The following is a 57,671-nucleotide window of genomic DNA, read 5'->3' as shown; positions in this document are numbered from 1 at the left end:
GTGGACCGCCGCGGGCGGGCCCGCCGGGACGACGACCCCCGGGCCACTCTGCCGCCCGTGGGGGCCGCACGCAGGCTGCCGGAGGGTGCGTCCGGTCAGTTCCGGGCGGCGATCATTCCCACGGTCAGCAGCCCCAGCACCACCCAGCCGAACCAGAGCCAGCCGTTGCTGCCGAGCGCCACCGTATAAGCGGTCACCGCCACCAGTGCTGCGACGGTGATGACACCCATCGTTCTCGTGGATCCGGGCATGAGCGCCCTCCTCGGACGACGAACGCGGCCACCGCCATCGTCACCCGGGAGGGGGGCCGGGCGCTACCGGCCGGCCGCGGCAGGTCCGGTTCCGGAGGCTTCGGCCGTACCCGCGCCCGTACCCGTACCGGCACCTGTGCTCGCCGCGGCGCCCGCCGCGGTCGGTGCGGCCTCGCCCTCGCCGGCCGGGGCCTTCCGGCCCGCCCCGGCGCCCGCGCCCGACGCGGCCGCGCTGCCGCCGCCGCGTCCGTGCAGCCGGGCCAGATAGGCGTTGTACGCCGCCAGCTCCTTGTCGCCGTCCCGGTCCGCGGCCCGGTCCTTGCGGCGGGCCTGCCGCTGGTCCGAGCGGTACCACTGGAAGACCAGCGCGATCAGCACCAGCACCGAGGGGATCTCGCTGAACGCCCAGGCGATACCGCCGGCCGCGTGCTGGTCGGAGAGGGCGTCGATACCGAGCGACGCCGGAGGGCTGTCGTACGTCCCCACCATCGGCGTGCTGGCCATCATCAGCGCGATACCGAAGAAGGCGTGGAACGGCATGCCCGCGAACAGTTCCAGCATCCGCATCACATAGCCCGGCCGGTGCGGACCCGGGTCCACGCCCATGATCGGCCAGAAGAAGACCAGGCCGACCGCGAGGAAGTGGATCATCATCGCGATATGGCCCGGCTGCGAGCTCATCAGATAGTCGAAGAGCGGGGTGAAGTAGAGCCCGTAGAGGCTCGCGATGAACAGCGGGATCGTGAAGGCGGGGTGCGTGATGATCCGCATGTACCGGCTGTGCAGCAGCATCAGCAGCAGCTCCCGGGGGCCCTTCCGGCCCCGGCCCGCCACCGGCAGCGCCCGCAGGGCCAGCGTCACGGGAGCGCCGAGCAGCAGCAGGATCGGCGAGACCATGCTGATGATCATGTGCTGGACCATATGCACGCTGAACATGACCATGCCGTAGTCGTTCAGCTTGGTGCACATCGCCAGCAGCACGGTCAGCACACCGACGACGAAGAAGACCGTACGGCCCACGGGCCAGGAGTCGCCCCGCCGGACCAGCCGGGTCACTCCCCAGCCGTAGAGCGCGAGCGCCACCAGCGAGCCGATCAGGAAGAACGGGTCGGGGGAGAGTTCCAGCCCCCGCTCCAGCGTGAACGGCGGCAGGTCCATCGACGTGCCGTGTTCGCTGTGATCCATCCGACGGCTCCTGATTCTGCTGGTCGTGCTGTGCCGAACCAGAGTAGAACCGCCCCCGGCCGAGGTTTCGGCCGGGGGCGGTTCACCGTACGAAAACGCGCGGAATCGCGTGAATCGCGGGGAATCGAGCGGGAACGGACTAGAGCACGCACTCCGCCTCGTCGTAGCGGGCGTCCGGGACGGTCTTGAGCGTCTCCACGGCCCGGCCCAGCGGTACCAGCGTGATGTCCGTGCCGCGCAGCGCCGTCATCATGCCGAACTCGCCCCGGTGCGCCGCCTCCACCGCGTGCCAGCCGAACCGGGTCGCCAGGACCCGGTCGTACGCGGTCGGCGTACCGCCGCGCTGCACATGGCCGAGGATCACCGGACGCGCCTCCTTGCCCAGGCGCAGTTCCAGCTCGTTGGAGAGCTGCCGGGCGACTCCGGCGAACCGCTCGTGGCCGTAGACGTCCTTGCCGCCCTCGTCCCAGGCCATGGTGCCCTCACGGGGCTTCGCGCCCTCCGCGACCACGACGATCGCGAACCGCTTGCCCGCCTCGAACCGGGCGCCGACCCGCTTGGTCAGCTCCTCGATGTCGAACGGCCGCTCCGGGACGACGATCGCATGGGCACCCGCGGCCATTCCGGAGTGCAGGGCGATCCAGCCGGTGTGGCGGCCCATGACCTCGACGATCAGTACCCGCTGATGGGATTCGGCGGTGGTCTTGAGCCGGTCCAAGGCCTCGGTCGCCACGCCGACGGCGGTGTCGAAACCGAAGGTCACATCGGTCGCGGCGATGTCGTTGTCGATGGTCTTCGGGACGCCGACGATCGGCAGCCCGCCCTCGGAGAGCAGATGGGCGGCCTTGAGGGTGCCCTCGCCGCCGATCGGGATCACCGCGTCGAGCCCCAGGTCGGCGCAGTGGCCCTTGGCCCGCTCGACGCCGTCCCGCAGATGCTCCGGCCGGACCCGGGAGGAGCCCAGGATGGTGCCGCCGCGGGCGAGGATGCCGCCCACCGCGTCCAGGTCGAGCTTGCGGTAATCGCATTCCAGCAGGCCCTTCCAGCCGTCGTGGAAGCCGATGACCTCGTCGCCGTGGTCGACGACCGCGCGGTGCACGACGGACCGGATGACGGCGTTCAGACCGGGGCAGTCGCCTCCGGAAGTGAGCACACCAATGCGCATTGCCCGAATTACCTTTGCAACGTGGGCCGACTCCCGGACCACGTCGTCCGGCTGGATCTCTCTCACCCTACCGGCGCGCGGGGGCGCGGGCCGAATGGGGCGTCCGCCTGCTGGGACGCCGGTGCCCGCGGCGGGGTGCGGAGCGGGGCCGCCGCACCCGGTCCGTGACCTACCCGGACCGGGCCCGCGCCCGCCCCGGCCTTCCCCGCCGGGCCCGGAAGAACGTTCCGCCGGGCTCCGGGCACAAGGCCCGGAGCCCGGCGGCTACGGTGTCGCGACCGGCGACCGGCGCCAGTGAATCGGTGACCGGTTCCGGCACCCTGCTCCGGCCCGGTCCGCAGGGTGCGGGTGCGGTCAGGCGGGCTGGGTGGCCGTGGTGATCCGCTCGTTGCGCAGCGCCTCGTACCAGCGGTCGTCCACCGGCGGCAGCGCGTTCACGTCCAGCGCCAGCTTCAGCAGCAGATCGGCGATCTGCGGATTGCGCGCCATCACCGGGCCGTGCATGTACGTACCGAACACGGTGTCGTTGTACGCGCCCTCCGTACCGTCGCCGGTGCCGTTGCCACGGCCCAGTACGGTCCGGGCGAACGGCCGCGCGGTCGGGCCGAGGTGGGTGATGCCCTGGTGGTTCTCGAATCCCGTGAGCTGCGGCAGCCCGAGCCGGGGGTCGATGTCCGCGAGGACGTCGCCCACGCAGCGATCGCCCTCGCCACGGGTCGAGATCACATCGATCAGCCCGAGGCCCGGCTCCCGCTGGCCGAGGTCGTTGATGAACTCGTGCCCGAGGATCTGGTAGCCCGCGCAGACCGAGAAGATGATCGCGCCGTTCTCGGCGGCCCGGTTCAGCCCGCCGTCGCGGCGCAGCCGCTCGGCGGCCAGCCGCTGCGGGCGGTCCTCGCCGCCGCCGATCAGATAGATGTCGCCGGACGTGGGGATCGGCTGGTCGCTGCGGACGTCGACCCGCTGGACGTCGAGGCCGCGCTGCCGGGCCCGCCGCTCCACGACCAGGGCGTTGCCCTGGTCGCCGTAGGTGGACAGCAGGTCGGGGTAGACCCAGACCAGACGCAGGCTGTTGTCGGCCATGCTGGATGTAGCCTTTCTCGGTTCTCCGGAGGTCCTGCGGTCAGTTGCCCACGCGGCGGCGGACGTCCTGGAACGCGGTGTAGTTCGCGATCAGCTCGATCCGGCCGGGCGGCGCCATGGCGACGGCGTCGTCGACGGTGTCGCAGACCCGGAAGTCCAGGCCCGCGACCTCCAGCCGGACGGCCAGGTCCAGCCGGCGGTCGCCGATCACCATGATCGGATGCCCGGCGAGCCGGGTGTAGTCGACGTCCCACAGCCAGGACGTGTCCGTACCGTCGGCGCCGCGCGCGTTCACCGAGAGGATCACCGGGGTCGGCGGCGGGTCGATCAGCGAGAAGGTCTCCAGCCATCCGGCGGGGTTCTTCGCCAGCAGCAGCCGCAGCTCACGGTTCTGGAAGTTCACCACGTCGTAACGGCCGGCCACCGCCTGGACCTGATACATCCGTTCCAGGGCCACCTGCGGGGGCACCCCGAAGCAGGCCGCGACGGCCGCCGAGGTCGCCGCGTTCGCCTTGTTGGCGCGGCCCGGCAGCTGGAGGTGGATCGGCCAGGCCGAACCGTGCGGGTCGAGTACGTGGTCGCCGTGGAGCACCCAGCTCGGCGCGGGACGCCGGAAGCCGCATTCGCCGCAGAACCAGTCGTCGCCCGGGCGCTGCATCACACCGCCGCAGGCGGGGCACGACCAGGCGTCGTCCTTCCACTCCTGTCCGGCGGCCACCCACACCACATGAGGCGAGGAGGACGCGGCCCACACCACCAGCGGATCGTCCGCGTTGGCGATGACGACGGCCTTGGTGCCCGCGAGGCCCTCGCGCCACTTCTCCGCCAGCATCCGGGTCTCGGCGGCCCGGTCCAGCTGGTCCCGGGAGAGGTTGAGCAGGGCGATGGCCTTCGGCGTCACATCGCGTGCCACACCCGCCAGATACTTCTCGTCCACCTCGATGACGCCGAACTTGGCGTCCGAGCCGCCCGCGAGTGCGGAGGTGATGCCCGCGGGCATGTTCGCGCCCAGCGCGTTGGAGACCACCGGCCCGGCGGCCCGCAGGGCCTCCGCGATCAGCCGGGTGGTCGTCGTCTTGCCGTTCGTGGCCGACACGAGGACGACGTCCAGGTGCTGCGCCAGCCGCCCCAGCAGATCGGGGTCGAGTTTGAGCGCGACCCGGCCGCCGATCACCGAACCGCTGCCGCGTCCGGCCGCGCGCGACACCGCTGCCGCGGCCTTGCCGGCCGTCACGGCGATCTTGGCGCGGGGCGTCAGTGGCTCCGATGTGCCTGCCATGGTCCTTGATCCTCCTTGCATCGGTCGACCCCAGCCTATCCAGGTCCGGACCGGCAGCCCTACCGCGGCACCGCGCCACGCGGACCGGGGCGGCCGGAACGTACCCTTGCGCCCATGCGAAACCGGCCGATCCCCGGCAGTTCCGGACGCGTACGGCCAGTGAGCCTGTTCCGCGATCCCGTACTGCACGCCCCCTGCGAGACCGTCACCGACTTCGGACCGGAGCTGCACCGGCTCGTCGAGGACCTGTTCGCGACGATGTACGCGGCCCGCGGTGTGGGCCTGGCGGCCAATCAGGTGGGCGTGGGGCTCCGGGTGTTCGTCTACGACTGCCCGGACGACGAGGACGTCCGCCACCTCGGGCATCTGGTCAATCCCCGCCTGGTCGAGGCCGACGGGCTGGAGCTGCGCGGGCCCGAGGGCTGTCTCTCGCTGCCCGGTCTGGAAGCGGGTACGCCGCGGTACGACCGGGCGGTCGTCGAGGGCTTCACGGTCGCCGGAGTGCCGGTGCGGGTCGAGGGCACCGGGTTCTTCGCCCGCTGCCTCCAGCACGAGACGGACCATCTCGACGGGGTGGTGTACGCGGACCGGCTCACCGGTCTGCGCCGTACCAGGCTGCTGCGCGCGGTCGCGCGGGCTCCCTGGGCGTAGGCCCCCGTACGCCGTCCGACCGGGTGCGGCGGGCCGCTCAGAAGCCGGGGCTGCCGTCCCGGTCGGCGACCGAGGAGAGCCGTCCCCACAGCAGGTCGGTGAGGTCGGCGACCAGCTCGGCCCGGGAGCACGGACGCTCGCCGAGCCACCAGTCGCCGGCCGCGTGCATCATGCCGACGATGCCGTGGCCCCAGACCCGGGCCCGCCGGGCCCCGTCCGGCCCGAGGTCCACCCGCTCCCCGATGACCTGGGCCAGTTCTTCACCGAGGCGGCGCAGCAGGGGCGCGGAGTGCCGGCCGACGTCGAAGCCGGACTCCGGCCGGGGCTCCGGGTCGGCGGTACCCGGGGCAGTGCCCGCGGCCGGCGCTGCCGCGGGGACCTCCGCCGGGTGCATCAGGAAGCGGTACACCTGGGGGCGTGCCTCGATGGCGGCGAGATAGGTGTCGAGAGTGGCCGCCACCCGCCGCCGCCGGTCGGCGGGAGCGTCGAGAGCGGCGCGCAGCGAGTCCAGCAGGGCGTCGGTGTGCCGTTTGGCCAGCGCCCGGTAGAGGCCGCCCTTGTCGCCGAAGTGCCGGTAGAGGATCGGCTTGGTGATGCCGGCCTCGGCGGCGATGGCGTTCATGGACGCGCCGGGGCCGTCCCGCAGCACCACGCGGTCCGCCGCCTCCAGCAGTTCGCGGCGGCGCTGCTGGGCCGACCGGTCCTGGTCGGCCGGCTGCCGTGTGGTCTCCATAGGTCGTTCTCCCCGCCCGTGCGATATGCCTGACGCCTGCGCAAACTAACACCCTCCGCTGTGCGGCCGGCCGGGCACCGGATCTGTTGACAGGCTCTACCACCCGGTAACAGACTCTCGTTACCGCGAGTAACTCGCGCTGGTGACGGCTGCGCTGGAGGCGATATGGCGACGTTCGGGTTCGAGCTGAACGACGAGCAGAAGCAGGTGCGGGACTGGCTGCACGGCTTCGCCGCGGATGTGATGCGCCCGGCCGCCGCCGAGTGGGACGAACGCGAGGAGACGCCCTGGCCCGTCATCCAGGAGGCCGCCAAGATCGGCATCTACTCCCTGGACTTCTACGCCCAGCAGTACTTCGACCCCACCGGCCTCGGTATCCCGGTCGCCATGGAGGAACTGTTCTGGGGCGACGCCGGGATCGCCCTCTCCATCGTCGGCACCGGGCTCGCCGCCGTCGGTGTCCTCGCCAACGGCACCGACGAACAGGTCGGCACCTGGATCCCCCAGATGTACGGGGACCCGGACGAGGTGCGGGTCGCGGCCTTCTGCTCCTCCGAACCCGACGCCGGATCCGATGTCGGCGCCATGCGGACCCGCGCGGTGTACGACGAGGCCAGGGACGAATGGGTGCTGGACGGCACCAAGACCTGGGCCACCAACGGCGGCATCGCCCATGTCCATGTGGTCGTGGCCGTCGTCGACCCGGAGCTGGGCACCCGGGGGCACGCCTCGTTCATCGTCCCGCCGGGCACCCCGGGCCTCAGCCAGGGCCAGAAGTTCCGGAAGCACGGCATCCGGGCCTCGCACACCGCCGAGGTCGTCCTCGACGGTGTCCGGATCCCCGGCGACTGCCTCCTCGGCGGCAAGGAGAAGCTCGACGAGCGGCTCGCCAGGGCCCGGGAACGGAAGCGCGGCGGAACCGCCGGGGAGCGGGGCGGCAACGCCGCCATGGCGACCTTCGAGGCGTCCCGCCCCGCCGTCGGGGCGATGGCGGTCGGCACCGCCCGCGCCGCGTACGAAGTCGCCCTCGACTACGCCCGTACCCGCACCCAGTTCGGACGGCCCGTCATCGACAACCAGGGCGTCGCCTTCCAGCTCGCCGATATGCGCACCCGGATCGACGCGGCCCGGCTGCTGGTCTGGCGGGCCTCCTGGATGGCGGCCGCGGGCCGGCCCTTCGAGGCCGCCGAGGGGTCGATGTCCAAACTCTTCGCCAGCGAGGTCGCCAAGGACGTCACCGCCCGGGCCGTACAGATACTCGGCGGCAACGGATTCACCCGCGAGTACCCGGTGGAGCGGATGCACCGGGACGCCGCGATCTACACCATCTTCGAGGGGACCAGCGAAATCCAGCGGCTGGTGATCGCCCGGACCCTCTCCGGCGTCCCGATCCGCTGACGGCCTTGCGCCGCGGGTCTCTCACGGGCACCTCCGGCGGGTCCGCGCCGGACCCCTCGGTGCTCGCCGGCCCGCGCCCGCGCCGAACGGCCGTGCCCCGGACTCCGGGGCACGGCCCTCCCCGCGCCGCCGTCAGGCGGGCAGCAGCTTCCCGATCGCCGCGACCAGCTCCGGCGCGTCCGGCTCGGTACGGGGCCGGAACCGGCCCGCGACCGTACCGTCCGGGCCGATCAGGAACTTCTCGAAGTTCCACTGCACATCCCCGGCCGCGCCCTCCGCGTCGGCGGTCCGGGTCAGCTCCGTGTACAGGGGGTGCCGCCCGTCGCCGTTGACGTCGGCCTTCGCCAGCATCGGGAAGGTCACCCCGTACGTCGCCGAGCAGAACGTGCCGATCTCCTCGGCGCTGCCCGGCTCCTGCCCGCCGAACTGGTTGCACGGCACGCCGACCACGGTGAAACCGCGCTCCCCGTACTCCTTCTGGAGCCGTTCGAGGCCGGTGTACTGCGGAGTCAGCCCGCAGCGCGAGGCAACGTTCACCACCAGCACCACCGAGCCCCGGTAGGCGTCCAGGGAGGTGTCCTCCCCGGTCAGGGACCGCAGGGGAATGTCGTACAGCGTCGTCATCTCACAACTCCTCGTCTCGGTACAGCACGGCACGGCCTCCGGTCCGGGGCGTGCCCTCAGGAAGCGTCCAGCGGGCGGAACAGACCCTCCTGCACCACGGACACCAGCAGTTCGCCCGCCCGGTTGTAGATCCGGCCCCGCGCCAGCCCCCGGCCGCCGGTGGAGATCGGGGACTCCTGGTCGTACAGGAACCACTCGTCCGCCCGGAACGGCCGGTGGAACCACATCGCGTGGTCCAGCGACGCCATGTCGTACCCCCGCCGCCCCCAGAGCGGCTCAACGGGGATCCGGACCGCGTCCAGCAGGGTCATATCGCTGGCGTACGTCAGGGCGCAGGTGTGCACCAGCGGATCGTCGCCCAGCGGGCCCATCGCCCGCATCCAGACCGCGCTGCGGGGGTCGGACTCCTTCTCCTTGACCTCCGCCGGCGTCCACCGCAGCTTCTCCGTGTAGCGGATGTCGAACGGCTGGCGGCGGGCCATCCGCTCCAGTGCCTCCGGCAGCGCGCCCAGATGCTCCCGGATCTCGTCCGCCACCTTCGGCAGCGTCTCCGGATCCGGGAAATCGGCCCGCGGCGGCAGCTGGTGCTCGATGCCGCCGGGCTCCGGGAGGTGGAAGGAGGCCGTCAGATTGAAGATCGTCCGCCCCTCCTGCACCGCCGTCACCCGGCGTGTGGTGAAGGAGCGGCCGTCCCTGACCCGCTCCACCTGGTAGACGATCGGCACCCCGGGCCGGCCCGGGCGCAGGAAATAGGCGTGCAGCGAGTGCACCGGGCGCTCGCCGTCCGTGGTGCGGCCCGCCGCCACCAGGGCCTGCCCCGCGACCTGGCCGCCGAAGACCCGCTGCAGCGACTCGTCGGGGCTGAGCCCGCGGAAGATGTTCACTTCGATCCGCTCCAGGTCGAGCAGATCGACCAGGCGCTCCACCGGATTCGTCATCGCACTTCCCTCGATCGCCGCGGCACCGGGTACCCCGCCGGACGCCCGCTCACAACTGCCCCACGGACGTGACCCGGACGACCGCCCGGCCCTCTTCGTCGGAGGCCGTCAGATCGACCTCCGCGCTGATCCCCCAGTCGTGGTCGCCGTTCGGGTCGGCGAAGATCTGCCGCACCCGCCAGAGACCGTGCGCCTCGTCCTCCTCGATGAGCAGCAGCTTGGGGCCGCGGGCATCGGGGCCGGTGCCCAGATCGTCGTACTCGTCCCAGTAGGCGTCCATCGCCTCGCCCCAGGCGTCCGCGTTCCAGCCGGACTCCTCGTCCAGCTCGCCCAGCTCGCGGACCTTGTCCAGGGCCGCCAGCTCCACCCGCCGGAACATCGCGTTCCGGACGAGTACCCGGAAGGCGCGGGCATTGGCCGTGACCGGCCTGACCTGGTCGGCCTTCTCCTGCGCCTCCTCGGCGGACTCCACCTCGGGATTGGCGAGCTGCTCCCACTCGTCCAGCAGCGACGAGTCCACCTGGCGCACCATCTCGCCCAGCCAGGCGATCAGGTCCTGGAGGTCCTCCGACTTCAGATCGTCGGGGATGGTGTGCTCCAGCGCCTTGTACGCGCTCGCCAGATAGCGCAGCACGATGCCCTCGGTCCGGGCCAGCTCGTAGAACGAGGTGAACTCGGTGAACGACAGCGCCCGCTCGTACATGTCGCGGATGACGGACTTCGGCGAGACCGGGTGGTCACCGACCCAGGGGTGGCTCTTCCGGTAGACGTCGTACGCGTGCCACAGCAGCTCCTCCAGCGGCTTCGGGTACGTCACCTCCTGGAGCCGCTCCATCCGCTCCTCGTACTCGACGCCGTCCGCCTTCATGGCGGCCACCGCCTCGCCGCGGGCCTTGTTCTGCTGGGCCGCGAGAATCTGCCGCGGATCGTCCAGCGTCGACTCCACCACCGAGACCATGTCCAGCGCGTACGACGGCGACTCCGGGTCCAGCAGCTCGAAGGAGGCCAGCGCGAAGGTCGACAGCGGCTGGTTGAGCGCGAAGTCGTGCTGGAGGTCGACGGTCAGCCGGACGATCCGGCCCTGCGCGTCGGGCTCGGGAAGCCGCTCCACCACCCCGCCGTCCAGCAGCGAACGGTAGATCGCGATGGCCCGGCGGATATGCCGCAGCTGATTGCGGCGCGGCTCGTGGTTGTCCTCCAGCAGATGCCGCATCGCGTCGAAGGCATTGCCCGGACGGGCGATCACCGACAGCAGCATCGTGTGCGTCACATTGAACCGGGAGGTCAGCGGCTCGGGATCGGATTCGATCAGCTTCTCGAAGGTCGCGTCGGACCAGGCGACAAAGCCCTCCGGGGCCTTCTTGCGGACGACCTTGCGGCGCTTCTTGGGATCGTCGCCGGCCTTCGACAGCGCCTTCTCGTTCTCGATGACGTGCTCGGGGGCCTGGGCGGCCACCAGCCCCGCCGTATCGAAACCGGCCCGCCCGGCGCGGCCCGCGATCTGGTGGAACTCACGCGCCCGCAGGGTGCGGACCCGGGTGCCGTCGTACTTCGTCAGAGCGGTGAACAGCACCGTGCGGATCGGGACGTTCACCCCCACCCCGAGGGTGTCCGTACCGCAGATCACCTTCAGCAGGCCCGCCTGCGCCAGCTTCTCCACCAGCCTGCGGTACTTCGGCAGCATGCCCGCGTGGTGGACCCCGATGCCGTGCCGGACGTACCGCGAGAGATTGCGGCCGAACTTGGTGGTGAAGCGGAAGTTGCCGATCAGCTCGGCGATCTGCTCCTTCTCCTCGCGCGAGCACATATTGATGCTCATCAGCGACTGCGCCCGCTCCACCGCCGCCGCCTGGGTGAAGTGCACGATGTACACCGGCGCCTGGCGGGTCTGGAGCAGCTCGGTCAGCGTCTCCGTGATCGGCGTGCGCCGGTACTCGTACGACAGCGGAACCGGGCGGGTCGCGGAGCGGACCACGGCCGTCGGGCGGCCGGTGCGGCGGGTCAGGTCCTGCTCGAAGCGCGAGACGTCACCGAGGGTCGCCGACATCAGCACGAACTGCGCCTGCGGCAGCTCCAGCAGCGGGATCTGCCAGGCCCAGCCCCGGTCCGGCTCCGCATAGAAGTGGAACTCGTCCATCACGACCTGGCCGATATCGGCGGCCTTGCCGTCGCGCAGCGCGATGGACGCCAGCACCTCGGCGGTGCAGCAGATCACCGGAGCGTCCGCGTTCACCGAGGCGTCGCCGGTCAGCATGCCGACGTTCTCGGTGCCGAAGATCTTGCAGAGGTCGAAGAACTTCTCCGACACCAGCGCCTTGATGGGCGCGGTGTAGAAGGTGACCTCGTCCCGGGCGAGCGCCGTGAAGTGGGCGCCCGCGGCCACCATCGACTTGCCCGAACCGGTGGGCGTCGAGAGGATCACGTTCGCCCCCGACACCACTTCGATCAGCGCCTCCTCCTGCGCCGGGTACAGCGAGAGGCCCCGGCCCTCCGCCCAGGAGGAAAAAGCCTCGAAGAGGGCATCGGGGTCGGCGTCCGGCGGCAACTGATCGATAAGGGTCACGCCCCCCATCTTGCCTGGCGCGCGCCGGTTGCTTCACCCCGGACCGGGGATCGGGGCGGCGCGCCCATGATCACGGACGGTAAGCTGCGCTGTCGGCCGGGGCGCGGACGGCCCGGCGGTACGGGGCGCCGCCGGCGGGCGGGGAGGCCCGTACGGCCCGGCCCGGACCGGGAGCGGGACGGCGCAGAGGCGGCACGGCGCGGCACGGCTGTACGACGACAGACACGACGACTGCGGTCCGCGGTCCCCGGGCGGCGAACCCGGACCGGGGGAGGACCAGGGGCGGGGACACGAACATGATGGGACCGGCGCACTCACTGTCCGGAGCGGCGGCCTGGCTGGGGGTGGGCGCGGCGACCGCCGCGGCCGGTCACCCCATGCCGTGGCCGGTGCTCGTCGTCGGGGCGCTGATCTGCGCGGGTGCCGCGCTGGCGCCCGATCTCGACCACAAGGCCGCGACGATCTCCCGGGCCTTCGGCCCCGTCTCCAAGGCGCTCTGCGAAATCGTCGACAAACTCTCCTACGCCGTCTACAAGGCGACGAAGAAACCCGGTGACAAGCGCCGGACCGGCGGCCATCGCACCCTGACCCACACCTGGGTATGGGCCGTGCTGATCGGCGGCGGGGCATCCGCGCTGGCCGTGACCGGCGGCCGCTGGGCCGTCCTCGCGATCCTCTTCGTCCATCTGGTGCTGGCGGTCGAGGGCCTGCTCTGGCGGGCCGCGCGGGTCTCCAGCGACATCCTGGTCTGGCTGCTCGGCGCCACCAGCGCCTGGATTCTCGCCGGAGTCCTCGACAAACCGGGGAACGGCGCCGACTGGCTGTTCACCGCCCCGGGCCAGGAGTACCTCTGGCTCGGGCTGCCCATCGTGCTGGGCGCCCTCGTCCACGACATCGGCGACTCCCTGACCGTGTCGGGCTGCCCGATACTCTGGCCGATCCCCATCGGCAACCGGCGCTGGTACCCCATCGGCCCGCCCAAGGCGCTGCGCTTCCGGGCCGGGAGCTGGGTGGAGCTGAAGGTGCTGATGCCGGTGTTCATGCTGCTCGGGGGAGTGGGCGGCGCGTCGGCGCTGAACGTGTTCTGACGGGCGCCCCCGGGCTCCGTGCTCCGTTTCCCGCGCCGGTTCTTCGTTTCCGTGCCGGTTCTTCGTTTCCGTACGGAGCGGATCGTCACCGGACCGGCACAGTCGCCCACAGGGGGTGGCGGACCGGAGCCGCCCGGGCCTACCGTCCGATGCAGCCGCCGACGGGGCGGCCCAGCCGTACGCCGCTCCGGCCCGGATGCCGCCGCGGCCCGCGTACCCGGGAGCGCCCATGCGCCGTCGCCGTCCGATCACCGTACTGCTCGCCCTCACCGCCGCCGCGGCCCTGCTGGGCGGCGGTGCCGGACAGCTCGCGAAGATCGTCATTCCCGAGGCCGCGCCGCGCGCCGCGTCCGCCGATGTGGCTCCGATCCTGATCGGCGGCTTCCTGATCGGCGCGGCCGCCCAGCTCGCGGGAGCCGGGGGCGACGAGGAGGCGCCGGAGCGCGTCGTATCGGCGATGAACAAGGCGGAGCTGGTGGGGGCGTAGCCCGTCGACGGCCGGCCGGTCCAACGGTCGCGACACTCCGACCCACCGACCGACCCACCGACCGACCTGACCGGACCGGGCCGGGACCTGGAACCGGTCCCGGCCCGGCCGGACCCGGCCGGGGGATCCGCCGGACCGGCGCGCGCCCGTCAGCCGTGCCAGGAACGCCACAGGGCCGAGTAGGGCCCGCCGGCGGCGACCAGTTCGTCGTGGTGGCCCAGTTCGGTGATCCGGCCCGCCTCCACGACCGCGATCACATCCGCGTCGTGCGCGGTGTGCAGCCGGTGGGCGATCGCCACGACGGTACGTCCCTCCAGCACCCGCGACAGCGAACGCTCCAGCTCCCGCGCGGCCCGCGGATCCAGCAGGGACGTCGCCTCGTCGAGCACCAGTGTGTGCGGATCCGCCAGGACCAGCCGGGCCAGCGCGATCTGCTGGGCCTGGGCGGGGGTGAGCGTCAGGCCGCCGGATCCGACCTCGGTGTCCAGGCCGCCCGTCAGCGCCCGTGCCCAGCCGTCGGCGTCGACGACGGCGAGCGCCTTCCACAGCTCGTCGTCCGCCGCCGAGTTCCGGGCCAGCCGGAGGTTGTCGCGCAGCGAGCCGACGAAGACATGGTGCTCCTGATTGACCAGCGCCACATGCTCCCGCACCCGCTCGGCGGACATCCGCGACAGCTCCGCGTCCCCGAGTGCGACCCGCCCCGACCGGGGGCCGTAGATCCCGGCGAGCAGCCGGCCCAGTGTCGACTTCCCCGCCCCCGACGGGCCGACCAGCGCGACCCGGCTGCCCGGCGGTACCGAGAGCGAGACGTCGTGCAGGACGTCCACCCCTTCGCGGTAGCCGAAGCGGACCTTGTCGGCACGCATCTCGCGCCCCTCGGGCCGCAGCGCGTCGTCGCCCGCGTCGGTCTCGATCTCCCGCACCCCGACCAGACGGGCCAGCGACACCTGGGCCACCTGGAGCTCGTCGTACCAGCGCAGAATGATCCCGACGGGCTCCACCAGCATCTGCGCCAGCAGCGCGCCCGTGGTGAGCTGGCCGATGTCCAGCCAGCCCTTCAGTACGAAGACCCCGCCGAGCATCAGGACCGAGACGAGGACCACGGTGTGGGTGGTGTTGACCACCGGGAAGAGCACCGACCGCAGATACAGGGTGTACCGCTCCCAGGCGGCCCACTCCTTGACCCGCCGGTCCGAAAGCTCCACCCGACGCCGCCCCAGCCGGTGGGACTCGACGGTGCGCCCCGCGTCGACGGTCTCCGCAAGCGCCCCGGCCACCGCCGCGTATCCGGCCGCCTCCGCGCGGTAGGCCGAAGGCGCCCGGCGGAAGTACCACCGGCAGGCGACGATCAGCAGCGGCGCGGCCACCAGCACGGACAGGGCCAGCGGTGGTGCCGTGACCGCGAGGCCCGCGATCAGCAGCCCCGCCCACACGATCCCGATCGCCAGCTGCGGCACGGCCTCCCGCATGGCGTTGGCGAGCCGGTCGATATCGGTGGTGATCCGGGAGAGCAGATCGCCGGTCCCGGCGCGCTCCAGCACCCCCGGGGGCAGCCGGACCGACCGTACGAGGAAGTCCTCCCGCAGATCGGCCAGCATCTCCTCACCGAGCATCACCCCGCGCAGCGCCACCAGCCGGATGAACACCGCCTGGAGCACCAGCGCGACCGTGAAGAGCGCGATGGTGCGCCCCAGCGGCAGTTCGCGCGCCCCCGCTTCGAGCCGTTCCACCACCGAGCCCAGCAGATACGGCCCCACCATCGAGGCGATCACCGCCAGCGCCTGGACCGTGATCAGCACGGTGAAGGAGCGGCGGTGCCGCCGTATCAGTTCCCCCGCATAGGCCCGTACGGTGGCCGCGCCGCCGACTGGCAGCGTTGTCGCCGACTCGGGTGCCGCCGGGTCGTACTCCGGCGGCGTCACCCGGAACATGGTCATTCCTCCTGAAGTCTGGTGGTGTGCAGGGAAGCCGGGCCCGCTGGTCAGGCGGGGACACCGGCCGTCACTCCGGTGCCGGACTCCGGCTCGCGGGTGACGACGGCCCGGTAGCGGGGCTCGGTGCGCAGCAGTTCGCGGTGGGTGCCGACGGCGGCGACCGTGTCGCCGTCCACCAGGACCACCCGGTCCGCCAGATCGAGCAGCAGCGGCGACGAGGCGAGCACCACCGTCGTCCGCGCGTCCCGCAGCTGCCGGATACCGGCCGCGATCCGTGCCTCGGTGTGGGAGTCCACGGCGGAGGTGGGCTCGTCGAGGACCAGCACCTCCGGGTCGGTCACCAGCGAACGGGCCAGCGCCAGGCGCTGGCGCTGGCCGCCGGAGAGCGACCGGCCGCGCTCGGTGATCGGGGTCTCCATGGGATCCCCCGCACCGCCGGAGCCGTTTGCGCCGGACGAGGCCCGGGACAGGGCGTCGAGGACGTCGGAACACTGGGCGGCGCCCAGCGCGTCCGCTGCGGAGACCCGGCCCGACGAGGGCACGTCCAGCAGCTCCCGCAGGGTGCCGGAGAGCAGCACCGGCTCCTTGTCCTGGACCAGGACGGCGGTCCGGGCAGCCGCCAGCGGCAGCTCGTCCAGCGGGACCTTCCCCAGCAGTACGGAGGGGACGGGTGCCGGTGTGCCGGCCGCTGTGTCCCTGCCGTCCTTGCTGTCCTTGCCGGCCCTGCCGCTCTCGCGGCCTTCGGGGTCCTCGCCGTCGTCCGCCGCGGAAACGATGTCGGCGGCCGGATGCCCGCCCAGCCGCTCGGCGAGCGCTCCGGCCGCGTCGGGGTCGCCGCAGACCACGGCGGTCAGCAGGCCCTCGGGGGCCAGCAGCCCGGTGACGGGGTCGTAGAGGTCGCCGGCCGGGGAACCGTGGTCGTGGCCGGTGGCCGTGGTGGTGGTGGTGCGCTCCAGCGCCAGTACCCGGGCGGCCCGCTTCGCGGACGGCTTCGAGTACGAGTACGCCAGGGCGATCTCCTCGACGTTCCGCATCGGGTGCTGGGCCAGCAGCACGGCGCTGTAGACCGTGACCAGCTCGCCGACCGTGATCCGTCCGTCGAGGGCCAGCTTGGCCCCGTACGCCACCACCGTCAGCATCAGCGCGCCCGGCAGCAGCACCTGTATCGCGGAGATCACGGACCAGGTGCGGGCAGCCCTGACGGCGGCCCGACGCACCTCCTGGGAGGCGGCCCGGTAGCGGTCGAGGAACAGCTTCTCGCCGCCGATGCCGCGCAGCACCCGCAGCCCGGCGACCGTGTCGGCGGCCAGCTCGGTCGCGTACCCGGCCTTCTCGCGCTGGACGTCGGCGCGGTGCGAGGCGTGCGGCAGCAGCGGAAGGACCGCCAGGGCGACGACCGGGAAGCCGATGGCGACCACCACACCCAGAGCGGGCTGGTAGATCACCAGCGCCGCGCAGACGACGAGCACCGTCGTCGCGGCGGCCAGGAAGCGCGATACCGCCTCGACGATCCAGCCGATCTTCTCCACATCGCCCGTGGAAACGGCGACGACCTCGCCTGCCGCGACCCTGCGGGTCAGTACGGAGCCGAGGTCGGCGGTCTTGCGGGCCAGCAGCTGCTGCACCCGGGCGGCGGCGGTTATCCAGTTGGTCACGGTCGCCCGGTGCAGCATCGCGTCCCCCAGGGCGATCGCCACACCCAGCCCGGCGATGAGGAGCCCGGCGAGCGCCAGCCCCTTGCCGTCCCGGTCGACCACGGCCTGGACGGCGATCCCGGTGCCCACCGCCAGACCGGCGATGGCCAGCTGGTTCAGCAGTCCCCAGCCCAGGGCTCTGGCCTGACCGCCGAGCTGGTGCCGGAAGAGCCAGACCAGAAATCGCGCACCCGAACGGACATCGGGTTTACCGGGATCTCTGTAGGGAAGATTATGGATCTGCATCATGTCCCAGCACAGGTCGAGGGTGGTGCAAACCGTGCAAGGTTCGCTCCACCGGACCCGATTGCGCAATCGGTTTTCGGGCGTTGTGAGCACCTGCACAGAGGGCCGGGAGGGGTCCCCGTACCGGGCGCCCGCTCCCGTAGGCCCTCCACCGCACTCGGGTTCAAGAGGGACTCTTCGGATCAGTCCGAAGGTTTGGCCGAATCCACACCCGGCCTGGTCCGCCGCCACTCGCCCCGGGTGAAGTCGGGGATCGGCAGCGGAGCGCCCTGGGCCTTGAGCGACAGATGGCTCAGCGGCACCGGCGCTGTCCAGACGGCCGCGTCGTAGACGTCGAAATCGGGGACCAGCCCGAGACGCATGGTCTGCACGAGGCGGAAGAGCATGATGTAGTCCATGCCGCCGTGCCCGCCGGGCGGATTGGCATGCTCCTTCCAGAGCCAGTGGTCCCAGCCCGCGTACCGGGCGAAGTCGCCCCAGCGGTGGTCGGTGTGGTCGGGCTCGACATAGATCCGCGCCGGATAGTCCTCGAAGACCCCCTTGGTACCGCCGAGGCTGTTGATCCGGCTGTACGGATGCGGGGTCGACACATCGTGCTCCAGCCGGATGATCCGGCCCTTCGCCGTGCGCACCATGCTGATCGTGCGGTCGGCGGAGACGTACGACTCCTTGAAGCTGGGGTCGCCCGGCGGCATCTTCGCGGCCCGGTACTCGGCGAGGCCCAGCGCGGGGGTGCCGAAGCTGGAGATGCTCACCACCCGGTCGCCGCGGTTCACGTCCATATAGTTCGCCACCGGGCCGAAGCCGTGGTTCGGGTAGAGGTCGCCGCGGAGCCGGGTGTGCCAGAGCCGCCGCCAGGGCCCCTCGTAGTAGTCCGGGTCGAACATCAGCTCGCGCAGATCGTGGTTGTACGCGCCCGCTCCGTGCAGCAGCTCCCCGAAGAGCCCGGCGTGCGCCATCCGCAGCACCCGCATCTCGTTCCGGCCGTAGCAGCAGTTCTCCAGCTGCATGCAGTGGCGGCGGGTGCGTTCGGAGAGGTCGACCAGTGCCCACAGCTCGTCGAGGCGCATGGCCACCGGGCATTCCACGCCGACGTGCTTGCCGCCGAGGAGGGCGGCCTTCGCCATCGGGAAGTGGGTCTCCCAGGGCGTCGCCACATAGACCAGGTCGAGATCCCCGCGCTCGCAGAGTGCGAGGTAGTCGTCCTCGTCCTTGGCGTATACGGCGGGGGCGGGCTGTCCCGCCGCCACGACCTTGGCGGCGGCGCGTTCGCATTTGGCCTTCACCGGGTCGCAGAGGGCGACCACCCTGACTCCGGGCAGGGCGAGAAACAGGTCGATCATGCTGCCGCCACGGTTGCCGAGGCCGATGATCCCGACCCGTACGGTGCCGCGGCGTTCAAACGGCACCCCGGCCATGGTCCGGCCCTGGCGCGGGGGAGCGGTGTATCCGGCGGAAGGGTCCGCGCCCGCGCCCGCGCCCGCGGCGGCCGCGGCCGGTCCGGCGCCGAAGCCTCCCAGGGCGACCCCGGCTCCGGCCACCCCCGCCGAACTCCGCAGTACGGAGCGGCGGCTGGGGCCGTCGGCGGGGGAGTGACCGAGAGGGCTGACATCGTTGTCCGGCGTGCGGGGCGCGGAGCCGTGGTCAGGTGTGGCCGCGTCGTTCATCGAGCCTCCAGGGGGAGCTGATGGTGCGCTGCTGATGCTGAACCTCGGTCAGCACGATCGCGGTCGGGATCGCTGATGCGCAAGAGGGCCGTTGTGGCGGGGGAGTGCGGTCGGGGCGCGGCGGCCGGATAGGTCCTCTTGCGCGGCGGGGGCGGGGTGGGTTCCGGCCCGTGCGGCCGCACGGAGATCACGGCCGCGCCGTACGGGATCTCGTGAGGCGGTGCCGCCGCCGGCTGTTCCCGCCCGCGGCGCGGGTCAGCAGCTGTGCCGGTCCCCGCCGTCCACCAGTGCCGACAGCAGCGCGCCGAACTCCGAGCGCTGCTGCCCGGTGAGCGGCGCCAGGATGTCCTCGGCGGCGGCGCGGCGCGCCTCGCGCAGGGCGCGGAGGGTGGCACGGCCGGTGTCGGTCAGTTCGATCCGTATCACTCTGCGGTTCTCCGCGTCGGGGGCGCGGCGGACCCGGCCGGCCGCCTCCAGCCCGTCCACCAGGCTGGTCACCGCGCGCGGCACCACCTCCAGACGGGCGGCGAGATCCGCCATCCGCGGCGGACGCTCCTCCTGCGCGAGGGCCCGCAGCAGCCGCGACTGCGCGGGAGTGATCGTCACCCCGGCCGCCTCCAGCCTGCGCTGCTGACTCCGGTGGATCCGCCGGGTCAGCCGCAGCAACTGCTCGGCCAGCAGGCCGTCGGCCTCGGGTGTGGTCATACGGGAACAATATCAGGACGTTATTCATTGTGCACATAGGTAACTATGAACTATGCTCGCTTTGTCGTCGTGCCGGACGGCGGACCCGGCCGGGAGTACCGAGGCCGGGACACCCCGGCGGGCCCGGACCCGGGCCGCGGAGGGAGACCATGCGCCCCGAATCCATCAGCTGGACACCCCCGGCCCCCACGCCGGACCAGCCGCCCGCGCAGGTGCGGCGGATCCTCCGGCTCTTCCGTCCCTATCGGGGCCGGCTCGCGCTCGTCGGGCTGCTGGTCGCCGCCTCGGCCCTGGTCTCCGTCGCCTCGCCGTTCCTGCTGAAGGCCGTGCTCGACACCGCGATCCCGCAGGGGCGCACCGGGCTGCTCGGTCTGCTCGCCCTCGGAATGATCCTCGCCGCCGTGCTGAACAGCGTCTTCGGCGTCCTCCAGACCCTGATCTCGACCACGGTCGGCCAGCGCGTGATGCACGACCTGCGGACCGCGGTCTACACCCGGCTCCAGCAGATGCCGCTGGCCTTCTTCACCCGGACGCGCACCGGCGAGGTGCAGTCCCGGATCGCCAACGACATCGGCGGCATGCAGGCGACCGTCACCTCCACCGCGACATCCCTGGTCTCCAACCTCACGGCGGTGGTCGCCACCGTGGTCGCCATGCTCGCCCTCGACTGGCGGCTGACGGTGGTCTCGCTGCTTCTGCTGCCGGTGTTCGTCTGGATCAGCCGCCGGGTCGGGCGCGAGCGGAAGAAAATCACCACCCACCGCCAGAAGCAGATGGCCGCCATGGCCGCGACGGTCACCGAATCGCTCTCGGTCAGCGGCATCCTCCTGGGCCGCACGATGGGCCGGGCCGATTCGCTCAGCCGCGCCTTCGAGCGCGAGTCCGAGCAGCTCGTCGATCTGGAGGTCCGCTCCAGCATGGCCGGGCGCTGGCGGATGTCCGTCATCGGGATCGTCATGGCCGCCATGCCCGCCGTCATCTACTGGGCCGCGGGCCTCGCCCTGACCCACGGCGGCGCGGCGATTTCCATCGGCACCCTGGTCGCCTTCGTCTCCCTCCAGCAGGGGCTGTTCCGCCCGGCGGTGAGCCTGCTTTCCACGGGCGTGGACATGCAGACCTCGCTCGCCCTGTTCCAGCGGATCTTCGAGTACCTCGACCTGCCGGCCGACATCACCGAGCCCGAGAAGCCCGTCAGGCTCGGGAAGGCCCGCGGCGAGGTCCGCTTCGAGGACGTCCGCTTCGGCTACGAGGCGGGGCTGCGCCCGACCCTCGACGGTATCGACATCACGGTTCCGGCCGGCCGCAGCCTGGCCGTCGTCGGCCCGACCGGCTCCGGCAAGTCGACCCTGAGCTATCTGGTGCCCCGGCTGTACGACGTGACGGCGGGCCGGGTCACCCTCGACGGGGTCGATGTCCGCGACCTCGACTTCGACAGCCTCGCCCGGTCCGTCGGCGTAGTCTCCCAGGAGACGTACCTCTTCCATGCCTCCGTCGCCGACAACCTCCGTTTTGCCAAACCCGACGCCACCGACGCCGAGATCGAGGCGGCCGCCCGGGCGGCCCAGATCCACGACCACATAGCCGGCCTGCCCGACGGCTACGACACCCTGGTGGGGGAGCGGGGATACCGCTTCTCCGGCGGGGAGAAACAGCGGCTGGCCCTCGCCCGTACGATCCTGCGGGACCCGCCGGTCCTCGTCCTCGACGAGGCGACCAGCGCCCTCGACACCCGTACCGAGCAGGCCGTACAGCAGGCCGTCGACGCACTCTCGACGGGCCGCACCACGATCACCATCGCGCACCGGCTGTCGACCGTGCGGAACGCCGACGAGATCATCGTCCTGGACGGCGGCCGGATAGCCGAGCGGGGCACTCACGACGAGCTGCTGGCGAAGGGCGGCCGCTATGCCGAACTGGTCCGCGGCGACACCCGGGACCAGGTCCCGGCGGCCTGAAAGAATCAGCCCCCTTCCCTCCCCGCCACACCGAGGGCGGCGTTCCCGGCCCCGGCCGCCCTCCGGGGCTAACGTGATTGCATGATGAACGCGCCCATGACGCGGCCGGCGGGCCCGCGCCCGCGGCCGATCCGCCGGGGCCGGGCCGCGGTGGCCGCGGCTGGCGGCCTGGTGCTCGCCACGGCGGTTCTCGTCCCCCTGCTGACCGACACCGAGCGGGTCGGCGCCCGGACGCTGGTGATTCCCGAGGGCTGGCGGGCCGCCCAGGTCTACCAGGCCGTGGACCGGGCCCTCGGCGAGCGTCCGGGCACCACCGGCCGCGCGGTGGCGACGGCCGGGCTGAACCTTCCGGCCGCGGCCCGGGGCAATCCGGAGGGCTATCTCTTTCCGGCGACCTACCCCGTACGCCCGGACAGCACCCCGGCCTCCCTGCTGGCCGGGATGGTCGACACGGCCAACCGTCGGCTGGCCGCCGAGGCGATCGCCGCGGGGGCGCGGCGCGGCGGGACGACGGTCTACGAGACGGTGGGCATCGCGAGCATCGTCCAGGCGGAGGCGGCCACTCCCGAGGACATGGGGAAGGTCTCCCGGGTCATCCACAACCGGCTGGCGCGCGGGATGCCGCTCCAGATGGACTCGACCGTCAACTACGCGCTCCGGCGGACCACGGTCGACACCACCCTTGCCGACACCCGGATCGACAGCCCCTACAACAGCTATGCGCGCAAGGGCCTGCCGCCGACCCCGATCGACAATCCGGGTGACCAGGCGCTCAACGCCGCCGTCGCGCCGACCCCGGGGAAGTGGCTCTTCTTCGTCACCGTGGGCCCCGGGGACACCCGGTTCAGCACGACCTACGCCGAACACCGGCGGCACGTCGCCGACTTCAACAAGCGCCGCGCGAGCGAACGGGCCCGCTGAACCCCGCCGCCCGGTTCAGCCCGCGGGCACCAGGGCGGGTTCGCGCTCCAGGAGCCGCCGGATCTCCCGTACGGCGGCCCGGCCAGCCCGGTTGGCGCCGACCGTCGAGGCGGACGGCCCGTACCCGATCAGATGCACCCGCTCGTCCCGGACCGCCCGGGTGCCCTCCATCCGGATGCCGCCGCCCGGCTCCCGCAGCCTCAGCGGCGCCAGATGGTCGAGGGCCGCCCGGAACCCGGTCGCCCAGAGGATGACATCCGCCTCGACGGTCCGGCCGTCGTCCCAGGCCACGCCCGTGGGGGTGATCCGGTCGAACATCGGCAGCCGGTCCAGCACCCCGCTCTCCCGGGCGGCGCGGACCGCGTCCGTCAGCGGCAGCCCGGTCACCGACACCACGCTCCGCGGCGGCAGCCCGTTCCGTACCCGCTCCTCCACCCGGGCCACCACGGCCCGGCCCACGTTCTCGTCGAAGGGCCCCTCCCGGAAGACCGGCGGCCGCCGGGTCACCCAGGTGGTGTCGGCACCGTGCTCCGCCAGCTCCATCAGATGCTGCGTCCCCGAAGCCCCGCCGCCGACCACGACGACCCGCAGACCCGCGAACTCCGCCGGTCCCGGATAGCCCGCCGTATGCAGCTGCCGCCCCCGGAACGTCTCCTGCCCCGGATAGCGCGGCCAGAACGGCCGGTCCCAGGTCCCGGTGGCGTTGATCAGCGCCCGCGCCGCCCAGGTCCCCGCCGACGACTCCACGAGCAGCCGCCCGCCCTCCCCCTCCCGCACGGCCGTCACGTCCACCGGCCGCCGCACCCGCAGCCCGAACCGCTCCTCGTACGCCCGGAAGTACTCGCCGATCACCTCCGACGAGGGCCGCGCCGGATCCGCCCCGGTCAGCTCCATCCCCGGCAGCGCGTGCATACCGTGGACCCTGCCGTACGTCAGCGAGGGCCAGCGGAACTGCCAGGCACCGCCCGGCGCCGGGGAGTGGTCGAGCACCACGACATCACGGTCCGGCACCAGCCCGGTGCGCCGCAGATGGTAGGCGCCGGACAGCCCCGCCTGCCCGGCGCCCACGACGACCACGTCCACGTTCCGCGCCTCAGAGTCGTTCATGCTTCTACCAACCCCGGAGCCCGGCCCCGTCTTCCCGCCCGTCGGCGAAGATGGACCCATGCCCGCACCCTTCAGCACCACGACACTCACCCTCACCACCGGCTCCCGGGAGACGGTGACCGACCTGACCCGCGACTGCGAACGCTTCCTCGACGAGGTGGCCGAAGGCCGCGACGGCCTGCTCAACGTCTTCGTCCCGCACGCCACCGCGGGCATCGCGGTCATCGAAACCGGCTCCGGCAGCGACGACGACCTCCTCGCCGCGCTCCGCACCCTGCTCCCGCCGGACGACCGCTGGCACCACCGCCACGGCACCCCCGGCCACGGCCGCGACCACGTCCTCCCGGCCCTCGTCCCCCCGCACGCCACCCTGCCGGTACTCGGCGGCCGCCTGGAGTTGGGCACCTGGCAGTCGGTCTGCCTGGTCGACACGAACAAGGACAATCCGCGGCGCCAGGTGCGGCTGAGTTTCCTGGGCTGACCACGATCGTTCCGGAACCGCTGGGGTCTCGGGCCACCGAGAGGATCGGACGGGGACGCCCGATTGCCCGGCCGGACCCGGAATGCCGCCCCTGCCGTGGCCGATTGATGGACGGACCGGCGCGGGCTCGGTGTCCGCCCGCCCCGGTGGCTCGGCCGGTACGCTGCCGGGCGTGAGCGGCGAGAACGGCGGTGGCGAGGCGGCGGCGCGGGAGCGGCTGAGGGCGCTGGCCGTTTCCCTGCGGAGGGTGAACGGCGAGATCAACCGGCTGACGGATGCTTTCGCGGCGGCCCATGGACTGCATGCGACGGATATGAGTGCGCTCGCCGCGGTCCTGGACGCGGAGGAGCCGGTGACCCCGGGGATGCTGCGGACGCGGCTGGGGCTGACGTCCGGCGCGGTGACCGCCTGTCTGGACCGGCTGGAGCGCGCCGGACATATCCGGCGTACCCGTGACGCGGCGGACCGGCGGGTGGTGCGGGTCGAGTACGTGGACGAGGCGCGGCTGGTCGCGCGGGCCTTCTTCCGCCCGCTGGCGGTGGCGGGGGAGCGCACGCGCGGCCGGTTCGAGGACGAGGAACTCGACGTGGTGCTGAGGTTTTTGAACACCTTCAGCGAGGAGATGGCCCGTCTGGAGGAGCCCCCGCGCCCGGCGCGGTAACGGGGTGCGGGGTGGGTGCGGCCGGGGGCACCGGCATCACCTACGATCAGAATGTCTCACTCCATCAAGATAATCGGCTCGTCAGTCGCCCGTCGAGACAGCGGATGTGTCCTCCCATGCCCCGAACCGCCCACCCCGCCCGCTCCTCCCGCGCCACCCGTCTGCTGATCCCGCTGCTCCTCCTCGCCGTCTGGCTGGGGGTGGGCGGGATGCTCGGCCCGTACGCGGGGAAGCTCGGCGAGGTCGCCGCCAACGGCCAGGCGGCGTTCCTGCCCCGTACCGCCGAGTCGACCCGGGCCATCGAGGCGCAGGAGGCCTTCAGGCAGAGCGATGCCGTACCGCTCGTCGTCGTATGGACCGCGCGCGGCGGCGGCCCGCTGCCGGAGACCGCGCGCGCGGACGCCACCGGCGCCCTGGCGGGGATCGACGGCTCACGCCTGCTCGCCGGAAAACCCTCCCCCGCCCTCGTCTCGGACGACGGCCTTGCCCTGCGGGCGGTCGTACCACTGCGGACCGATCTCGGCGACGGACTGCCGGACGCGCTGGACGAGATCGGGGACACGGCCCGGACGGTGCCGGGAACCGGCGTCCATCTCGCGGGCCCGGCGGCCGCCCAGGCGGACCTCAAGAACGCATTCGCCGGGATCGACGGTCTGCTGCTGGGCGTGGCCCTGGCAACGGTGCTCGTCATCCTGCTGCTGGTCTACCGCAGCGTCCTCCTGCCGCTGCTCATCATCGTGGCCGCGGTGTTCGCGCTCGCCCTCGCCTGCGCGGTGGTGTACGCGCTCGCCGAACGGGGGGTCGTGCGGGTCGACGGCCAGGTCCAGGGAATCCTGTCGATCCTGGTGATCGGGGCGGCCACGGACTACGCCCTGCTGCTCACGGCCAGGTTCCGCGAGGAGCTGGAGCGGGAGGACGACCGTACGGTGGCGATGCGGGCCGCCCTGCGCCGCTCGGCAGGTCCGGTGCTGGCCAGCGCGGCCACCGTGGCGCTCGGACTGCTCGCCCTTCTGCTGAGCGACCTCGCCAACAACCAGGCGCTGGGGCCCGTCGGTGCCATCGGTATCGTCTGCGCGGTCGCGGCGGCGCTCACCTTCCTTCCCGCCGTGCTCGTCCTCCTCGGCCGCGCGGCCTACTGGCCCGCGCGGCCCCACCGGGACGACCCGGAGGCGGCGACGAGTTCGCACCGGATCTGGCGCCGGGTCGCCGACCTGGTGGACCGGGCACCGCGCCGGGTCTGGGCCGTCACCCTGGCGGCGCTGCTCGCCTGCGCGGCGTTCGCCCCGAACCTGACCTCGCGGGGGGTGCCGCTGGACGAGACCTTCGTCGGTGATGTGCCTTCCGTGACCGCGCAGGCCGTACTCGGCGAGCACTTCCCGGGCGGCTCGGGCAGCCCCGCCGTGGTGGTCGCCCGCGCCGACGCCCTGGAGCCGGTCGCGGCAGCCGCCCGGCAGGTGCCGGGCGTCGCCTCCGTACTCCCGACGACCGCCAGCGGTGCACCCGGTGGCCCGCCCCTGATCGCCGAGGGCCGGATCCGGCTGGACGTCACCCTGGCCGACCCCGCCGACGGCGAAGCGGCCGAACGGACCGTGGCCGCGCTGCGCAAGGCCGTCCACGCGGTCCCCGGCGCCGACGCCCTGGTGGGCGGGGTCACCGCCCAGCGGATCGACACCCAGCAGACGGCGGCGGCCGATCGCACCCTGATCGTGCCGGTCGTCCTCGCGATCATCCTGGTCATCCTCACGGCGCTGCTGCGCTCCCTGCTGATGCCGCTGCTGCTGGTGGCGACGGTCGCGCTGAACTTCTTCGCCACTCTCGGGATCGCGTCCCTGGTCTTCACCCACCTGCTGGGTTTCACCGGTACGGACGCCTCGGTGCCGCTCTACGGATTCGTCTTCCTGGTGGCGCTCGGGGTGGACTACAACATCTTCCTGATGTCCCGTGTCCGCGAGGAGTCGATCCGTCTCGGTACGCGGGAGGGCCTGCGCCGCGGACTGGTGGCGACCGGCGGGGTGATCACCTCGGCCGGAGTGGTCCTGGCGGCTACGTTCGCGGCACTGGGGGTGATCCCCCTGGCGTTCCTGATCCAGATCGCCTTCATCGTCGCGTTCGGCGTCCTTCTGGACACCCTGGTCGTCCGCTCCCTGCTGGTCCCCGCCCTGGTACGGAGCCTGGGCGAGCGCGCCTGGTGGCCCGGCGGCCCGGCCGGCTTCCGCCGCCCGGGGCCGTAGGAGGCCACCGGTCCGGGCGGGGACGCGCGGACCGGTGGTTCGGGGTCCGTGCCGACGCTCGGGGAGGAGCGGTGGCCCGCGCCCGTTCGCCGGCAGCCGCTAATAGCGTGGCCCCGGGCGCCTTTTCGGAGCCGACGGGGAGTGCACCCTGTCAGGGCGGCTGCTCATGGGACATGGCCCGGCGCATCCGGCTCAGGATCCGGGGAGGATACGGCGGGTCTCGTAGGCCCACATCGCGATCTCGACCCGGTTGCGGGCGCCGAGTTTGGCCATCAGGCTCGCCAGATGCGTCTTCACCGTGCTGAGGCTGATGTGCAGCACATCGGCGATCTCGGTGTTGGTCAGCCCGCGGGCGACGGCGAGGAGCACCTGCTCCTCGCGGGCGGTGACGGGGGAGACCGGCTGGGCCGCGGGCCGGCCGGCGGGCAGGTCCGCGAATGCCTGGAGCAGACGGACGGTGACGCTGGGGGCAATGAGCGCCTCACCGTCGGACGCCGAGCGTACGGCCTGGGCCAGAAGGTCCGGTCCCGTGTCCTTGAGGAGGAATCCGCGGGCGCCGGCGCGCAGTGAGCCGTAGACGTACTCGTCGAGGTCGAACGTGGTGATGACGACCACGGTCAGCGGGTCGGCGACGCCCGGGCCGGCGATCAGCCGGGTGGCTTCGAGTCCGTCGAGTACGGGCATACGGATGTCGAACAGGCAGACATCGGGGCGGAGTTCGCGGGCCAGACGTACCGCTTCGTGCCCGTCGGCGGCCTCGCCGACCACTTCGATACCGGGCTGGGCGTTCAGCATGATCCGCAGCCCGGTGCGGATGATGGCCTGGTCGTCAGCGACGAGGACGCGAATGGCCACGGTCGCTCCTCGCTCTCGGCAGTTCGGCTTCGACATGCCAGCCCTGGTCGGCGCCCGGGCCGGCTCGTAGGGCGCCGCCGAGCAGGGCCGCGCGCTCGCGAAGTCCGGCAAGCCCGTATCCGTCGCGCCCCCGGCCGGTGCGCTGGCCGTTGTCGCGTACGGTCACCCGGACCGTGTGCCCTTCGGCGGCGACCCGGACGACGACCTCGGTCGCGCCGACCGCATGGCGCATCGCGTTGGTCACCGACTCCTGCACGATGCGGTAGACGGCCGTGTCCACGGCCGGGGGCAGCGCGTCCAGCTCGCCGTCGAGCCCCAGGTCCACCCTGAGGCGGCCACCCGGGGTCCGCACCAGGCGTTCCAGGTCCGCGACACCGGCAGGCGGCGCCAGTTCGGCGCCTACGCCGCGGTCCCGCAGCGCGGCGACCATGGCGCGCATCTCCTCCAGGGTGCGCGCCCCTTCCTCCTCGACCCCCTCCAGCGCCTCGACGGCGGCGGACGGGTCGGTGCCCGCGAGCACCCGGCCCGCCTGGGCGATGATCACCATGGCCGACACATGGTGGGCCACCGTGTCGTGGAGTTCCCGGGCGAGCTGCTCGCGCTCACGGGAGCGCATCTGGTCCCACTGCCGCTCGCGAGCGGCCACCCGGAACCGCACGGCCGCCCCGACCAGGGCGGGCAGCAGCAGGAAGACGAAGGCCCCGACCTTTTCGGCGACCGGGGTGTCGTCCGTGACGGTCCCCAGAACGCAGGCCGCGAGGGTCACCGCGCCGCCGAGCACCATCTCCCGCCCCGATCCCCACCGGGCCAGCGCGTACAGCAGCACGAGCACGACACTGCCGGTGGCGAGCCCGACCGGCTCGCGCGGTTCAGCGACGAGCGAGGCCACTTGAAGCAGGATCGCCGAGCCGAACGCCAGTGTGACCATCGCCAGTGGGCGGGTCCGGCGCCACAAGGGCAGCAGGCACAGCCATACGGCGAACACCACCGCCACCGGCCGCCACACGATGTTCTCGCGCAGGCCGGCCTCCAGCGCCACGGCGCCCAGACCCACGGCGAGCAGTGCCCAGTCCCGCCACACCCGGGCGGGCGCGCCGGGCGGCCGGGGTTCGTTCCACAGGGTTCGCAGGTCGTCTCGCAGCACGGTTCCCAGCCTAGGCACCACGCCGTGGCGCGCATCGGCCGAAAGAACGGGGCGTCACTCCGCCCCGGGGCCGACGGAGCCACGGCCCGCGAGCCGATGCGGCAGAGCGCCCGTGGCGGCGAGCCTCGGCACCGGCGGCCGCACAAGGACGGCCAACGACGTGGTTGGAGAACCCGATGCTCTCGAAAGCCCTGTTGCGCCTGGGCACAGGCGCCGCCCGCCGTCCCCGGCGGGTGATCGCGGCATGGCTGATCGCCGCCACGCTCGCCGTCCTCGCCGCGATCGCCTTCGGCGGGCGGACCGCGGACTCGATGACCGCTCCGGGGCTGGACTCCCAGCGGGCCGCGGAACTGATCGAGCGGGCCGGTACCGGCCAGGAGGGGATGACCGCCCAAGTGGTCGTCACCCCCCTCGACGGCGGTGCGACGTTCTTCGACCAGGGCAGCGCGCGCACCGCTCTCACGCGGCTGCAGGCCGAGGTGAAGCGGCTGCCGCACGTACTCGGTACGAGCGACCCTGCGGGTGCGGTCGGCGCGGGCCGGGACACCGCCGTACGCGACGGCCTGGTCTCGGCCGACGGGCGGATCGCGGTCGTCCGGGTGCAGTATCCCGACCAGAGCCGGCTGTCGGCCGAAGACCTCGACGCCCTCGTTGGTCTCGGCGACCGGCTGCGCGACGAGCTGCCCCTGCGCATCGAGATGGGCGGGAACCTCTTCTTCGCCTTCTCCGGAGCCAACGGCGGTGTCAGTGAGCTGATCGGCCTCCTCGCCGCGGCCGCGATCCTGTTCCTGGCGTTCGGTTCGCTCGTCGCCGCCGCGCTGCCGATCGGCATGGCGGTCTTCGGGCTGGCCATCGGAGTCGCCACGATGACGGTACTGGCGGGGGTGATGGACGTCCCGGCCTTCGCCCCCGTCCTGGGCAGCATGGTCGGGCTCGGCGTGGGCATCGACTACGCGCTGTTTGTGCTCGCCCGACACCGGGAGTACCTGGCGCGCGGGCTCGAACCCCGCGAGGCGGCGGGGAGAGCGGTGGCCACGGCGGGGCGGCCCGTGGTCTTCGCCGGCGGCGTCGTCGTCGTTTCGATCCTCGGACTGGCGGTCGCGAACGTGCCGTTCATGGTGGTGGGCGGGCTCGCCGTCTCGATCGTCGTGCTGATCATGGTGATTGCGTCGGTGACGCTTCTGCCGGCCTTCCTCGGCGCGGCCGGCCTACGCCTGGCCCGGGCCGGCCGGATCGGCCGGGCTCTGCGGGGCAGGATGCCGGGCCGGCTCGTACGGCGGCGGGGCACGGTGACGGGTGCCGCTCCCGCCGCCGGCTGGCGGCGTTGGATCGGGCATGTCAGCAGGCACCCGGTGCTGTACGCGGTCGGCGCGGCGGGGCTGCTGCTGGCCGCGACGCTGCCGGTGCTCGGTCTGCGCGCCGGCCTGCCGGACGACGGCTCAATGCCCCAGAGCCGTACCGAGCGCCGCGCCTACGACCTCGTCGCCGAGGGGTTCGGCCCGGGCACGAACGGTCCCCTGGTCATCGCGGCGGACCCGGCCGGTGATCCGGGAGTGCCGGACCGACTCGTCGCAGCGGTCGCGGCGGATCCGGGCATCGCGTCCGTCGCGCCGGCGCATATCGACCGGGCCAGCGGCATCGCGACCTTCGTGGTGTTCCCGACCACCAGCCCTCAGGACAAGGCCACGGCCGACACCATCGCCCGGCTGCGCACCGGCGTGCTGCCCACGGCGATCGGGCCCGGCCCGGCCAGGGCCCACGTCGGAGGCGCCACCGCGAGCCTGTCCGATGTGGGCGAGCGCACCAGCCAACGCCTGCCGGTGCTCGTCGCCGCCGTGCTGGCGATGTCGTTTCTGCTGCTGGTGCCGGTCTTCCGTTCGATACTCGTACCGCTCAAGGCGGTCCTGCTGAACCTGCTGAGCATCGGCGCGGCCTACGGCATCATGGTCGCGGTCTTCCAGTGGGGCTGGGGAGGCGCACTCATCGGGCTGGAATCGACGGTTCCGATCGTGTCGTTCATCCCGATGTTCCTCTTCGCCATCCTGTTCGGCCTGTCGATGGACTACGAGGTGTTCCTCCTCGCCCGGGTACGCGAGGAGTATCTGCGCACCGGCGACAACGGCACGGCGATCGTCGAGGGCATCTCGGGCACCGCCCGGATCATCACCTCGGCCGCCCTCATCATGGTGGCGGTCTTCCTGTCCTTCGCCGTCACCGAGGACCCCTCCACCAAGATGTTCGGGCTCGGCCTGGCCACCGCGATCTTCATTGACGCCACGGTCGTACGCATGGTGCTGGTACCGGCGACGATGACACTCCTGGGGCGGACCAACTGGTGGCTGCCGAAGTGGCTGGACCGGATCCTTCCCCGCGGCCCGGTCGGCGCCGACGGCATCGACGCCACCGGCGGCACCGGCGCGGAATTCACGGGTGAGGCCCCGAGTCCACGGGCGTAGGCGACCCGGCCGGCCGCTGACTCGGCTCCTGCCCGCCCTCGGTGTCCGGCACTTCGCCGTGTCACCCGGGGCCACCCGTCCCGACGGCTTTGCGGAGCAGGTCGGTGCGGGTGGCCGCGGATCGTACGGGAGGCGGTGGCCCCGGGCGCCGGACGCCGCGGTTCAGCGCTTCAGCCGGGAGTCGAGCCAGGTGAGGATGTCGGGGGTGACGGGGTCGGTGATGTCCGCGAACTCCCGGTGCTTGGTGAGGAACTTGGCCACGTAGGGGCAGACGGGGACGATCCGCATTCCGGTGGCGCGGACATCGGTGAGGGCCTGCTCGACGAGGGTCGCGGCGAGCCCTCGGCCCCCGTAGGCGTCGTCGATCTCGGTGTGGAAGAAGACCCGCTGGTCGTCGCGGTCACGGTAGGCGGTCAGGCCGGCGCGGTCGCCGTCGACCAGGATCTCGTAGCGGTGGCGGGTGTCGGCGTGGCGGACGACGGGGGCGCTGGTGGGCTGCTCGTTCATGAGGGAGGGCGGCCTTCCGGTTCGGGGTCAGCGGGGGGAGGGGTTCCTGCGGGGGGTGATCACGGCGCGGGGCAGGGCGGGGGCGGGCAGCCGCTCGCCCGGGTAGCCCCCGACGGTGCCGAAGCGGTCGGAGCCGTTCTCCCACTCTTCCCGTGCCTCGGCGATGTCCTGGTGGCTGCGGCCGATGAAGTTCCACCACATACCACGTAGATCCCGTCTTCGTGCAGGTCAGGGGCTTGGCGCACGATGCGCAGTCAGCAATAGGTCAGCATCGTACGCGGGAGGTACCGGACCATGGCCACCAAGGCACTGGCCCACGGCATGGGCAGCTTCTTCAAGGACTGCGAGCACCCGCAGACCGGCTGGTCCAAGTGTCCCCACACCTACACGATCCGGTACCGCAACGCGGCGGGCCGCCAGGTCGAGGAGTCCGGCTTCACCACCCAGGACCTGGCCAAGGAGCGTTTGACGAAGGTCTACAACGCGAAGAAGGAAGCCGCCCGGGGCCAGACCAAGGCCGAGCGCATCCAGAAGTACGGCTCCATGCGGTTCGGCGCGTACGCGGCCGAGTGGAAGGAGGGCCAGCGCGACCTCGCCGTATCCTCCGTCCGTCACCTGGACTCGCTCCTGGAGCACCATCTGCTGCCCGCTCTGGAGAGCCGCCGGATGGAGACCTTCGACCACAAGGTCGTGGACGGCTTCATCCGCACGATGGAGCGCAACGGCATCGGCCTCGCCACCCAGGCCAACGCCTACGACAAGCTGAAGTCCATCCTGCTCGACGCCCACCGTCTCGGCCTCTACGAGGACAACCCGCTCGACGGCGTGAAGCCCCCGCAGTACGACCCTGCCCGCGCCGTCATCCCGTCCCTGCCCCAGCTCCATGGGATACGTACTGCCGGCGACGACGCCTTCCGCCTTGTCGCCGACCTGATGAGCGGCTGCGGCATGCGCAACGGCGAGGCCGCAGCCGTCAACCTCAAGAACATCGTCGCGGACGATGTCTACCGGATCACCGAGCAGGTCAACCAGACGACGAACCAGTACGCCCGGCTCAAGCACCGCAAGACCGGCGACTACCGCGACGTGCCCCTGCCCGCCCGGGTGAAACTGGGGATCGAGTGGTACGCCGACACATACGGCACGACGGCGGACGGCTACCTCCTCCGCCACCCGAACAGGCCGGACCAGCCCTTCCCGTACCACCGCATCCAGAACCAGTGGCGCCGGATGAAGGCCCGCGGTGAGGTGGACATCCCCGAGGGCATGGTGGTGTACGGCTTCCGCCACTTCTTCGCGTCGAACTGCCTCGGTCACGGCATCCCGATCACCGACGTCGCCGAGTGGATGGGCCACAAGAGCCTGGACATCACCTTCAAGATCTACCGCCACCTCATGCCAGGCTCCATCAGCAAGGCGGCGAAGATCCTCGACGTCGGCCTCGCCGCCTGATATACGAAACACCCTCCGGTTCTTGAGCCGGAGGGTGCCAACGGTTCTGTACGGCGATCATCTGCAGGAGGACCACCGAGCCAGGAAAGTCCGTCCTAACCGAGCTTCTGCTGCCTGACCCAGACCTGAACCTCGGAGACCTTGAACTGGATCTTCGCATTGCGGCCCCTGCCGAACTTGTACGGAGTCAGACCGGCCCTCGGGGCCTCCTTGTAGACCCAGGTCACCGACATGTTCAGATACTCAGCGGTTTCCTTGACATCCATGAACTGGGTCGACATCCATCCTCCGAAGGCCAGTGGCTCTCCACAGACCGAACGGTCGCCCGGCCCAGGGCAGCGTCGGTGCTCCCAGCCGGTTTGGTGTGACCGATGTATTTCGATAGAGGAACTCGCCCGCTTTGCGGACAGAGGACGCATCACCCACGGGTGATGGCTTCGGGCAAGGGAGATCGAAGTCGTACACCTGCCGATCACGAGGAGGCATGCCCCAGGCAGGATCTGGGCGGCCGGTGGGAAACAGTGGCAGCCTTTCCTGTGCGACGGCATCGCGTTCGCCGAGGCGCTCCCGCATACCTCGATCTCCAGCAGATGGAGACGCCTTCGGTGGCGTTCCGGTCGGCCGACATGGTGTGCGCGCCGGTGTCCATCAGCTCAGGGGCGAGGGTGCGCGCGGCATCGACGGCGCGGACGCCCTTGGCGGGCAGCTGGATACACCGTCCTGCGCCGACGGCGACCGCCGTCTTCGACGTGAGGTTGAGGTCCACGGGGTTCCGGTTCCTTGAACGGCACGTACATGATGAAGGAAGGCAGTTCGGGCCGGTTCGGTGCCGCGTTGGCGCAGGGCTGGCATCCCGTCGGCCTCGCCTACCGGCCATAACGCGCTGGTGGCGCACACCAGTGGTCGCGGGCTCGTGAGGCGCCCTGCCGCACGCTGCCGCGTTCCGGTTGTGCGAGCGGGGCCGACTCCGAGGGCCGGGCCACACTGAGGCGGACCTCACCTTCCCTGTCCCCTCTCGGAGTCTGGGAGGGGCTTCGGACCCCGCTCACCCTCAATGTGTAGAGGACTGAACCGGCCTTTTCCTCCCGTCCAGGACGAGGAGAAGGGACCGGTTTACTGTCCGCCCGTCGCAGCAGCGGCGCCTGCAGACGATTTCTCCGAGCGTCGACGCCAACGCTGAGTAGCGGAAGACCGCTGGTCAGCGCGGCGCCAGACCATGATCAACGAGCGTCGGAATATTGCCCGTAATTCCTATGACGCGCATCATGCACATCGAATAAAAGCGCAGGTCAGAAGTCCTTCTTAGCTGGTTCAGCGATAGCGACGCACTCCACGTGGTGCGCCATCGGGGCGGTATCGAAGCACTGCCGGGCATGCCGCCGGAAGAGCCCGGCCGGTAGCGGACAAGAGGTTCTTCCCTGCGATGTGGGGCAACGACGGCAGGCGGATGCCGGTGCGTTGTGCGGGTCGTTCGTCGGCTGACCGATGAGCGAGTCCGTACCAGTGCCCGGGGGCAGCCAGTTGTCGCGAAACCGTTGTCTGGTTTGCGCCCTCTGACTGCTCTGTCGGTCTTTGCATCGTCAATCGGTGTCGGTGTGCCGGACGTCGGCTCGGTGTGGTGGAGGGGAACGAATGCCAGTCGATGACGGACCACGCCGCGGTCGATCAGGATCGGCGGGGCCGGGCCGGTGTGCCGCAGGATGTCCTCGGGCAGTCCGAGCGTGGAGACGATCGTCACCGCGCGCAGAGGCGGGAGTTGGCCTGCGGTGGATGGTCCGCGCCCCTCGCCGATGTCGGGCGAGGGGCGCGTCGTGGGGTCAGGGGCAGGTGGCGAGGATGACGGAGACGACGGTGCAGGTGGCGGACGCGGTGTCGTTGGCCGGGTTCGGGTCGGCCGGGGCGGATGCGGTCCGGGTGCCGGTGACGGTGACGTTGCCCAGGGACAGCAGGTGGAGCGGGACGCGGAACTTCTTGTCCACGGCGGTGCCGTTGGCGATAGCGCCGTAGGCGCAGTTCACCGTGGTGCCTGCGACGGTGCAGCCGGAGGTGAGGTTGGTGGCGGTCGTACCGGGGGGCAGGGTCGCGGTGAGGGTGGCCGAGGTGACCGGGTCGGGTCCGGTGTTGCGGGCCGTGAGTGTGTACGTGAGGTAGGGGACCAGGATGCCCAGGTGGGGCTGTGCGGAGAGGTCGACGTCGAGGTCGGCGGTCGGGGCGATGTAGGTGAACTCGTCGGCCGGTGTGATGCTGCTGGTGCCGCCGGGGGTGGTGACCCGGACATCGACCGTGCCGGCCACGTGCGCGGGTGCTGTCGCGGTGCAGGAGGTCGCCGAGCACGTCACACCGGTGGCGGGGGTGCCGCCGAAGGTGATGGCGGTCGCGCCGTTCAGATTCGTACCGGTGATGGTCACCACGGTCCCGCCGGCGGTGGTCCCGCTGGTCGGTGAGATGGCGGTGATCTCGGGTGCGGGGATGGTGTGGAGGGCGACTTCCTTGGGGCTGCTGAGCCCGCTCGCCGCGGTGGTGACGGTGTTGGTTGCGGTGTCGATGGCGTAGAGGAAGCCGGGGACACTGGAGGTCGCGTTGACCGGGTTGGTGGCGTAGACGGTGGTGCCGGTGGAGTTGACGGCGACGTCCTGGGGGATGCCGAGGCCGCCGACGGTGGTGGTGAGGGTGTCGGTGGCGGTGGCGACGACGTGGACGCCGCTGCTGAGCGGGCTGCCGCCGTAGAGGGTGCTGCCGTCGGGGGTGATCGCCACGCTGGTGGTGTTGACGGCGGCGGGGATGCTCGCGCTGACGGTGTTGGTGGCGGTGTCGACCTTGGTGATGCCCGCGCCGGCGTTGGCGACGTAGACGGAGGTGCCCGCCGGGTTGACGACCGCGCCGAAGGCGGTGGCCGTCAAGGGGATGCTCGTGGTCACGGTCGCGGTCGCAGTGTCGATCACGACCAGTCTGTTCGGCCCGGCGGTGGCGACATACGCGGTGGTCCCGGCCGGGTTGAAGGTGACGCCCTGGAGATTGCCCGCGACCGGAATGCTCGTGGTGAGGGTGTTGGTGGCGGTGTCGACGACCTCCACGACGTGCGCGGTGGCGTCGGCGACGTACAGGGCAGTCTCCGCGGGGTTCAGGGCGACCGAGGTGGGGATGCCCGCGAGCGGAACGTTCGCAGTGACCGTGTTGGTGGCGGTGTCGATGACGGCGACGGTGTTCGGGACAGCGGTCACGGCGTACGCGGTGGTGCCCGCGCCGTTGACCGTCACGTCCTGGGTGAAGCCCCCGACCGGGATGGACGCGGTGACGGTGCCGGTCGCGGTGTCGACGACCGAGACGGCCTGATTGTTGGCGTCGGTGACGTAGGCGGTGGTGTGGCCCGGCTGCACCGCCTGCGCGGACGGCCCGGTCAGGGCGGCCAGACCGGTCGCGGCCAGCGCGGTTACGGCGGTCACCGCGACACGGCGCCGCCAGCGCGCGTACAAGCGATCCGACCGTGTGGTGGAGTGCATCGTGGATGTCCCCTCTCCCTGCGGTCGCGCCACCCGGCGGCGGAGCGCGACAGCCCCGGAGACCGCCAGGACGGTCGCGTACGGCCCCCGGCGCCCTTGTTGTCCGACGAGGGCACCGAGCACCGCGAGGTACCCGCGCAATTTTCACGGAACCCCATCAAGCTCATGGGCGACATCAAGAGACATGTCGCGAAGCGGGCCGTCCATGGCTGAATCGCGCGCTACACGGATTTTTAACCCGTGAACAGTCTCTTGGTGATGTGGCGGAGGTTCGACACCCGGGCGGGCGCGCGCCGGGGACACGTCCTGGCCGGTTGCCGGCGCGCGGCCGGTGTGGACGCCGGCCGGGGGTCATTCGTTTAGGGGAAACCCTACGGATATGCCGCGTAGATCTCCTGTGCGGAGGGCAGCCATGGGGGATGCGTGAGCCGGGCGAACCGTACAGCGCGGTCGGGTTGTGGCGGCAGTCCGCTCAGGGTCGAGGACCGTGCTCGTGCTCTGCTGGGATGGACGTCCGCCGTTCTCACCGGTGCCCGTGCGCCGGCGCGTGCTCCGCGGACTGCCTCCGGCCCGCACCTGTTCTTCCGTTCCCGAGAACACCGCGGAGGTTCCCATGGCGAAGAGGTTTCCGGCGGCTGCATGTGCGCTGGCGATGGCCCTGGCGGTGGTCGCCGCAGCTTCTGCCGCCCCGGTGGCGGCGAGCGCGTCGCCCGCCCTGGTCACCTGTACCGGCAGCACCACCGTCGCCTTCTCACCGGGACTGACCGATACGGAGCAGACGGTGTCCGTCAGCGGCCAGGACACCGCGGTTCTGTGCCTGAGCCTCACCCATCCTCAGCTCACCTCCTTCGTGGCACCGTTCTCCGGGACGGCGACCCAGTCGTGCACGAGCCTGTTCGCGGGCGGCTCCGGCACCGAGACCCTGCACTGGAACAACGGGACGACCAGCACCTGGGAGTACACCAACAGCTTCTCGAACGTGAACGGCACCAAAGTCGGCACCTCCACCGGACCGATCACCTCCGGAACCCTCGCCGGCACCGAGGTCACCCAGACCATCACCTTCCCCAACCTCGACCTTTCCGCCTGCTCGGCCCCCCAGGGCCTCACCGGTCTCAGCGGTATCGACACCTGGACCCTCACCCGCACATGACCGGCCCGTGCGGCAGGCCCACGACCGAGGCGAGGGAGCGCGGGTACCGGACCCCGGTGCCCGCGGCGTCGCCTCCGGGTTGCCGACCCGTTGCGTCTCGCGTGGGGCCAGTGTCGTCTTCGTCGGACGACCACTGCTCCACCAGCACCGGCGTGCTCAGCTCCGTGACCCAGGTGGACGTGAAGTGTTGTGTTTCAGTCAGCCTGGAGAACGGGGCCGCTCCGGGTGAACTCCTGGAGCGCACCAACCAGGTCAAACCTGCTGCACCAGCCCGTACTGGGACGGTACCGGCTGGAACAAGAGCTTCGACTTCGTGCTGGCCCAGGATGCTCGTGGTCAATACACCTAGGCCGGGTCGAGGTTGGTCCAGTGGCGGCTCCCTGGGTATTGCACAGGCCGTCGGAGGTCTGCTCGATGCTGAACGCCTAGAGCAGACCGGTGGCGGAGTTGTGGGCGGAGAACTGCCACCTCTGGTGTCCCTGGACCGTGGCGGGAGCGAGGACGGTAGTGAAGCGGCCCGCGGTCGGGTTCCGGACCGGGTCCCGCCCCTCGGTCGGCTCGAAGAACGGCCTGTCGGCGGCGTCAGGTGAGGGAGCGCCGGGTGTGGAGAGCGTCGGCCTGGGCGGCGGCCATGGTGGCCGCTGTTTCGGCGTCGATGATGGTTGTGGGGGTGTAGAGCGTTTTGTCGTGCCAGCGGGGCGGGTGGGGGCGCTGGTCCGGGCCGCTTTCGGTGATCCACCGTACGGCTCTGGCGATGGCGGGGGCCGCGTCATGGGGGCTGGTGGTACGGAGGATCTGGATGCCGTAGGCGGTCTCTTCCAGGGTGCTCTGCCACACCCCCCAGGAGCCGTCCGCGTGTTGTCGGTCGAGGGCCCAGCGGCCGGCTCGCCGTAGTGCCGTGTGGTGGGCGGGGTGGGGGGAGCGGGCGAGGGCTCGACAGACGCGGCTGGTGGCGTACAGCGGCGAGGCATGCCACTTGTCCGTCCAGTGCCCTTCGGGGAGTTGCTGTTGCGCGAGCCAGTTCGCGGTGGTTCGTGCGGCGGGGCTCGAGCGAGGGTCGGGCACCGTGTCCATCAGGGCGGTCAGGACGTGGGCGTTGGCGGAGACGGATCCGGTGTCCTCGCCGACGTAGCAGGCGAAGTGGTCGCCGGAGGCGAACCGGGTCAGGGCGCCCGGGTCTGTGTCGAGTCCGAGGCCGGTGGCGACGTGAATCAGGAGTGCGGTGTCGTCGGCGTCGGGGGCGAGACCCGGCGCGCCGGGTATGCCGTCGCGCCCCAGCAGGGGCGCGACCAGTCGGCGGGCGGCCGGGTCGCGCGAGGAGATCAGGCCGGTGCGCAGCAGTGCGGCCAGAACCCAGAGTCGTTCGAAGGTGGCGAGTGGGGCGGCTTCGGGGAAGAGGTGGCCGTATCGCTCGCCTGCCGCGGTGAGGGCCGCTCGGGCGCCTCCGGGGTGGGGTGAGACGGTCAGCCATGCGGCGGTGGCCGCGGGTGAGGCGCCGATCAGGGCATGGTCGTCGGCGGCCCGGGGCGGGGGTGGCGGCGGGCAGTACGGTGCGAATGCCTCGAAGCAGTGGTGCAGTTTTACCGGGAGAGTGGGTATCGCGGTGAGTTTGCGCAGGAGGGTGCCGTCGGTGGGGCCCAGCGAGTGGATGATTCCGAAGCGGCGGTGGCCGGCCGCGAGCCGCACTGTCGTGGCGGGCCGGTCCTCGATGTGCCCCAGGGTCTTGTTGATATCGGCGAGCAGCAGCGGGACGAGCAGTTCGACCGCCGCGGTGTCCGGCAGGGTGCCGTGCGCGGGCAGCTCGGCCAGGGCGGTGAGGGCCGCGTCGGTGGCCCGCGTCAGCCGTATCGTGTCGTCGTCGGTGAGAGAGGGGGCGTCGCGGGTCAGGGCGCGGAGGAAGGCGTCGACGGCGCTGAGGGTCGGCAGGAGCCGGTAGGGGGTCGGGCCCTCGCCCCAGAGGCCGTCCGCCGACTGCTGCGCCAGCAGCCATTCGGTGCGGGTGCGGTGACCGGGGAGGTCGGGGGCCCAGGCGTGGACCCGGGCGGTTTCGTAGACGGAGGGGCTGAAGTCGCCCCAGTCGTCCTGGGCGATCCGGTTCAGGATGCGATCCGCGTGGTGTGTCTCGGTGATGGGGACCTGTGGGCTCGTTGTCATCGACGCTGATCCCTCTCCCGCTTCGGCTCCGGGGCGGCGGCCTCCGCAGGGCCGTCCCCGGCGGGAGTGGTGTGCCGTTCGACCCGGGCGTTCATCCGTCCGGGATTCAGGGTGAGGTGGGGCAGGCGGGGCAGCCCGAGGCTGTCCGGTTGCAGGCGCAGGTCCCAGTGGGAGGTGAGGCTCGCGAGCAGCAGGGTGCCTTCCAGGACGGCGAACTCGTCGCCGATGCATTTGCGGGCGCCGCCGCCGAAGATCACGGAGGGTACGGGAGGGGGTGTGCCGTCCTCGCGTGGAGTCCACCGGTCGGGGTCGAAGCGGTCGGGGTCGGGGTAGCGCGACGGCTCGTGGGTGGCCAGGTAGGGGCTGAAGGCGACGGTCGTCCCGGCCGGCAGGTCGTGGTTGCCGAGGCGGGTCGGCGCGGTGGTCTCCCTGGTCAGGAACCAGCCCGGCGGGTACATGCGCAGGGCCTCGGTGAGGGTCTGGCGGGTATAGCTGAGGCGTTCGAGGTCCTCCCAGGTCGCGGTGCGCCCGCCGAGGACCTCCCGGGCCTCGTGCGTCAGCCGTCGGCGTACGTCCGGGTGCTGGGCGGCCAGGTAGACCGCCCAGCAGACGGCTCCGGCGGTGGTTTCCGTTCCGGCGACGTAGAAGGTGATCGCCTGGTCTGCGATCTCCTCGTCGGTGAAGGTCTGTTGCTCGCTGTCGGGGTCGTGGGCGTCGAGCAGTAGGGACAGGAGCCCGATCCGCCCGGCGGCCGGGTCGGCCCGGTGGCGGCGGATCAGTTCGAGCATGATCCGTCGGGAGCGGCGATTGGTCCGCTGGTGGCGCAGGTTGCCGGGGGTGGGCAGCGGTAGCAGGGGCTGGGGCATCAGGCTGCGGCGGAGGATGCTGTTGGTGAGCTCCTTGAGGTCTGACGCCAGTTGGGCGTGGACTCGTGGGCTCACTTCGGTGCCGAAGACGGTGGTGATCAGGATGTCGGCGGTGATGCGCCGTGTTTCGCGGGTGAGGTCGACGATGCTGCCGGGGCGCAGGCCGCGGACGACAGCGTCTATACGCCGGCTCATGATGCGGGTGTAGCCGGGGAAGCGTTCGGTGCGGAACGCCGGCTGGATGAGCCTGCGCTGGCGGCGGTGCTCGTGGGCGGGGCAGGTGGCGATACCGTTGCCGCCCGCCTCGCGGAGCCGGTCGTAGATGGGGCCGCCTTTGTCGAAGACGCGGTCGTTGACGAGCAGGCGGTGAGTGAGTTCGGCGTCGCACACGAACGTCATCCGCCGTCCGGGCAGACGCAGTTCGACCAGGTCGCCGTGGGCTCTCAGGCTGCGAAGGAAGGGCAGCGGCGCACGCAGGAAGGGCACCAGGTGGCCGAGCAGGGGAGTGCGCCCGGGCGCGGGACGCACGGCGGGGTGGGGCATTCGGCTCTCCAGAGGTCGCGGTGGCGCATATGTCGGGGACGCTCAGCGGGCCGGTGTCGTGTAGCGGTCGGGCATGCGCAGGGTCAGTAGACCGTCGAGGAAGTCCCGCAGGCCGTCCAGGTGGGCGCGGCCCGCCTCGGTGGTGCTCCCGTACAGCTCCTCGTACAGCAGCTTCACCTCCGCCGACGCGTGTGTGAGCATGGCCCGTACACGTGCCCTGGCCTCCTCGGTGCCCATACCCGGGTGCTCGGCCCGCAGGAGGGCGAGCGTGTTCGCCGGCACCGTGTCAGGAGGACCGGTGAGGTGCTCCGTCTCCCAGCCTGCGGACGCCAGGTCGTTGAAGAGGGCGACCGCGTCGGCGAACCGGTCGAGCAAAGCGCACATCAAGGGCGCGTGCAGGAGGCCGGGAGGCACGGCCCGTCCGGTCGCGACCTCGACGAGCACCGGCAGGATCCGCCCGAAGGAGAGATGACGGCGCATGGCGAAGAAGGTGTCGGCGTCGGCCCCCGGCGCGCTCTGCTCCCACAGCACGGCGAGGAAGTAGCCGCGCAGCGCGTCGGTGAGCCGGTCGTCCTGCTCTGACCCGAGTACCGCTCGGCAGCGGGCGCGGACCGAGGCGAAGGCCGCCACGGCCGGTCCGCCCTCCGGAGGGTCCGGTACGCCGCCGGGTCGCTCCAGCGAGGCCACCAGCCGGGCCACGGCCAGAGAGGTACGGGCTCCGGCGCGTTCGTAGTGGTCGTCGAACGCGGTGAGCCAGGTGAAGACGTCAATGGTCAGAAGAAGGGCGTCGTCGTCCGCGGCGGGAAAACAGCGCACCACCGCGCTGCCCACCCGGGCAGCCGCCACCCGCCGCACCACTGTCTCGGGCACCATGTCCCACGCCCGCAGCACCGCCTCGGCGTGCGCGTCCAGCCGGGCCCGGACCACGGCGGCGTCACTCACCGCCGCCCCTGGGTGTCCGGCGGGGCACGGCTCGGGTGGTGCCCACAGGCGCAGCCGCCGAGGTCAGACGTTTCAGTGACGCGTCGAGACCGGCGGTGAACGCTGTCGCCTCGTCCGCACTGAACCAGGCCCGGGGGAGGGCGGTGTCGAGCCCGAGCCCCTCGGGCGTACTGGTGGCGAACACTACGGGGAACGGGCCGGGCGGTTGGGAGAACAGCCGCAGTCGGCTTGCCGTGTGGCCGGGCGGCAGATTGAGCCGCAGAGGGCGGCCGGCGAGGTTGGAGACGCTCAGGGTCACCGCGGCGGGCCTCTCGCCGGTGAGTTCCGCCATGACCTGCCGGGCGGCGAGGAGTTCCAGTTCGGGTACGCCGTCGCGCAGGGCGTGGTGCAGCTGCCCCAGGATCTCCGGCGCGCGGTCGCGGGGATCGTCACCGGGCGCGTGCAGGGTGAGCGTGGCGACCGGCCCGGCCCCCATGACCAGGCGGTCGCGCGGCACGGCCGGGGTGACCCGCGTCCGCAGGTCGACGGCCGAGACACAGCTCAGCGGCAGGTCACCCGGGGCCGGGATCCGCTCGCGGATCACGCCGAGAGCGGCGGCACAGAGCAGTGTGTGCGGGGACGCTCCGTATGCACGTGCCACGGCCCGGAAGGCGGCGTAGCTCTCGTCCGTCAGCTCTACCCGGCCCAAGTGCGCTCCGCCCTCACGACGAGCGGTCGTGGGGAGGGTGACGGCCCGCCGCGATGACAGGCCCGCCGAGCGGGCGGCGAGATAGTCGGCGAGCCGGTCCGGGCCGATCACACCGGCGAACCATCCGCTCGCGGGCTCCGGCAGCCCGTCGCAGCGGCGCCCGGCGGGCCGTGGCGGTTCTCCCCGGAGCCGAGCGGTGTAGATGTCCCATAACCGGCGGTGCAGTTCCAGCACACTGGCGCCGTCGCTGACGGCGTGGTGGACGGAGGTGACCACCTCATGGCTGCCATCCGGTCCGGGGACGACGGTGACGCGCAGCAGAGGTCCGTCCGGGGGAAAGGGGGCGGTCAGCGCTTCATGGCCACAGGTACCGCGGTACAGACGGGGTGGGTCGGGGCGGTCCGGCAGCCTCAGGGTGGGGCCGGATGTTCCCGCTTCCAGCCGCGCGAGCAGGACCGGCTCCTCATTGGTGAGACGGCCCACCGCCTCGTCCAGGGCCAGGAGGTCCAACGGTCCCCCGACGGTGGAGGAGACAGCCACCTGTTGCTCCACCTCCGCCAGCAGCGCTTCCGCGGGCTCCAGCTGTCGTGATGCGATCATGACATCCTTCGTGCCGTCGGGGCCCGCCCGAAGGGTGAGGCGCAGGCCGATGCCACCAGGGCACGCAGGTGGCGTGCGGGACCCGGGACAGGGCGGGCCCGCTCCAGAGCTGCCAGCGCCGCTTCGTGATGATGACGGATCCGGGCCTCGGTGTACGCGACCGCACCTGCCTCGTACAGCAGAACCCGTATGGCCTCCGGCGGTGGCGGCTGTCCGGAGGATGTCCGGTACAGCCGGGCGAGCCTCTCGCCTGCTGAGGTGGCCGAGTGCAGTGCGGCGACGACGGGGAAGGTCTTCTTGCCGCGTACCAGGTCCACCGAGTCCGTCTTCCCCTCCAGGCCCGGCTCCCCGCAGATACCGTGGAGGTCGTTGGAGAGCTGGAACCCCAGTCCCACGTGGTGTCCGAACTCCCGATACCCCTGGGCAACCTCTGGACGGGCCCCTGCGGCCAGGGAACCGAGCAGGCAGGCGGCCTCGAACAGCGAGGCCGTCTTCCAGGCGGCGAGGTCCAGGTACTCCGACTCCGTGAGGTCCGGATTCGTCTCCGCCGCCAGATCCGAGGTCTGACCCGCGCACAGCGCCAACAGCGCGTCGGTCAGGACGGCCAGGAGAACGCCGACGTCCCCCGTCCCGTCCGGCGGTGCCCCGGGCGAACCGGCTCGCCCGCCCGCGTCACGCAGCACCCTGAGGGACAGCGCGAGCAGACCGTCGCCGGCGAGAATCGCCTGGTCCGTTCCGAATCGCACCCACGCAGCCGGACGGCCCCGGCGCGTTCGGTCGCCGTCCATGACATCGTCGTGCAGCAGCGTGAAGTCGTGGACCATCTCCACCGCCACGGCCGACGCAATCGCGGTTCGCCGCTGGGCGTCGTCCACAGTCGCCTCGCAGGCGTCCGCGCAGAGCAGCACCAGCGCGGGACGCAACGCCTTCCCGCCCTTTCCCGCCCCGGCCTCCCCGCCCCACCCCGCGTGATGGCCGACCACCGGGGCGGCACCGGGGAGGAACCGCATGACGGCCTCTCGGCTGCCGGCTTCGACGGTGGCACGCGTGCTGTCCAGGAAGCGGCGCAACTCGGCGACCGAGGCCGACTCTGCGACACCGGACGGCGCTGCCACAGCGGGAGATGGCTCGGAATCGAGCACAGCTGCGAGGCGCGGCGTGTCGGATAGGACAGGACGAGGACCTGCGAGATCTGACATGCATACCCCAGCGAGGAGAACCGATACACCAAAGCACGGAGAGTATGGCGAGAGGGAGTTCGGCGACGCAATGGCGCATCCGCTCTCCGTGGACCGCGACAGCCATACCGGCCGAATCCGCCGATGGGCGGCCGGCGTGACCACTGCCGTCGGGCCGCCGGGAGGCGGGCCCAGGGCGACCGCGAACCTCCACCGCGTGGCCGCGCGTTGGCGGACCGCTGCGGGCAAGGCGGCTGGCCTGGTGGAGCGGGAAACGGGGATGCGACGAGCGGGAGCCGCGCGAGGGTTGTTCAGATTCCGGTCTTGCCGGTGATCCAGGTGCGGTGGGCGGCGACGTTGGTGTAGACGGACGGGTACCGACCGCTGCAGATGGTGTGGCCCCAGCTGACGATGCCGAGCACCCGGCCGTTCTGGGCGAGCGGGCCGCCGCTGTCGCCCTCGCACGCCGATACGGGAGGGGTTCTGTCGAGTGTGCAGAGGTGGCCGGCGTTGATGTTCTGGACCGGCCAGCGCATCTGGCACTCGGCCAGGGTGAGGAGGGTGACGGTGGCGTGCTGGAGGGCGTTCGGCCTTTCGCCGTTGCCGCTGAGCCAGCCCCAGCCGGTGAGGATCGCGCCGCCTGTGGGGTACGCGGGCGGGTCCGGGAGGGCGATGGGCTGGATGAGCGGTGTGTAGGTGAGCGGGGTGCTCAGTTTGAGCAGGCCGATGTCGTTCGGGCTGCCCGCCGCGTTGCCGTTGTAGTTCTCGTGGCGGGTCGCCTCCTGGACGGAGTGGATCGTGCCCGCCGGGTTGAGGGTGTTCGACCCGGCCACGATTCTCATGCGGTTGGCGGTTGTGGCGTCGACGCAGTGGGCGGCGGTCAGCACCCACCGTTCGCCGATGATCGAGCCGCCGCAGGCATGGCGCCAGCCGCTGGAGTTCTGGAACTGCACCGACACCTGGTACGGGTACGCGCCCGGCGGGGCGTCCGTCCCGCCGACAACCGCGGACGCCGGCCCGGCCCCGCCCGTCATCAGCCCGGCCACGGCCAGTACCGTGCCCAGCGCCGAAGCCGCCACCCGCCCGAACCAGCCACCCCTGCCGATCATGTGCCCACCCCTGCTCCGACGCTGCACCCCTCTGGGGTGCGATCGTCTCGGAGCCTGACGCTTGTGCGCGCGGGCGGGTAAGCGGCGAACCGGCCGTTCCCGGTCGCGGGCCCGGCCGGTTCCGCCGCCGGGACCGTGCCCGGCGGGATGGTCGGTTCAGGCGCCGATACCGACGGTGAGGCCGAAGATCTCGCGTACGGAGGTCCCGAAGGTCAGCAGGGTCACGGATCCGAGCAGAGCGAACGCGGTCGCGGCGAGCGCGGCGGCGCGGCGGAAGACAGTCACATTCAGCTCCTTGTTCACAGGGCTCGGGCGGGCGGTCAGAGCGGGGTGATCACGGGGCCGAGGGCGTTGATCAGCGCGGCGATGGCTTCGGTCAGGGTCATGGAGCCCTCTTTCCGGGAGTGGGGTCGGGTTCGGTGGTGTGCGCGCAGCGGCAGGGCGGGGGTGCGGGGTGTTGTTCTTCGAGTTGCCGCAGGCGGCGGGAGAGTTCCTGGACGGCGGCGATCAGGACGCCCTGGGCGTCGACGATGTCGATGGTGGTCTCGCGGCGGCCGTAGCCGAAGGCGGCCCGCCAGTCCTGGGCCATCGGGCCGATGTGCAGGGTGTCGGGGTCCCAGTCGTAGCGCCACTCGCTGACGGGAAGGTCGTCCAGGAGGGCGAGGATCTGTGCACGGGTGAGGGGTTCGGCCCTCTCCGTTCGCGGCGGCCGGGGACGCAGGAACGTCGAGGCGAACCCCCGGACCAGGGCGGCGAAACGCATGGCGGATCTCCCGCCGGCGACAGCGACGGCCGCCGCCGACCGCTGGGTTCGGGGCGTGGTCAGGACAGGGGCTTGATGTCGTGCTTCACATCGAGGTTGCTCGTGATCAGGGGCACGATGATCGGTTCAAGGGGGGGTGATGATCTTCAGGACGGCGTCCAGCCAGTTCATGAGGACTCCACGGTGGTACAGGGGTGTCAGTCGATCGTCATTCCATCAGTCCGGCTCGGCCGTTCACCGGGGAAGGTGGAAAGTGATCGCCGTTGGCCGGATCTGATCAGGCTGCTGCGGGGCCGGTTCATCGCCGCCGGGTGGGACCGCCTCTCGCCCTGGCGAACACCTGCGGAGCTTCGCGGACCGGGGCCTGCGTGCCCGGTGGATGCCTGTGGCGTGAGACCGCTCCAGTCGGCTGGATCGGGAGACATTCAGCACGCGGGGCTCTTGCTCGGACAGTACGGACCTCACCTTCTCCTTCTCCTCCGGGATCCTGGGAGCGGCTGGAGGCCCCACTCGTTCTCGCCGCGCAGAGCATGTGAAACGGCCTCCGCTCATCCCGGCAGGTGCCACCTGCGGAAGGTGTTCCCAGCGTCAGCAGCAACGCTCAGTAACGGAAATCCGCTGGTCAGCGCAGCACCAAACCAAGATCAATGAGCGTCACGAGCGTCATTTCAGCGTCAAGATATCGCCCGTAACGCACATAATGCACATCGGCAAAACCGCAGGTCAGGGGCCCTTTGCTGCCGGTTCAAGGATCGCCACGCACTCCACGTGGTGCGTCATCGGCAACAGGTAGACGGCAGTCATCTAACGACTGCGAACTCCCGTGCATCAACGGCTGAATCCGGTGTCGCCCGTGAAGTGGTGCATTCGCTAAGGAGATGCTTCAGCATCTGACAACTCCATGCACAGTCGGATGAATCCCACCGGCTCACCATGCCCCTCAACTGGGCTCGCGTACCTTCGAGATCCGAACCCGAGACCTACGCATTACGAGTGCGTGAGAGATCGTGCCGGGCTGTGTCGGCTGGTGTTGCCGAATGCCGTTGTGCCTGATCAGAGCACTGATGCCGGTCCGGCGGGTGCCGGGCTGTGTTGCGCCGTCCAAAGGCGTCCGCGCTCCCCTTGCGCTCCCCTGGCGGCTGCTGGCGACCGACGATTCCCGCTCGGTGACCGCGCCCTGGTGCCAGAGGGGTCCTTGTCGTCATCCCACAAATCACTTATCCGGGGAGGCCACAGGGCACGGAGTGAGGGGGAGGCAGTCCGGGATCCTGCGGGCCTTCTTGCGGCGGCTGTGGAAAGGTGTGGAGCGAACCGGCACCGCTCAACACGGTGATCCAGGTGTACAGGCCGTGCTGAGCGCCAAGGCTGGTGGTTCGGAGTGGCCTCTGGATGGCCTTCTTCCGAGCTGGTGTGGTGCCCAGTGTACGGAGTCGGTGTACACCGGGCACCTGGCTCATTCCCTGGTGGCTATTCGCTGACGTCGTAGTACTCGGCGAGGAGGAGGGTGATTTCCAGGGCGTGCGGGAGGAGCTGGGGGAGGTGTTCGGTCAGCGCGGTGCGTGTGGCGTCGGCGAGCCGGGCCTGGGAGCTGGTGGCGGTGGAGACGTAGGGGTCGAGGCGGCGGATGAGTTCGTAGTTGCTGGCGACGTCGATGGTGCGCATCTTCTGTTCGAGCGGGGGTGCGGTGGCGGGCGGCACCGGGGGAAGGACGCGGGAGACGAAGGTGACCCGGTGCAGCACTCGCCAGCAGGGGGGTGTGCGGTCGCTGTGGCGGGCCTCGCGCAGGGCGGCGGCGTTGGGGTCGTTGCTGGTCTCCAGCCAGATCGGGTCGGCGACCTTGTTGTAGAAGTCGTTGAAGTGGCTGGTGTCCTGGCCGAGGTAGAAGGTCATGAAGCGGTACGCGTCGACCTTGCCGGCCACCAGGACGGGCGCGCCCGCCGTCGTGTACTGGGCCTTTCCGCTGCTGTCGTACTTCTGGAGGTCGCCGCTGGGGTTGCAGACGACGTCGAGGCTGTGGGAGCGGGTGGCCTCCTTGGAGCGGTGGCGGGTGGTGGTCATCCCGCCGCCGAGGGAGGCGTCGAACTGGAGGCCGACGCCGACCCCCGCGACGTCGAAGCCGACCTCCAGAGAGCCGGTGACCGCGCCGGAGAGGCTGTAGGAGCCGCCGGTGGTCTCGGTGACGACATCGACGGTGCCGCTGGTCTCGGCGAAGAAGCCGCCGTCGGCGGTCCAGACGTAGGTGTTGGCGATGTTGCGGTTGGCGAAGGAGCCCGCCGCCTCGACCGGCTGGGCCTTCTCGGTGGTGCTGGTACTGCCGACGATGGGGGCGAGGACCTTCGCCGCGCGCTCCGCGGTGGGGTCGGAGTCGTGGGTCTCGGTGGAGACGGTGTTGTAGTACGTCTCCAGCTCCTGGCGTTCGCGCAGGATGCGGCGTTTGATGGCGTAGGCCTCGCGGGGCTTGAAGTAGCTGTACTCGCCACGCGCGAAGGCGTTGGGATAGGCGGGGTCGAGGATCTTGCCCTGCTCGTTGAAGCCGACCGCCCCGTCCAGAGTGCCCTGCTTGGTGTACTGGGGGTTGATGGGGAAGGTGATGATGTTCCAGTCCCGTGGGATGTCCGGGTTGGGCATGATCCGGTAGGCCACGAGGGCCCCGGTGTGGGCCAGGCGCAGGGCGTAGACGTCGGCGGTCTCGGACTGGACGAGGGCGTACCCCTTGTTGGCGGGGAGGAAGCGGCGGCCGACGGCGGCGTTGAGGATCTTGGTGGGGTCCTCCCAGGCTCCGGTGAGGGTGGCGGTGGTGTCATGGGCGGTGCTGGTGCCCTGGGCGACGGTGGTCTCATCCGTCCAGCCGTTGGAGAACTCCATGCTGCCGCCGATGCGGCCCTTGACGGTGATGGAGGCGAGCGGCTGTGCGGTGCCGATGCCCAGCGGGGCGGTGATCATGAGGATCTTCTCGTCGACCTCCACTCCGGCGGCCATGCTGAAGCTGGCATCGATGCTGCGCTCATGGGTGGAGGAGAGGGTGGAGGTCACCTCGTCGGCCTGTTTGAAGGTGACGCTGGAGGCCCCTGCGTGGTCGGTCTGCCCGGTGAGGTTCTCGGAGGGGACCGGGGGGGCGCCCTCGATGTAGCCGATGAGCTGGGGGTCGAACTGGACCTGGCTGACCCATTCGCTGACCAGGTCGCCGACCTTGTAGCCGGTGGTGAGATGCCAGGCGCCGTCGGCGGTGTGGGTGTAGCAGCGCTTCAGGACGCCCTGGGCCTCGCCGGTGGCGGTGTACTGGAGGTCGGCGTACTCGGTGGCGGCCGGCGGGGTGGAGATCAGCTGGTGGAAGGGGGTGCGGATACCGGCGAGCGCGGAGCGGACGGCGGCGGTGTCGGTGGAGATCGGCGCGGTCGAGGGGGTCTTGTCGGCATAGCCGCGGAGGTGGTTGCTCCGCAGACCCCGGTCGAGGGAGGCGAGGTCGAGCTCGCCTGTGTCGTCCTCCACATCGAAGCTCCAGCAGCCCATCAGGTCCTGCTTGTCGCCCTTGATGCGGGTGAAGAGATTGTCGAGGATCTGCTCGGGGGTGCGAGCGGTGCGCCAGTAGCGGACCTCGTCCAGGGTGCCGTCGAAGTACTCCGAGAACTGGACGGAGCTCCGGAGGGCACCGACGGTGAAGAGGTCGTCGCCCCAGTTGGCGAGAGGCGGGTTGGTGGTGGGGATGTCGCAGGGGACGGTGCGGCCGTTGCGGTAGATGGTGAGGGAGCTGGCGGCCGGGTTGGGGTCGGCCGCCCACTTCGCGCCGTGCAGCCGCAGATCGTAGCCACCGGCCAGGTCGGCGGTGGTGTTGCCGGTGTTCTCCTCGAAGGTCCAGCGGGCGATCAGCCCCTCGTCACGGGGCTGGAGCGGGCCCCCGAGCTGGTTGCTCTCCCGGGCCTTGCCCCAGATCCTGACCTCCCCGACAGTGCCCTTGAGCGGATACAGGGCGCTGCCCTCCCCGGCGCGGCCGATCTCCAGGGTGCCGTCGTTGCCGCGGGGGCCTGTGCCGGTGTAGCGGCCGGTGCCGGTCTCGGCGCCATCGACGACGAAGCGGATGTCGTCCCAGGTCTTGGTGTCGACATGATCGATGGTGTCGACGGTCTTCGTCTGGGTGGTGCCGTTCTCGTCCTTGTAGCTGATGTTCCGGGTGCCCTTGACCTGTTCGCTGGAGCTGCCGGCCTTGCGGACGACGGCGATCTTGTGGAAGCCCGCCGTGATCGCGGAGTCCGAGGTGTAGCGGACGGTGCGGGGGCCGGGCTCCTCGAAGGCGAACTCCAGCTTCCCGTTCGCGAGCACCGACAACTGGTACGGCACCGTGCTTCCCGTGCCGTCGCCGAGGCGTCCCTTGGACACCAGGCCCTGGCGTGAGCCGATCGTGTCGATATGGGCGAAGATCTCGACGGTCAGATCCTCGGTGAGGTCGAGCGCGTCCGCGTCGGGGGTGTCCGCCCAGCCGGAGCCGTTGAAGCGCAGCGCCCAGGACTGCTGGTGCACCGCGGCGACGTGGGCCCACTCCCCGCAGAGATACGTCTCGCGGCTGGTGCGGTGCTTGTCGCCGACCGCGGCCAGGATCTTGTAGCCCTTGATCGCGGACTCGTGAGCCCCGGCACTGCCCCAGACCCCGCCGTGACGGCCCTGACCGCTGATGTCGGGGAACTGGCTGAGCTGGGGACGGCTGCCATCGTAGATCCAGGCACCGGTGAGCCGGGGTTCTCCCGGGGCGACCCGCCTGTTCATGTCGGCGGCGGTGTCCGTTGCGGAGCGGGCCACGCTCCAGGTCCGCAGCTCGGCCAGCCGCCCGGAGAAGTGCGAGATAGTGCCGCTGTCGCTGCGGCCGACGATGAGCTGATTGGTGCCGCTCGGCACAGCGGTAGCGGTACGGCGGGCGACCTCGACCCCGTCACGGAGGATGACCTGGGCCCGGGTGGTGCGGTCGAAGGTGACGGCCCAGTGGTGCCACTCCCCGTCGGTGTAGGTCGCGGTGGTGGTGAGAATCTGGCCGGTGAAACCGAAGGTGAACGCGCCATTGGCGGTGAAGCCCATGGTCAGGCCGTTGGTGCCGATCGCGACGATGGTGTCGGCCACGGTACGCCCGGTGGTGCGCCTGAGCCAGCACTCGATGGTGAAGTCCCCTCCCGTGGGATCGGCGCCCGGGATCGCCATGGCGACATCGGTGCCGTTCAGGACCAGACCGCCGGTGACCGGCTCGGGGCTCAGGGCGATCGCGGCCTTGGTATCGCCCGTTCCCAGATGGAAGAGCCGGGACCGGGGCGTCGAGATGCGGCGAGGTTTGATCCATGCCTCGGCGGTCAGATCCCCGCTGACGGCCATCAGGCTCGGCACACCGAAGGTGACGAGGAACTGGCTGCCGTTGAGCAAGACCGCCCGCCCGGGAGAGTCACCTCGCCAGCGGCTGCCATGGCCGGCGACCAGGGCGGTGGCGGTCCCGTTGGGTACGAGGAGATCGGCCTTGTCCGCTCCGGCGGTGATCCAGCGGGATCCCTGGGCAAGGGAGGCGCCGGGGCGGGAGGCCGTGGCACGGTCCGTGTCGTAGCGGATCAGGGACACCGCCGTGTTCTGGGCGAACGGGGTGGCCGGGGCCGGGGTGACCCGCAGGGTCGTGCCACCGGTGTCGGCGGCGGCGGTGACGAGATGGGCGCTCTCCCCGATCAGCAGATGGGAGTGGACCGGTACGGCGATCGGCAGCGCCCGGGCGAGGGTGAGCTGGTCCCCCGTGGCGCTCGCCGCCGTGCCGAGCGCGACCGGTTCGTCGGTGGCACCGTTGACGGCGGCGGCCAGGTCCCGGGCGCGGCGCGGCAGCCGGGTGAAGGTCTCCGTCTCGGTGCCCCGGGTGATGGTCAGATCGCACAGCCCCGTGGCCACCGCGCCGTTGACGGTGCAGTCGGTGATCCTGATCTGGGTCCCGGCCAGGACGACCCCGGGGTCACGCGCGGTGAAGAGGGCGGTCAGTCCACCGCCGGTGAGCTGCTGGCTGCCCCGCTGCGCGGAGGTGTCCAGATAGGCGGCGAAGAACTGGCTGTTGGCACCCTGGAAGTAGAGCGCGACCCGGCCCGCCGCGCTGTCCATCAGGTAGGGAGTGGCTGGGGTCCTGGCGAACTTCAGCAGCGCGCCGGAGGTGCTCAGCCCGCGCACATCGACGCCGATGTGCGGAACGGGCAGGACCAGGTCTCCCTCGCCCAGCAGAGTGGCGGTTCTGCGGGCCAGTTCCTCACGGGCGGGCGGGATCTCGGCCTGCTTGGCGATCAGGTCGCGGTTGCGCTGGACGAGGAGCGCGTTGACCACGGCGAGCCGGTCGACCTTGACCTGGAGGGTCGTGTCCGGGATGACCCCGACCTTCTCGACCGTGAAACTGATCGCGGTCTTCTCGTCACGGAGCTGAAGGTTGGACTGGAGGCCCATCCAGACGTCCTGGCCCGCGTTCTGGAACTGCACGCTGGTGTTCCAGGTGCCGCGCACGTACCACTGCTGGTGGACCTCCGCGCTGTTGAGGGGCTGGAACTCGGCGCCGTGGGAGGAGCGGTAGACCGATTGCACGCCCATGCCGGGGGCGCTGTCGTTCACCAGGATGTACGTCGGATTGCTGTACCGGGAGGCCGACCCGGCCCGCACCAGCCGCCACCGGGTGTGCGGGGCGTTCTGGTTCACCAGCCCGATCAGGGTCGCCTGGGTCAGACCTCCGTTCAAGGGGCCCAGCAGGGACCCGAACGCCGAGAGCCGGACGATCCAGCGTGCCGGGTCGTTGGCCGCGGCGTTGTTGGACGCCGCGATCGCTTGCTCCAGCGTCGTCTTCTCCGCCGTGAGCGTGGTGATCTCGGTCTGGATGGCGGTGGCCTGCTGTTCGAGGCCGCTGACGATCTGCTGCTGGGCGCTGACCAGGTCGCTGGTCTGCTCGACGGGGCGGCCGAGTTCGCCGAGGGTGACGACATCGGGGATGTCGGCGAGGCGTCCGTCGATGCCGACGCCGAAGTCGACGGTGGCGACATGGGCGTCGGCGGTGGCGTTGCCGGCGGGGCGGGTGGCGCAGGCCAGCAGGACCCGGGCGTTGCGCTTGGTGGGCCTGGGGTCGTCCTGATAGCCGGCGACCGCGTCCTCCTGCTGGTGGTAGAGCGTGGCACTGAGTCCGGAGACGATGTCACGGCCGCTCAGGATGAAGCTGTCACGGCGCACGCCGGGGTGCTCGCCGATGGGGGCCTGGGAGGTCACCCACTGCGGGCTGTTGCCCAGGGTGGCGTGGGCGGCGGTGTCGGTCTGGTCGTAGGCGGTGGTGCCGCTGCCCTCGTCGAAACGGTAGTAGGCCACCAGACCCGGCTCGTTGCCGATCAGTCGGTAGTGCGCGCTGTCGGCGACCTCGCTCTGGCCGCGCGACCGGTTCCAGATCCGCACCTCGTCGATGACGCCGCTGTAGTACGGACCGGCCGACTTGGACCCGATGAGCAGCGGCACCGAATTGTCCCCGCTGCTGGGGAGGGCCTTGTCGCCGCTGAAGGCCCCGTTGACGTAGAGCGTCGCGGTGGTGCCGTCGAAGGAGGCCGCGATATGCGCCCAGGTGTCCGCCGGGATGTTCTGGAGCGAGGTGAGGGTGCCACCGCTGTGGTCGAGGGCCACCTGGCCGGTGTTGGTGATCCGTAACTGGAAGCCGCCCTGGCTCGCGGTGCCGGACCAGCGGGAGACCACCGGGCCGCCCGCCGCCCGGGGTTTGACCCAAGCCTCCACGGCGTAGGCGCGGCCCTGGAACTTCAGCGCGGGCGCGTCCCCCATGTTCGCGTAGGTGTTGGTGCCGTTGAACTGGAGCGCGGTCTCGGGGTGCGGCACATCGGGGGTGATGGGCACCAGTGAGAGGTTGGTGAACGGGCAGATCCCGGGCGCCCGCTCGTACACCGAACCCCGGTAGCGGGCATCGGGGCTGGTCCAGTAACGGCTGCCCTGGGTGTTGAAGAGCCCGTCGGCGGCCTGCTCGACATTGAAGGAGTCGATCCGGCCGGTGGCACCGTTGTGGGCGAAGAACTGCCACCGCTGCTGCCCTTGCACCGCCGTCGGGGTGAGCACGGCGGTGAAGCGGCCCTGGGTGAGATTCCGGATGAACTCCAGCTGCTGGGTCGGCTCGTGGAACGCCTTGCCGTCCATGTCGGTGGCGCCCAGGCTGTCCTTGGCCGACGCCGGGCGGGTCTTGTGCCGGCTCCGCTTGAACCTCACCTCCGACACCGGTTTCAGTACATTGCCGACCAGCAGGAAACGATCGCACAGCAGGGTGTCCGCCACCACCGGTATCTTCGCCGTCCCGGCGAGCTGGAAATCGGTGCGGGCTGTGTCCCCGGAGGCGGCGCCGCCCGTCAGCTTGAACACCGCGTCGGTGTGGGCCGCACCGATCGCCTGGCGCAGCAGCACCACATGGGTGCCGTCGGAGAGCACCTGGAACGGGGCGTCGGCCGACAGGCGGGCGGTGGTGGACAAGAAGCGGTCCGTCTGGTCCGCCGTCAATTCCTCACCGGCGCCGGCCTCGACACGGCCGCCCTTCTTCACCACCGGCATCGCCGTGGCACCCACCACGGAGTAGCCAACCGTCACGATCTCCTCGGGGAAGGGGACCTCCTGGGGGCTCTCCGCCCAGTACGCGGCGTCCAGTTCGCCCCGTTCCTCGTCGTAGGTGGAGAGATCGAGGACGGTATAGACGATCCGCCGCCGCTCATCCATCGCGAACGCGACTGCGGTGCCCTGATGGCGCACCATCGTGGTGCGGGTGTAGGTGCGATCGCTGTAGATCTTGAGTGTGCCCTGGTCGGATTTCACGGGATGTCCGTCCTGTCGTTCCACACCGCCGGCGGAAGTGCCGGATCAGTCGGGGCATGGCAGTGGCGCATGACAACGGGGCCGCCGGGTCATGGCGGCCTGGTGAACGGGAAGGGGCGGTACGGCTGTCATTCGAGCATGTTTCGAGCACGCCGTATATCGAACATTTTCCCTCTTCAGGGAAAGACTCGAATCCGACCGGTCGGCCCCTACGTGGGGCAGTTGGCTGGGAAACAACGTATCCCCACAGCGCCACGAAGGCGCCTTCCCACCCCTGATTCGGAGCCGAACCGCTACAGGCTGCTGAAACAAGGGACACGCGCCGGGCGGCGCGCGCCGAGAGCCGCGGGGCGGCAGAGTCGCCTGAGATGACCGGTGTCCACACCAGACCGGAAAGGAACAGGCTGACTGATCCGCCATTCGGGCGAAAGGACACATAAGGCATGGATCGGCGGTCGGCTCTCGCGCGCGGGGGCGCTTCGGCGGGACACCCCGTGCTATCGAACAAGTTACGGCCTTTACCTGCGGCCCCGCTGGCAGTTAGCGACCAGCGGGCTATCCTTCCAAGCTGCCATACCAGGGCACACGCGCGGCCCAGCAGCGAACGTTCAAGGCTGGGGCAAGAAGGAGAACAAGCCAACCAGGCCATTCTGACGACGGGCCTCGCGGCACCGTGCGAAGCTCCTCCCTGACAGTGGTGTTCACGGCACTCTGCCGTCTCCAAGAAGGACGCCTTGGGCCCATGCCACTGATCACGCTTCCGTGACAACGGAATATTCGCTGGTCCCGGGGGATTCTTTGCCCAGTCGATCTGCCGATGGGCTGGGGGTTCGTGTGGGTGATCTGAAGGCGTTCCGTGTGGATGGCGGGCGTGCGGTGGAGATGGCGGGTTCGTCGGTGGCGCTGGAGCGGGAGCTGCAGTCACTGGTGGAGGGGAACATGGAGGCGATGCTGGGGATTCGGTTCCTGGTGTCGGAGTACGAGACGGGGCGGCACCGGGGTCGGATCGATTCGCTGGGGCTGGACGAGACCGGGGCGCCGGTGATCGTGGAGTACAAGCGGACCCGGGACAAAGAGGTGGTGACGCAGGCGCTGTCGTATCTGGCGTGGCTGAATGACAGCCACGCCGAGTTCGAGTCCCTGGTGCGGGAGCGGCTCGGGGCGGAGGCGGCGGGGTCGGTGGACTGGAGCCGTCCGCGGATTGTGTGCGTGGCGGGGGATTTCACGCCGCACACGGTGGTGGCGCTGGAGATGATTCGGCACCGGATCGACCTGGTGGCGTACCGGGTGTTCGAGGACGTGGTCACGCTGCGGCTGGTGGCCTCGTTCACCGGGACGCCGGTCGCTCCCGCCGTTCCTCGTCCCCGTACCACCCCCGGGGCGGCTGTCCCCATGGAGGAGGTGCCGGCTTCCGGTGGGGGCAGGACCGTGCAGCAGCACCTGGACGGGGCACCGCAGGAGCTGCGCGATCTGTTCGCCGATCTGGACGCGGTGCTGACGGAGTCGGGCTCGGTGCAGCGCGAGGCCCTGCAGCAGTACATCGCGTACCGGCGGATGAAGAACGTGGCGTCGGTGAAGGTGCAGCCCCGGAAGCGGACGCTGGTGGTGGTGCTGAAGGTGGACCCGGACTCGGTGGAGCTGGTCGAGGGCTTCACCCGGGACGTCCGCGGCTTGGGGTTCCACGGCACGGGGTCCCTGGAGGTGCGGATCAGATCGCACGCCGACCTGGAGCGGGCCGGGGATCTGATCCGGCGGAGCGTCGAGGCCGGCTGACCTCTGGGCGCACACATACTGAGGGCGGCTGCCGCCACCCGGTGATTCCGGAGGCGGTGACCGCACCCCGAGAAGGGCACACCCTCCGTCCCGGGTGACTGCAAGACATCTC

General features: G+C 71.1%; 40 protein-coding genes and 1 pseudogene. 13 read left to right on the top strand and 28 right to left on the bottom strand.

The window, feature by feature from the left end:
• Positions 1-314 precede the first annotated feature (314 nt).
• The 4 genes from ACWDR0_RS20760 to ACWDR0_RS20745 form a co-directional block, all read right to left on the bottom strand.
• Positions 315-1,436 carry a cytochrome c oxidase assembly protein gene (locus tag ACWDR0_RS20760; protein WP_456353182.1) on the bottom strand — a complete coding sequence of 374 codons (1,122 nt, stop codon included), beginning with the start codon at positions 1,434-1,436 and terminating at the stop codon, positions 315-317.
• Between the two features lie 139 nt (positions 1,437-1,575).
• Positions 1,576-2,601 carry a 6-phosphofructokinase gene (locus ACWDR0_RS20755; protein WP_456353181.1) on the bottom strand — a complete coding sequence of 342 codons (1,026 nt, stop codon included), beginning with the start codon at positions 2,599-2,601 and terminating at the stop codon, positions 1,576-1,578.
• A 354-nt stretch (positions 2,602-2,955) separates the two neighbouring features.
• Positions 2,956-3,684 carry a type 1 glutamine amidotransferase gene (locus tag ACWDR0_RS20750; protein WP_456353180.1) on the bottom strand — a complete coding sequence of 243 codons (729 nt, stop codon included), beginning with the start codon at positions 3,682-3,684 and terminating at the stop codon, positions 2,956-2,958.
• 40 nt (positions 3,685-3,724) lie between these two features.
• The gene (locus ACWDR0_RS20745; RefSeq protein ID WP_456353179.1) at positions 3,725-4,963 is read right to left on the bottom strand and encodes a MurT ligase domain-containing protein; all 1,239 of its coding nucleotides are present in this window, start codon (positions 4,961-4,963) and stop codon (positions 3,725-3,727) included.
• 114 nt (positions 4,964-5,077) lie between these two features.
• Between ACWDR0_RS20745 and def the strand changes: the two genes are divergently transcribed.
• Positions 5,078-5,614 carry a peptide deformylase gene (gene def / locus ACWDR0_RS20740; RefSeq protein WP_456353178.1) on the top strand — a complete coding sequence of 179 codons (537 nt, stop codon included), beginning with the start codon at positions 5,078-5,080 and terminating at the stop codon, positions 5,612-5,614.
• A gap of 37 nt (positions 5,615-5,651) precedes the next feature.
• Here the strand turns inward: def and ACWDR0_RS20735 are convergent, their stop codons facing one another.
• The gene (locus tag ACWDR0_RS20735) at positions 5,652-6,347 is read right to left on the bottom strand and encodes a TetR family transcriptional regulator (protein WP_456353177.1); all 696 of its coding nucleotides are present in this window, start codon (positions 6,345-6,347) and stop codon (positions 5,652-5,654) included.
• A gap of 165 nt (positions 6,348-6,512) precedes the next feature.
• On the opposite strand from ACWDR0_RS20735, the gene ACWDR0_RS20730 reads away from it, so the two are divergent.
• Positions 6,513-7,745: an acyl-CoA dehydrogenase family protein gene (locus ACWDR0_RS20730; protein WP_456353176.1), complete on the top strand. Its 1,233-nt coding sequence runs from the start codon at positions 6,513-6,515 to the stop codon at positions 7,743-7,745.
• A 132-nt stretch (positions 7,746-7,877) separates the two neighbouring features.
• Here the strand turns inward: ACWDR0_RS20730 and ACWDR0_RS20725 are convergent, their stop codons facing one another.
• From ACWDR0_RS20725 to ACWDR0_RS20715, 3 genes are read right to left on the bottom strand one after another with little or no spacing between them, the layout of a single operon-like run.
• Positions 7,878-8,369: a glutathione peroxidase gene (locus ACWDR0_RS20725; RefSeq protein ID WP_456353175.1), complete on the bottom strand. Its 492-nt coding sequence runs from the start codon at positions 8,367-8,369 to the stop codon at positions 7,878-7,880.
• Between the two features lie 56 nt (positions 8,370-8,425).
• Positions 8,426-9,307: an acyl-CoA thioesterase gene (locus ACWDR0_RS20720; RefSeq protein ID WP_456353174.1), complete on the bottom strand. Its 882-nt coding sequence runs from the start codon at positions 9,305-9,307 to the stop codon at positions 8,426-8,428.
• Positions 9,308-9,356: 49 nt separating this feature from the next.
• Positions 9,357-11,870, bottom strand: coding sequence for a DEAD/DEAH box helicase (locus tag ACWDR0_RS20715; protein WP_456353173.1), 2,514 nt, complete (start codon positions 11,868-11,870; stop codon positions 9,357-9,359).
• Between the two features lie 296 nt (positions 11,871-12,166).
• Here ACWDR0_RS20715 and ACWDR0_RS20710 point away from each other — a divergent pair, with 296 nt between their 5' ends.
• Positions 12,167-12,958, top strand: coding sequence for a metal-dependent hydrolase (locus tag ACWDR0_RS20710; protein WP_456353172.1), 792 nt, complete (start codon positions 12,167-12,169; stop codon positions 12,956-12,958).
• Between the two features lie 229 nt (positions 12,959-13,187).
• Positions 13,188-13,445: a hypothetical protein gene (locus ACWDR0_RS20705; RefSeq protein WP_456353171.1), complete on the top strand. Its 258-nt coding sequence runs from the start codon at positions 13,188-13,190 to the stop codon at positions 13,443-13,445.
• 149 nt (positions 13,446-13,594) lie between these two features.
• Here the strand turns inward: ACWDR0_RS20705 and ACWDR0_RS20700 are convergent, their stop codons facing one another.
• From ACWDR0_RS20700 to ACWDR0_RS20685, 4 genes are all read right to left on the bottom strand, one after another.
• The gene (locus ACWDR0_RS20700) at positions 13,595-15,376 is read right to left on the bottom strand and encodes an ABC transporter ATP-binding protein (protein ID WP_456353198.1); all 1,782 of its coding nucleotides are present in this window, start codon (positions 15,374-15,376) and stop codon (positions 13,595-13,597) included.
• A gap of 50 nt (positions 15,377-15,426) precedes the next feature.
• Positions 15,427-17,319, bottom strand: coding sequence for an ABC transporter transmembrane domain-containing protein (locus tag ACWDR0_RS20695; protein ID WP_456353197.1), 1,893 nt, complete (start codon positions 17,317-17,319; stop codon positions 15,427-15,429).
• 182 nt (positions 17,320-17,501) lie between these two features.
• Positions 17,502-18,986 carry a Gfo/Idh/MocA family protein gene (locus tag ACWDR0_RS20690; protein WP_456353170.1) on the bottom strand — a complete coding sequence of 495 codons (1,485 nt, stop codon included), beginning with the start codon at positions 18,984-18,986 and terminating at the stop codon, positions 17,502-17,504.
• A 255-nt stretch (positions 18,987-19,241) separates the two neighbouring features.
• Positions 19,242-19,691: a MarR family winged helix-turn-helix transcriptional regulator gene (locus ACWDR0_RS20685; RefSeq protein ID WP_456353169.1), complete on the bottom strand. Its 450-nt coding sequence runs from the start codon at positions 19,689-19,691 to the stop codon at positions 19,242-19,244.
• Positions 19,692-19,840: 149 nt separating this feature from the next.
• On the opposite strand from ACWDR0_RS20685, the gene ACWDR0_RS20680 reads away from it, so the two are divergent.
• Positions 19,841-21,646, top strand: coding sequence for an ABC transporter ATP-binding protein (locus tag ACWDR0_RS20680; protein ID WP_456353168.1), 1,806 nt, complete (start codon positions 19,841-19,843; stop codon positions 21,644-21,646).
• A gap of 81 nt (positions 21,647-21,727) precedes the next feature.
• Positions 21,728-22,567 carry an endolytic transglycosylase MltG gene (gene mltG / locus ACWDR0_RS20675; protein WP_456353167.1) on the top strand — a complete coding sequence of 280 codons (840 nt, stop codon included), beginning with the start codon at positions 21,728-21,730 and terminating at the stop codon, positions 22,565-22,567.
• Positions 22,568-22,582: 15 nt separating this feature from the next.
• Here mltG and ACWDR0_RS20670 read toward each other — a convergent pair whose 3' ends face one another.
• The gene (locus ACWDR0_RS20670) at positions 22,583-23,674 is read right to left on the bottom strand and encodes an NAD(P)-binding domain-containing protein (RefSeq protein ID WP_456353166.1); all 1,092 of its coding nucleotides are present in this window, start codon (positions 23,672-23,674) and stop codon (positions 22,583-22,585) included.
• 58 nt (positions 23,675-23,732) lie between these two features.
• Here ACWDR0_RS20670 and ACWDR0_RS20665 point away from each other — a divergent pair, with 58 nt between their 5' ends.
• The 3 genes from ACWDR0_RS20665 (at position 23,733) to ACWDR0_RS20655 (ending at position 27,047) form a co-directional block, all read left to right on the top strand.
• Positions 23,733-24,155, top strand: a complete 423-nt coding sequence (locus tag ACWDR0_RS20665; protein ID WP_456353165.1) for a secondary thiamine-phosphate synthase enzyme YjbQ — start codon at positions 23,733-23,735, stop codon at positions 24,153-24,155.
• 163 nt (positions 24,156-24,318) lie between these two features.
• Positions 24,319-24,816: a MarR family winged helix-turn-helix transcriptional regulator gene (locus tag ACWDR0_RS20660; protein WP_456353196.1), complete on the top strand. Its 498-nt coding sequence runs from the start codon at positions 24,319-24,321 to the stop codon at positions 24,814-24,816.
• Positions 24,817-24,932: 116 nt separating this feature from the next.
• Positions 24,933-27,047, top strand: coding sequence for an MMPL family transporter (locus tag ACWDR0_RS20655; protein ID WP_456353164.1), 2,115 nt, complete (start codon positions 24,933-24,935; stop codon positions 27,045-27,047).
• A 192-nt stretch (positions 27,048-27,239) separates the two neighbouring features.
• On the opposite strand, the gene ACWDR0_RS20650 is transcribed toward ACWDR0_RS20655, so the two are convergent.
• Positions 27,240-27,902, bottom strand: a complete 663-nt coding sequence (locus tag ACWDR0_RS20650; RefSeq protein ID WP_456353163.1) for a response regulator — start codon at positions 27,900-27,902, stop codon at positions 27,240-27,242.
• The gene (locus tag ACWDR0_RS20645) at positions 27,877-29,046 is read right to left on the bottom strand and encodes a sensor histidine kinase (protein ID WP_456353162.1); all 1,170 of its coding nucleotides are present in this window, start codon (positions 29,044-29,046) and stop codon (positions 27,877-27,879) included. Before ACWDR0_RS20645 ends, ACWDR0_RS20650 begins: the two co-directional genes overlap by 26 nt.
• A 176-nt stretch (positions 29,047-29,222) precedes the next feature.
• Between ACWDR0_RS20645 and ACWDR0_RS20640 the strand changes: the two genes are divergently transcribed.
• Positions 29,223-31,502: an MMPL family transporter gene (locus ACWDR0_RS20640; RefSeq protein ID WP_456353161.1), complete on the top strand. Its 2,280-nt coding sequence runs from the start codon at positions 29,223-29,225 to the stop codon at positions 31,500-31,502.
• A gap of 162 nt (positions 31,503-31,664) precedes the next feature.
• On the opposite strand, the gene ACWDR0_RS20635 is transcribed toward ACWDR0_RS20640, so the two are convergent.
• Positions 31,665-32,009 (bottom strand): GNAT family N-acetyltransferase, encoded by a 345-nt coding sequence (locus ACWDR0_RS20635; protein WP_456353160.1) that lies wholly within the window; start codon positions 32,007-32,009, stop codon positions 31,665-31,667.
• Positions 32,010-32,036: 27 nt separating this feature from the next.
• Positions 32,037-32,210, bottom strand: a pseudogene (locus ACWDR0_RS20630) (pirin family protein); the annotation flags it as partial.
• A gap of 120 nt (positions 32,211-32,330) precedes the next feature.
• On the opposite strand from ACWDR0_RS20630, the gene ACWDR0_RS20625 reads away from it, so the two are divergent.
• Positions 32,331-33,461, top strand: coding sequence for a tyrosine-type recombinase/integrase (locus tag ACWDR0_RS20625; protein ID WP_456353195.1), 1,131 nt, complete (start codon positions 32,331-32,333; stop codon positions 33,459-33,461).
• 95 nt (positions 33,462-33,556) lie between these two features.
• Here the strand turns inward: ACWDR0_RS20625 and ACWDR0_RS20620 are convergent, their stop codons facing one another.
• Both ACWDR0_RS20620 and ACWDR0_RS20615 read right to left on the bottom strand, forming a co-directional pair.
• The gene (locus tag ACWDR0_RS20620) at positions 33,557-33,742 is read right to left on the bottom strand and encodes a helix-turn-helix domain-containing protein (RefSeq protein WP_456353159.1); all 186 of its coding nucleotides are present in this window, start codon (positions 33,740-33,742) and stop codon (positions 33,557-33,559) included.
• 1,536 nt (positions 33,743-35,278) lie between these two features.
• A complete protein-coding gene (locus ACWDR0_RS20615; protein WP_456353158.1) occupies positions 35,279-36,904 on the bottom strand; it encodes an IPT/TIG domain-containing protein in 1,626 nt (541 codons plus the stop codon).
• A gap of 670 nt (positions 36,905-37,574) precedes the next feature.
• Here ACWDR0_RS20615 and ACWDR0_RS20610 point away from each other — a divergent pair.
• On the top strand, positions 37,575-38,114 hold the full coding sequence (locus ACWDR0_RS20610; protein ID WP_456353157.1) for a hypothetical protein: 540 nt from the start codon (positions 37,575-37,577) through the stop codon (positions 38,112-38,114).
• A 582-nt stretch (positions 38,115-38,696) separates the two neighbouring features.
• On the opposite strand, the gene ACWDR0_RS20605 is transcribed toward ACWDR0_RS20610, so the two are convergent.
• From ACWDR0_RS20605 to ACWDR0_RS20565, 9 genes are all read right to left on the bottom strand, one after another.
• Positions 38,697-40,268: a labda-7,13-dienyl diphosphate synthase gene (locus ACWDR0_RS20605; protein WP_456353156.1), complete on the bottom strand. Its 1,572-nt coding sequence runs from the start codon at positions 40,266-40,268 to the stop codon at positions 38,697-38,699.
• Complete coding sequence (locus ACWDR0_RS20600; RefSeq protein WP_456353155.1) at positions 40,265-41,677, bottom strand: cytochrome P450; 1,413 nt, start codon at positions 41,675-41,677, stop codon at positions 40,265-40,267. The genes ACWDR0_RS20605 and ACWDR0_RS20600 overlap by 4 nt, the downstream gene beginning before the upstream one ends.
• 42 nt (positions 41,678-41,719) lie before the next feature.
• Positions 41,720-42,619, bottom strand: a complete 900-nt coding sequence (locus ACWDR0_RS20595) for a terpene synthase family protein (protein ID WP_456353154.1) — start codon at positions 42,617-42,619, stop codon at positions 41,720-41,722.
• Positions 42,612-43,907: a phthiocerol/phthiodiolone dimycocerosyl transferase family protein gene (locus ACWDR0_RS20590; RefSeq protein ID WP_456353153.1), complete on the bottom strand. Its 1,296-nt coding sequence runs from the start codon at positions 43,905-43,907 to the stop codon at positions 42,612-42,614. The genes ACWDR0_RS20595 and ACWDR0_RS20590 overlap by 8 nt, the downstream gene beginning before the upstream one ends.
• Complete coding sequence (locus tag ACWDR0_RS20585) at positions 43,904-45,022, bottom strand: polyprenyl synthetase family protein (protein WP_456353152.1); 1,119 nt, start codon at positions 45,020-45,022, stop codon at positions 43,904-43,906. Before ACWDR0_RS20585 ends, ACWDR0_RS20590 begins: the two co-directional genes overlap by 4 nt.
• A gap of 374 nt (positions 45,023-45,396) precedes the next feature.
• Positions 45,397-46,194, bottom strand: coding sequence for a serine protease (locus tag ACWDR0_RS20580; protein ID WP_456353151.1), 798 nt, complete (start codon positions 46,192-46,194; stop codon positions 45,397-45,399).
• 156 nt (positions 46,195-46,350) lie between these two features.
• Positions 46,351-46,479 carry a hypothetical protein gene (locus ACWDR0_RS20575; protein WP_456353150.1) on the bottom strand — a complete coding sequence of 43 codons (129 nt, stop codon included), beginning with the start codon at positions 46,477-46,479 and terminating at the stop codon, positions 46,351-46,353.
• Between the two features lie 97 nt (positions 46,480-46,576).
• Complete coding sequence (locus ACWDR0_RS20570) at positions 46,577-46,957, bottom strand: hypothetical protein (RefSeq protein ID WP_456353149.1); 381 nt, start codon at positions 46,955-46,957, stop codon at positions 46,577-46,579.
• 1,467 nt (positions 46,958-48,424) lie between these two features.
• Positions 48,425-55,786, bottom strand: coding sequence for a LamG-like jellyroll fold domain-containing protein (locus ACWDR0_RS20565; protein WP_456353148.1), 7,362 nt, complete (start codon positions 55,784-55,786; stop codon positions 48,425-48,427).
• Between the two features lie 834 nt (positions 55,787-56,620).
• On the opposite strand from ACWDR0_RS20565, the gene ACWDR0_RS20560 reads away from it, so the two are divergent.
• Positions 56,621-57,559: a DUF5655 domain-containing protein gene (locus ACWDR0_RS20560; RefSeq protein ID WP_456353147.1), complete on the top strand. Its 939-nt coding sequence runs from the start codon at positions 56,621-56,623 to the stop codon at positions 57,557-57,559.
• Positions 57,560-57,671 lie beyond the last annotated feature (112 nt).

This window comes from Streptomyces sp. NPDC003691 (assembly GCF_053981115.1).
This window is presented reverse-complemented; position numbering and strand designations above follow the sequence as displayed.

What these genes read in the sequence shown, in the direction of transcription:
- ACWDR0_RS20610 (WP_456353157.1), top strand. Translation starts at nt 37,575, where the DNA reads ATGGCGAAGAGGTTTCCGGCGGCTGCATGTGCGCTGGCGATGGCCCTG.
- ACWDR0_RS20635 (WP_456353160.1), bottom strand. Translation starts at nt 32,009, where the DNA reads ATGAACGAGCAGCCCACCAGCGCCCCCGTCGTCCGCCACGCCGACACC.
- ACWDR0_RS20655 (WP_456353164.1), top strand. Translation starts at nt 24,933, where the DNA reads ATGCCCCGAACCGCCCACCCCGCCCGCTCCTCCCGCGCCACCCGTCTG.
- def (WP_456353178.1), top strand. Translation starts at nt 5,078, where the DNA reads ATGCGAAACCGGCCGATCCCCGGCAGTTCCGGACGCGTACGGCCAGTG.
- ACWDR0_RS20710 (WP_456353172.1), top strand. Translation starts at nt 12,167, where the DNA reads ATGATGGGACCGGCGCACTCACTGTCCGGAGCGGCGGCCTGGCTGGGG.
- ACWDR0_RS20730 (WP_456353176.1), top strand. Translation starts at nt 6,513, where the DNA reads ATGGCGACGTTCGGGTTCGAGCTGAACGACGAGCAGAAGCAGGTGCGG.
- ACWDR0_RS20755 (WP_456353181.1), bottom strand. Translation starts at nt 2,601, where the DNA reads ATGCGCATTGGTGTGCTCACTTCCGGAGGCGACTGCCCCGGTCTGAAC.
- ACWDR0_RS20685 (WP_456353169.1), bottom strand. Translation starts at nt 19,691, where the DNA reads ATGACCACACCCGAGGCCGACGGCCTGCTGGCCGAGCAGTTGCTGCGG.
- ACWDR0_RS20735 (WP_456353177.1), bottom strand. Translation starts at nt 6,347, where the DNA reads ATGGAGACCACACGGCAGCCGGCCGACCAGGACCGGTCGGCCCAGCAG.
- ACWDR0_RS20745 (WP_456353179.1), bottom strand. Translation starts at nt 4,963, where the DNA reads ATGGCAGGCACATCGGAGCCACTGACGCCCCGCGCCAAGATCGCCGTG.
- ACWDR0_RS20705 (WP_456353171.1), top strand. Translation starts at nt 13,188, where the DNA reads ATGCGCCGTCGCCGTCCGATCACCGTACTGCTCGCCCTCACCGCCGCC.
- ACWDR0_RS20760 (WP_456353182.1), bottom strand. Translation starts at nt 1,436, where the DNA reads ATGGATCACAGCGAACACGGCACGTCGATGGACCTGCCGCCGTTCACG.
- ACWDR0_RS20725 (WP_456353175.1), bottom strand. Translation starts at nt 8,369, where the DNA reads ATGACGACGCTGTACGACATTCCCCTGCGGTCCCTGACCGGGGAGGAC.
- ACWDR0_RS20720 (WP_456353174.1), bottom strand. Translation starts at nt 9,307, where the DNA reads ATGACGAATCCGGTGGAGCGCCTGGTCGATCTGCTCGACCTGGAGCGG.
- ACWDR0_RS20580 (WP_456353151.1), bottom strand. Translation starts at nt 46,194, where the DNA reads ATGATCGGCAGGGGTGGCTGGTTCGGGCGGGTGGCGGCTTCGGCGCTG.
- ACWDR0_RS20690 (WP_456353170.1), bottom strand. Translation starts at nt 18,986, where the DNA reads ATGAACGACGCGGCCACACCTGACCACGGCTCCGCGCCCCGCACGCCG.
- ACWDR0_RS20750 (WP_456353180.1), bottom strand. Translation starts at nt 3,684, where the DNA reads ATGGCCGACAACAGCCTGCGTCTGGTCTGGGTCTACCCCGACCTGCTG.
- ACWDR0_RS20570 (WP_456353149.1), bottom strand. Translation starts at nt 46,957, where the DNA reads ATGCGTTTCGCCGCCCTGGTCCGGGGGTTCGCCTCGACGTTCCTGCGT.
- ACWDR0_RS20620 (WP_456353159.1), bottom strand. Translation starts at nt 33,742, where the DNA reads ATGTCGACCCAGTTCATGGATGTCAAGGAAACCGCTGAGTATCTGAAC.
- ACWDR0_RS20695 (WP_456353197.1), bottom strand. Translation starts at nt 17,319, where the DNA reads ATGCAGATCCATAATCTTCCCTACAGAGATCCCGGTAAACCCGATGTC.
- ACWDR0_RS20700 (WP_456353198.1), bottom strand. Translation starts at nt 15,376, where the DNA reads ATGTTCCGGGTGACGCCGCCGGAGTACGACCCGGCGGCACCCGAGTCG.
- ACWDR0_RS20670 (WP_456353166.1), bottom strand. Translation starts at nt 23,674, where the DNA reads ATGAACGACTCTGAGGCGCGGAACGTGGACGTGGTCGTCGTGGGCGCC.
- ACWDR0_RS20680 (WP_456353168.1), top strand. Translation starts at nt 19,841, where the DNA reads ATGCGCCCCGAATCCATCAGCTGGACACCCCCGGCCCCCACGCCGGAC.
- ACWDR0_RS20605 (WP_456353156.1), bottom strand. Translation starts at nt 40,268, where the DNA reads ATGACAACGAGCCCACAGGTCCCCATCACCGAGACACACCACGCGGAT.
- ACWDR0_RS20600 (WP_456353155.1), bottom strand. Translation starts at nt 41,677, where the DNA reads ATGCCCCACCCCGCCGTGCGTCCCGCGCCCGGGCGCACTCCCCTGCTC.
- ACWDR0_RS20590 (WP_456353153.1), bottom strand. Translation starts at nt 43,907, where the DNA reads ATGATCGCATCACGACAGCTGGAGCCCGCGGAAGCGCTGCTGGCGGAG.
- ACWDR0_RS20665 (WP_456353165.1), top strand. Translation starts at nt 23,733, where the DNA reads ATGCCCGCACCCTTCAGCACCACGACACTCACCCTCACCACCGGCTCC.
- mltG (WP_456353167.1), top strand. Translation starts at nt 21,728, where the DNA reads ATGATGAACGCGCCCATGACGCGGCCGGCGGGCCCGCGCCCGCGGCCG.
- ACWDR0_RS20625 (WP_456353195.1), top strand. Translation starts at nt 32,331, where the DNA reads ATGGGCAGCTTCTTCAAGGACTGCGAGCACCCGCAGACCGGCTGGTCC.
- ACWDR0_RS20640 (WP_456353161.1), top strand. Translation starts at nt 29,223, where the DNA reads ATGCTCTCGAAAGCCCTGTTGCGCCTGGGCACAGGCGCCGCCCGCCGT.